The 57,671-nt window shown below is 45.8% G+C and carries 57 protein-coding genes and 1 riboswitch (2 of these 58 cut by a window edge); of the genes, 15 read left to right on the plus strand and 42 right to left on the minus strand.

Annotated features, from left to right (window positions below; genetic code table 11):
• From KAI36_RS21585 to KAI36_RS21595, 3 genes are all read right to left on the minus strand, one after another.
• Positions 1 to 233 carry the 5' end (the start) of a sigma-70 family RNA polymerase sigma factor gene (locus KAI36_RS21585; RefSeq protein ID WP_220025982.1) on the minus strand. It extends 1,342 nt beyond the left edge of the window, so 233 of the gene's 1,575 nt are visible here — the first part of the coding sequence; the start codon lies at positions 231 to 233; the stop codon falls past the left edge of the window.
• Between the two features lie 193 nt (positions 234 to 426).
• Entirely contained in the window at positions 427 to 792 is a 366-nt protein-coding gene (locus KAI36_RS21590; RefSeq protein WP_220025983.1) for a hypothetical protein, read from the minus strand.
• Between the two features lie 640 nt (positions 793 to 1,432).
• On the minus strand, positions 1,433 to 1,792 hold the full coding sequence (locus KAI36_RS21595; protein WP_013311832.1) for a HesB/IscA family protein: 360 nt from the start codon (positions 1,790 to 1,792) through the stop codon (positions 1,433 to 1,435).
• Between the two features lie 372 nt (positions 1,793 to 2,164).
• Here KAI36_RS21595 and mqnE point away from each other — a divergent pair, with 372 nt between their 5' ends.
• Both mqnE and KAI36_RS21605 read left to right on the plus strand, forming a co-directional pair.
• Complete coding sequence (gene mqnE / locus KAI36_RS21600) at positions 2,165 to 3,271, plus strand: aminofutalosine synthase MqnE (RefSeq protein ID WP_023990177.1); 1,107 nt, start codon at positions 2,165 to 2,167, stop codon at positions 3,269 to 3,271.
• A 204-nt stretch (positions 3,272 to 3,475) separates the two neighbouring features.
• A complete protein-coding gene (locus KAI36_RS21605; protein WP_220025984.1) occupies positions 3,476 to 4,543 on the plus strand; it encodes an NAD(P)/FAD-dependent oxidoreductase in 1,068 nt (355 codons plus the stop codon).
• Between the two features lie 118 nt (positions 4,544 to 4,661).
• Here KAI36_RS21605 and KAI36_RS21610 read toward each other — a convergent pair whose 3' ends face one another.
• Positions 4,662 to 4,919 (minus strand): YuzB family protein, encoded by a 258-nt coding sequence (locus KAI36_RS21610; protein ID WP_023990179.1) that lies wholly within the window; start codon positions 4,917 to 4,919, stop codon positions 4,662 to 4,664.
• Between the two features lie 87 nt (positions 4,920 to 5,006).
• Here KAI36_RS21610 and KAI36_RS21615 point away from each other — a divergent pair, with 87 nt between their 5' ends.
• On the plus strand, positions 5,007 to 5,252 hold the full coding sequence (locus KAI36_RS21615) for a NifU family protein (protein ID WP_013311836.1): 246 nt from the start codon (positions 5,007 to 5,009) through the stop codon (positions 5,250 to 5,252).
• A gap of 92 nt (positions 5,253 to 5,344) precedes the next feature.
• Here KAI36_RS21615 and KAI36_RS21620 read toward each other — a convergent pair whose 3' ends face one another.
• From KAI36_RS21620 to KAI36_RS21655, 8 genes are all read right to left on the minus strand, one after another.
• Positions 5,345 to 6,109: an SDR family oxidoreductase gene (locus KAI36_RS21620; RefSeq protein WP_220025985.1), complete on the minus strand. Its 765-nt coding sequence runs from the start codon at positions 6,107 to 6,109 to the stop codon at positions 5,345 to 5,347.
• A gap of 265 nt (positions 6,110 to 6,374) precedes the next feature.
• On the minus strand, positions 6,375 to 7,217 hold the full coding sequence (locus KAI36_RS21625) for a MetQ/NlpA family ABC transporter substrate-binding protein (RefSeq protein ID WP_220025986.1): 843 nt from the start codon (positions 7,215 to 7,217) through the stop codon (positions 6,375 to 6,377).
• Between the two features lie 74 nt (positions 7,218 to 7,291).
• The gene (locus KAI36_RS21630; RefSeq protein ID WP_023990182.1) at positions 7,292 to 7,960 is read right to left on the minus strand and encodes a methionine ABC transporter permease; all 669 of its coding nucleotides are present in this window, start codon (positions 7,958 to 7,960) and stop codon (positions 7,292 to 7,294) included.
• Positions 7,957 to 8,979, minus strand: a complete 1,023-nt coding sequence (locus KAI36_RS21635; protein ID WP_053326058.1) for a methionine ABC transporter ATP-binding protein — start codon at positions 8,977 to 8,979, stop codon at positions 7,957 to 7,959. The genes KAI36_RS21630 and KAI36_RS21635 overlap by 4 nt, the downstream gene beginning before the upstream one ends.
• A gap of 136 nt (positions 8,980 to 9,115) precedes the next feature.
• A riboswitch (SAM riboswitch) is annotated at positions 9,116 to 9,255 on the minus strand.
• A 125-nt stretch (positions 9,256 to 9,380) separates the two neighbouring features.
• On the minus strand, positions 9,381 to 10,106 hold the full coding sequence (locus KAI36_RS21640; RefSeq protein WP_076159662.1) for a Cthe_2314 family HEPN domain-containing protein: 726 nt from the start codon (positions 10,104 to 10,106) through the stop codon (positions 9,381 to 9,383).
• A 51-nt stretch (positions 10,107 to 10,157) separates the two neighbouring features.
• The gene (locus tag KAI36_RS21645; protein WP_025723591.1) at positions 10,158 to 11,924 is read right to left on the minus strand and encodes a UbiD family decarboxylase; all 1,767 of its coding nucleotides are present in this window, start codon (positions 11,922 to 11,924) and stop codon (positions 10,158 to 10,160) included.
• Between the two features lie 129 nt (positions 11,925 to 12,053).
• Positions 12,054 to 12,983 carry a COX15/CtaA family protein gene (locus tag KAI36_RS21650; protein WP_209940380.1) on the minus strand — a complete coding sequence of 310 codons (930 nt, stop codon included), beginning with the start codon at positions 12,981 to 12,983 and terminating at the stop codon, positions 12,054 to 12,056.
• A 173-nt stretch (positions 12,984 to 13,156) separates the two neighbouring features.
• Positions 13,157 to 13,501, minus strand: coding sequence for a thioredoxin family protein (locus KAI36_RS21655; protein ID WP_023990187.1), 345 nt, complete (start codon positions 13,499 to 13,501; stop codon positions 13,157 to 13,159).
• Positions 13,502 to 13,737: 236 nt separating this feature from the next.
• Between KAI36_RS21655 and KAI36_RS21660 the strand changes: the two genes are divergently transcribed.
• On the plus strand, positions 13,738 to 15,027 hold the full coding sequence (locus KAI36_RS21660) for a DUF2515 family protein (protein ID WP_220025987.1): 1,290 nt from the start codon (positions 13,738 to 13,740) through the stop codon (positions 15,025 to 15,027).
• 17 nt (positions 15,028 to 15,044) lie between these two features.
• Here the strand turns inward: KAI36_RS21660 and KAI36_RS21665 are convergent, their stop codons facing one another.
• The 7 genes from KAI36_RS21665 to KAI36_RS21695 form a co-directional block, all read right to left on the minus strand.
• A complete protein-coding gene (locus KAI36_RS21665; protein ID WP_220025988.1) occupies positions 15,045 to 16,679 on the minus strand; it encodes a putative polysaccharide biosynthesis protein in 1,635 nt (544 codons plus the stop codon).
• Between the two features lie 138 nt (positions 16,680 to 16,817).
• On the minus strand, positions 16,818 to 17,297 hold the full coding sequence (locus KAI36_RS21670) for a DUF456 domain-containing protein (RefSeq protein WP_025723595.1): 480 nt from the start codon (positions 17,295 to 17,297) through the stop codon (positions 16,818 to 16,820).
• Positions 17,298 to 17,348: 51 nt separating this feature from the next.
• Positions 17,349 to 18,098 (minus strand): Cof-type HAD-IIB family hydrolase, encoded by a 750-nt coding sequence (locus KAI36_RS21675; protein WP_076294241.1) that lies wholly within the window; start codon positions 18,096 to 18,098, stop codon positions 17,349 to 17,351.
• Positions 18,099 to 18,180: 82 nt separating this feature from the next.
• The gene (locus tag KAI36_RS21680; protein WP_220025989.1) at positions 18,181 to 20,259 is read right to left on the minus strand and encodes a peptidoglycan D,D-transpeptidase FtsI family protein; all 2,079 of its coding nucleotides are present in this window, start codon (positions 20,257 to 20,259) and stop codon (positions 18,181 to 18,183) included.
• A gap of 180 nt (positions 20,260 to 20,439) precedes the next feature.
• Positions 20,440 to 22,524, minus strand: a complete 2,085-nt coding sequence (locus tag KAI36_RS21685; protein WP_220025990.1) for a peptidoglycan D,D-transpeptidase FtsI family protein — start codon at positions 22,522 to 22,524, stop codon at positions 20,440 to 20,442.
• Positions 22,525 to 22,544: 20 nt separating this feature from the next.
• Positions 22,545 to 23,696 carry a transglutaminase domain-containing protein gene (locus KAI36_RS21690; RefSeq protein ID WP_025723599.1) on the minus strand — a complete coding sequence of 384 codons (1,152 nt, stop codon included), beginning with the start codon at positions 23,694 to 23,696 and terminating at the stop codon, positions 22,545 to 22,547.
• Between the two features lie 16 nt (positions 23,697 to 23,712).
• A complete protein-coding gene (locus KAI36_RS21695; protein WP_025723600.1) occupies positions 23,713 to 24,195 on the minus strand; it encodes a hypothetical protein in 483 nt (160 codons plus the stop codon).
• A gap of 223 nt (positions 24,196 to 24,418) precedes the next feature.
• Here KAI36_RS21695 and KAI36_RS21700 point away from each other — a divergent pair, with 223 nt between their 5' ends.
• Together KAI36_RS21700 and KAI36_RS21705 are read left to right on the plus strand one after the other, a co-directional pair.
• On the plus strand, positions 24,419 to 25,591 hold the full coding sequence (locus KAI36_RS21700; RefSeq protein WP_220025991.1) for an MFS transporter: 1,173 nt from the start codon (positions 24,419 to 24,421) through the stop codon (positions 25,589 to 25,591).
• A gap of 406 nt (positions 25,592 to 25,997) precedes the next feature.
• Positions 25,998 to 26,342 (plus strand): toprim domain-containing protein, encoded by a 345-nt coding sequence (locus KAI36_RS21705; protein ID WP_220025992.1) that lies wholly within the window; start codon positions 25,998 to 26,000, stop codon positions 26,340 to 26,342.
• Positions 26,343 to 26,431: 89 nt separating this feature from the next.
• Here the strand turns inward: KAI36_RS21705 and cyoE are convergent, their stop codons facing one another.
• Positions 26,432 to 27,376 (minus strand): heme o synthase, encoded by a 945-nt coding sequence (cyoE, locus tag KAI36_RS21710; protein WP_013311855.1) that lies wholly within the window; start codon positions 27,374 to 27,376, stop codon positions 26,432 to 26,434.
• A 203-nt stretch (positions 27,377 to 27,579) separates the two neighbouring features.
• Between cyoE and KAI36_RS21715 the strand changes: the two genes are divergently transcribed.
• Positions 27,580 to 28,563: a metal-dependent hydrolase gene (locus KAI36_RS21715; RefSeq protein WP_220025993.1), complete on the plus strand. Its 984-nt coding sequence runs from the start codon at positions 27,580 to 27,582 to the stop codon at positions 28,561 to 28,563.
• A gap of 253 nt (positions 28,564 to 28,816) precedes the next feature.
• On the opposite strand, the gene KAI36_RS21720 is transcribed toward KAI36_RS21715, so the two are convergent.
• Complete coding sequence (locus KAI36_RS21720; protein WP_013311857.1) at positions 28,817 to 29,038, minus strand: alpha/beta-type small acid-soluble spore protein; 222 nt, start codon at positions 29,036 to 29,038, stop codon at positions 28,817 to 28,819.
• A gap of 121 nt (positions 29,039 to 29,159) precedes the next feature.
• Here KAI36_RS21720 and KAI36_RS21725 point away from each other — a divergent pair, with 121 nt between their 5' ends.
• Positions 29,160 to 29,327, plus strand: a complete 168-nt coding sequence (locus tag KAI36_RS21725) for a hypothetical protein (RefSeq protein WP_007431986.1) — start codon at positions 29,160 to 29,162, stop codon at positions 29,325 to 29,327.
• A 43-nt stretch (positions 29,328 to 29,370) separates the two neighbouring features.
• Here the strand turns inward: KAI36_RS21725 and trpS are convergent, their stop codons facing one another.
• Positions 29,371 to 30,360 carry a tryptophan--tRNA ligase gene (trpS, locus tag KAI36_RS21730; RefSeq protein WP_023990202.1) on the minus strand — a complete coding sequence of 330 codons (990 nt, stop codon included), beginning with the start codon at positions 30,358 to 30,360 and terminating at the stop codon, positions 29,371 to 29,373.
• Positions 30,361 to 30,813: 453 nt separating this feature from the next.
• Between trpS and KAI36_RS21735 the strand changes: the two genes are divergently transcribed.
• Both KAI36_RS21735 and KAI36_RS21740 read left to right on the plus strand, forming a co-directional pair.
• Positions 30,814 to 31,779, plus strand: a complete 966-nt coding sequence (locus tag KAI36_RS21735; protein ID WP_220025994.1) for an aldose 1-epimerase — start codon at positions 30,814 to 30,816, stop codon at positions 31,777 to 31,779.
• Positions 31,780 to 31,869: 90 nt separating this feature from the next.
• Positions 31,870 to 32,106 (plus strand): alpha/beta-type small acid-soluble spore protein, encoded by a 237-nt coding sequence (locus tag KAI36_RS21740; RefSeq protein ID WP_013311861.1) that lies wholly within the window; start codon positions 31,870 to 31,872, stop codon positions 32,104 to 32,106.
• Positions 32,107 to 32,229: 123 nt separating this feature from the next.
• On the opposite strand, the gene KAI36_RS21745 is transcribed toward KAI36_RS21740, so the two are convergent.
• Together KAI36_RS21745 and KAI36_RS21750 are read right to left on the minus strand one after the other, a co-directional pair.
• Positions 32,230 to 32,631: an O-methyltransferase gene (locus tag KAI36_RS21745; RefSeq protein WP_220025995.1), complete on the minus strand. Its 402-nt coding sequence runs from the start codon at positions 32,629 to 32,631 to the stop codon at positions 32,230 to 32,232.
• Between the two features lie 262 nt (positions 32,632 to 32,893).
• Positions 32,894 to 34,681, minus strand: coding sequence for a M3 family oligoendopeptidase (locus KAI36_RS21750; protein WP_220025996.1), 1,788 nt, complete (start codon positions 34,679 to 34,681; stop codon positions 32,894 to 32,896).
• A gap of 97 nt (positions 34,682 to 34,778) precedes the next feature.
• Here KAI36_RS21750 and KAI36_RS21755 point away from each other — a divergent pair, with 97 nt between their 5' ends.
• Positions 34,779 to 34,949, plus strand: a complete 171-nt coding sequence (locus tag KAI36_RS21755; protein WP_014277894.1) for a YycC family protein — start codon at positions 34,779 to 34,781, stop codon at positions 34,947 to 34,949.
• Positions 34,946 to 35,182, plus strand: coding sequence for a hypothetical protein (locus tag KAI36_RS21760; protein WP_023990206.1), 237 nt, complete (start codon positions 34,946 to 34,948; stop codon positions 35,180 to 35,182). The genes KAI36_RS21755 and KAI36_RS21760 overlap by 4 nt, the downstream gene beginning before the upstream one ends.
• 92 nt (positions 35,183 to 35,274) lie before the next feature.
• Here the strand turns inward: KAI36_RS21760 and KAI36_RS21765 are convergent, their stop codons facing one another.
• Together KAI36_RS21765 and KAI36_RS21770 are read right to left on the minus strand one after the other, a co-directional pair.
• Positions 35,275 to 35,985 (minus strand): DUF2225 domain-containing protein, encoded by a 711-nt coding sequence (locus tag KAI36_RS21765; protein ID WP_023990207.1) that lies wholly within the window; start codon positions 35,983 to 35,985, stop codon positions 35,275 to 35,277.
• A 42-nt stretch (positions 35,986 to 36,027) separates the two neighbouring features.
• Positions 36,028 to 36,405, minus strand: a complete 378-nt coding sequence (locus tag KAI36_RS21770; protein WP_023990208.1) for a globin domain-containing protein — start codon at positions 36,403 to 36,405, stop codon at positions 36,028 to 36,030.
• A gap of 412 nt (positions 36,406 to 36,817) precedes the next feature.
• On the opposite strand from KAI36_RS21770, the gene ylbJ reads away from it, so the two are divergent.
• Both ylbJ and KAI36_RS21780 read left to right on the plus strand, forming a co-directional pair.
• On the plus strand, positions 36,818 to 38,116 hold the full coding sequence (gene ylbJ, locus KAI36_RS21775; RefSeq protein ID WP_220025997.1) for a sporulation integral membrane protein YlbJ: 1,299 nt from the start codon (positions 36,818 to 36,820) through the stop codon (positions 38,114 to 38,116).
• Between the two features lie 66 nt (positions 38,117 to 38,182).
• Entirely contained in the window at positions 38,183 to 38,986 is an 804-nt protein-coding gene (locus KAI36_RS21780; RefSeq protein ID WP_013372943.1) for an NAD kinase, read from the plus strand.
• A gap of 58 nt (positions 38,987 to 39,044) precedes the next feature.
• On the opposite strand, the gene KAI36_RS21785 is transcribed toward KAI36_RS21780, so the two are convergent.
• Both KAI36_RS21785 and lipA read right to left on the minus strand, forming a co-directional pair.
• Positions 39,045 to 39,923, minus strand: coding sequence for a YutD family protein (locus tag KAI36_RS21785; protein ID WP_220025998.1), 879 nt, complete (start codon positions 39,921 to 39,923; stop codon positions 39,045 to 39,047).
• Between the two features lie 24 nt (positions 39,924 to 39,947).
• Positions 39,948 to 40,850, minus strand: a complete 903-nt coding sequence (gene lipA / locus KAI36_RS21790; RefSeq protein WP_023990211.1) for a lipoyl synthase — start codon at positions 40,848 to 40,850, stop codon at positions 39,948 to 39,950.
• Between the two features lie 248 nt (positions 40,851 to 41,098).
• Between lipA and KAI36_RS21795 the strand changes: the two genes are divergently transcribed.
• Positions 41,099 to 42,205 carry a M23 family metallopeptidase gene (locus KAI36_RS21795; protein WP_220025999.1) on the plus strand — a complete coding sequence of 369 codons (1,107 nt, stop codon included), beginning with the start codon at positions 41,099 to 41,101 and terminating at the stop codon, positions 42,203 to 42,205.
• Positions 42,206 to 42,252: 47 nt separating this feature from the next.
• On the opposite strand, the gene yunB is transcribed toward KAI36_RS21795, so the two are convergent.
• From yunB to KAI36_RS21865, 14 genes are all read right to left on the minus strand, one after another.
• Positions 42,253 to 43,062, minus strand: a complete 810-nt coding sequence (yunB, locus tag KAI36_RS21800; RefSeq protein ID WP_220026000.1) for a sporulation protein YunB — start codon at positions 43,060 to 43,062, stop codon at positions 42,253 to 42,255.
• A gap of 126 nt (positions 43,063 to 43,188) precedes the next feature.
• Positions 43,189 to 44,121: an aldo/keto reductase gene (locus KAI36_RS21805; protein ID WP_220026001.1), complete on the minus strand. Its 933-nt coding sequence runs from the start codon at positions 44,119 to 44,121 to the stop codon at positions 43,189 to 43,191.
• 83 nt (positions 44,122 to 44,204) lie between these two features.
• Complete coding sequence (locus KAI36_RS21810; RefSeq protein ID WP_025723614.1) at positions 44,205 to 45,041, minus strand: carbohydrate ABC transporter permease; 837 nt, start codon at positions 45,039 to 45,041, stop codon at positions 44,205 to 44,207.
• A gap of 2 nt (positions 45,042 to 45,043) precedes the next feature.
• Entirely contained in the window at positions 45,044 to 45,946 is a 903-nt protein-coding gene (locus KAI36_RS21815) for a carbohydrate ABC transporter permease (RefSeq protein WP_023990216.1), read from the minus strand.
• A 32-nt stretch (positions 45,947 to 45,978) separates the two neighbouring features.
• On the minus strand, positions 45,979 to 47,343 hold the full coding sequence (locus tag KAI36_RS21820) for an ABC transporter substrate-binding protein (RefSeq protein WP_220026002.1): 1,365 nt from the start codon (positions 47,341 to 47,343) through the stop codon (positions 45,979 to 45,981).
• A gap of 99 nt (positions 47,344 to 47,442) precedes the next feature.
• Positions 47,443 to 49,299, minus strand: coding sequence for a histidine kinase (locus tag KAI36_RS21825; protein ID WP_220026003.1), 1,857 nt, complete (start codon positions 49,297 to 49,299; stop codon positions 47,443 to 47,445).
• A 23-nt stretch (positions 49,300 to 49,322) separates the two neighbouring features.
• Complete coding sequence (locus tag KAI36_RS21830; RefSeq protein ID WP_220026004.1) at positions 49,323 to 50,918, minus strand: response regulator transcription factor; 1,596 nt, start codon at positions 50,916 to 50,918, stop codon at positions 49,323 to 49,325.
• Between the two features lie 69 nt (positions 50,919 to 50,987).
• On the minus strand, positions 50,988 to 51,677 hold the full coding sequence (locus KAI36_RS21835; RefSeq protein ID WP_071642874.1) for a DNA alkylation repair protein: 690 nt from the start codon (positions 51,675 to 51,677) through the stop codon (positions 50,988 to 50,990).
• A 19-nt stretch (positions 51,678 to 51,696) separates the two neighbouring features.
• A complete protein-coding gene (locus KAI36_RS21840) occupies positions 51,697 to 52,314 on the minus strand; it encodes a DNA-3-methyladenine glycosylase family protein (RefSeq protein WP_220026005.1) in 618 nt (205 codons plus the stop codon).
• 57 nt (positions 52,315 to 52,371) lie between these two features.
• Positions 52,372 to 53,187, minus strand: a complete 816-nt coding sequence (locus KAI36_RS21845) for an SPL family radical SAM protein (RefSeq protein WP_220026006.1) — start codon at positions 53,185 to 53,187, stop codon at positions 52,372 to 52,374.
• Positions 53,177 to 53,719 (minus strand): methylated-DNA--[protein]-cysteine S-methyltransferase, encoded by a 543-nt coding sequence (locus tag KAI36_RS21850; RefSeq protein ID WP_220026007.1) that lies wholly within the window; start codon positions 53,717 to 53,719, stop codon positions 53,177 to 53,179. The genes KAI36_RS21845 and KAI36_RS21850 overlap by 11 nt, the downstream gene beginning before the upstream one ends.
• On the minus strand, positions 53,700 to 54,305 hold the full coding sequence (locus KAI36_RS21855) for a bifunctional transcriptional activator/DNA repair enzyme AdaA (protein ID WP_220026008.1): 606 nt from the start codon (positions 54,303 to 54,305) through the stop codon (positions 53,700 to 53,702). The genes KAI36_RS21850 and KAI36_RS21855 overlap by 20 nt, the downstream gene beginning before the upstream one ends.
• Positions 54,306 to 54,491: 186 nt before the next feature.
• Positions 54,492 to 55,982 carry an alanine/glycine:cation symporter family protein gene (locus KAI36_RS21860; RefSeq protein ID WP_220026009.1) on the minus strand — a complete coding sequence of 497 codons (1,491 nt, stop codon included), beginning with the start codon at positions 55,980 to 55,982 and terminating at the stop codon, positions 54,492 to 54,494.
• Between the two features lie 219 nt (positions 55,983 to 56,201).
• On the minus strand, positions 56,202 to 57,671 hold the 3' portion of the coding sequence (locus KAI36_RS21865; protein WP_220026010.1) for a beta-glucoside-specific PTS transporter subunit IIABC. It continues 420 nt past the right edge of the window; only the last 1,470 of its 1,890 coding nucleotides appear in the window; its start codon lies beyond the right edge, outside the window; the stop codon is at positions 56,202 to 56,204.

Raw genomic sequence — 57,671 nt, forward strand, 5'->3', positions numbered from 1 at the left:
TGGCACTGTCTTACGACAATGGTCTTGAACCAGCCTGGAAAAGCGGACGGGTTCTGTAGCTTCTCCAGATTCTGATAAGCCTCTATGAACGCATCCTGCACGGCATCTTCCGCGAGATGAACATCCTTTAGCATGTCATAGGACACCGCATAGGCCATCCCGCGAAAATGCAGCATCAGCTGCCCGAACGCTTCCGCGTTCCCTTGCCGCGCCTTTTCAACCCACTCCCTCATACGTTCCTAGCCTCTTTTCTTTCGTGTTCTTAATCTTAAGTGCCGGCTCAGTGGGGAAAGGTTACAAATCATGTTGATGGAAAAATGAAATGATTGATAAAGAGCTTCACTGAACACAGCAACCATATTAACAGATTCCTTCTCAATAGAAGCATAATGTAGTTACAGGCTGTTGGTTTTCAACAGAAATATATCATCCTTTATTTTTCACGAGGTTAAGTTCAATATGACTTCGACCATGTAGCCATAGCAGTTCATCCAGTAAAAACGCCAATCCATCCTTACTACGCAAACGCTCGATCAGTTCTGTAACGACCTCCATAATCTCACGCTGTACATTCTTCGCTAGTTGGAGACCCCCACTTTCCCCGTCTACATAAAGATGTGGATGGTCCGGTTGTTCTACCTTTCGTACATGCCGCAGACACAATACCCCATTTTCAAGATAAAAGAAATAGCTACGATCATACAGAACTCCCTCAAATAATTCATGCATATGAGGATCATCATCAGGTCCGTATGTCAGGGTAACTCTTTTTAAATTAACTGGATTGCTCATATAATCTTTCACTCCCTCAGAATTCAAATTGTAAGTTCCTATACTGAAATTTTAGTGAAGTAAAACTCTGATTAAAATAATGTGAACTTTTTATTTGATAAGTCCTGGAGGTTTGTATGCAATACTGTAATTTATGTATAAGAAGTCGTTCATTAAATACATTCGCATATATTCTCTCTCAAAAATCAATCGCAATATGGTATATATACCAAGTTAACTTCTATTTTGTTATTGAGGTACTTATACTATATGTTTGAATTCTTATAATCAAAATGGAGAGTGATACAATGGATTTTATAAAATCTATTTACACAAAACAAAACGTAAATAGCTCAGTACTCTTTTTTGCATTTTTAGTTCTATATAGTGTTTTTTCTGAGATTGAAATTAAACCCGTAGCTCTCTTGCTTTTTACAGTTGTATTTGCCTTTTTTAATGCCCTGAGTAAATTTGTCCAATCCACACATAGTGATAATGATCTTAAGTAAAGTTATCCTTAAACACATTAAAAAGACCTCCAGGGCGAATATAGTACGTGACTATACCGTTCTGGAGGTCTTGATTTACATTTTCGAATTGTCAACGCCCCATCGTGTAGGTTTGCAGACAACCCATTTTCATTGTATCCCCGTTATCTATCTTAACAAGGCTCTTCGTTCGGTTTCCCGGCATCTGTAGCCGTACGGAAGCTTGAACCACAGCCGCATGTAGCTACAGCATTCGGGTTATGAATCGTGAAGCCGCCTGACATTCCAGACTCTTCAAAGTCGATTTCCAGACCGTCCAGGTAGCGGATGCTTTCCTTTTCCACTACAATTTTCATATCCTGTACGTTCATATATATATCCTGATCCGTCTCGTTGTCGTCAAAGCCCATTGCATACGAAAATCCGGTGCAACCGCCCGGCGTAACACCTAGACGCAAAAACATATTCGGCGTTTCCTGCTGCTCCAGCATATCTTTCAAACGCTCAGCAGCGGAATCGGTGATGTTAATCATAGCTCCATCCTCCTCTTTTACTTCATGTTCTCCTTCAGTATACTCCACTATTAGCAGGTGCTCAAGTCATGGAATGTCCTTCCCTTACAGGCTTAAAGACCTGTTTTTCTATTCGTTTGTATTGAACACCGGTGGTGTGAGGTTTATAATAGGTGAAGAGTGTGTAAAAGAAACTGTCGGAAATTTGTCATTTCAAAGGCGATATTTTGAGACATTCATCATTGTAGCCTGGCATTGTAACATTTTTCACATATCGTATATCCGCGCTGCCGGATTCTTACCGACGGAACGGGACATCCTGTGCGCACCTATCGCTTGTGCCGCTGATTTAGCGGACAGCCTCGCACAGAGCAACTTGAAGGAGGAATAGGCATGTCCACATTAGTTACACCTTTTACAGACCGCAGAATGGCGGAAATTGTAGAAAAGGTACAGAACGGTATTCGTTTGAACCTTGAAGACGGTATATATTTGTATGAAACTGACGATATCCTCACACTGGGTCAGTTGGCTAACGAAGCTAATTTACGCAAGAACGGAAAAAAGGTTTATTTTATCGAAAACATGAGCCTGTACTTCACCAATGTATGCGAAGCGCGCTGCGCGTTCTGCAATTTCCGCAAGGATCAGGGGGAGGACGGCTCTTATACGTTGTCCGGGCAGGAAATGATTGATTATGTAGAGCAACACATCCATCCGGGGGTAAGAGAATTTCATATCGTCGGTGGTCATAATAATCATGTGCCTTTCCAATACTATGTAGACTCATTGAAGGCGCTGAATGAAAAGTATCCCCACGTTACACTGAAAGCTTACACTGCAGCGGAAATTGACTTTTTCACACGCATAAGCGGCTTGAGTATTAAAGAAGTGCTTCAGGAGCTGCAAAAGGCTGGACTTCAATCCCTGACTGGTGGTGGCGCAGAAATCTTGTCCGACGAATATCGGAAGAAGATGCGTGTTACGAAAGCCAACGTGGACCGCTATCTCGAAGTACATCGCACGGCCCACAATCTCGGCATGAAAACTCATACGACTATGCTGTACGGTTCGGTCGAATCGTATCAGGATCGTATTGAACATATGCTGCAAATTCGTGAATTGCAGGACGAAACGAACGGATTTATGGTATTTATTCCATTGTCCATGCAGCCGAAAAGCAAAAACGCCAACATCATGCGCCGTAACTCCGCTTACGAGGATCTCAAAACCATTGCGATCAGCCGCCTGATGCTGGACAATATCGACCATGTCAAAGCTTACTTCATTAATATTGGCCCGCAATTGACACAGGTCGCTCTCACCTTTGGCGCATCAGACGTCCATGGCACGATTGTGCGTGAGCAGATCAGCCATGCCGCAGGTGCGTTAACCCCTGCCGGATTGACCCGTAAAGAGCTAATCTGGCTGGTCAAAGGTGCAGGACGCATACCTGTAGAACGGGACACCTTCTATAACGAAATCGAAGTTTTCGAATAAATGTAATATCGGATTCAAATTTCCCGCGAGCATTTCATCCCCATTACTCACACCATGCAGCATCTGCTGCCTCGGAATACGCTGGTCTGCCTGCCAAAGGCAGGCCCGATTCTCGGGTTTTATATCAACAAAAAAACTAGTGTTAGATCGACAGACACCAGATCATTTGCCGGGGACACGGTAGCGAAAGGAAGGCGGATTTTGATGAAAAATTTCGTTATTCTGGGGGGCGGCTATGGCGGTCTTACCATTGCCAAAGAATTGCTGGATAAACACATTCCCGACGATGTTCAAGTTATTTTAGTGGATCGAATGCCCTTTCAGGGGTTGAAAACAGAGTACTATGCCCTCGCGGCAGGTACGGTATCTGATTTTGATTTGCGGGTGCATTTTCCAGATGAACAACGTCTTATTCGCAAATACGGAGAAGTCACCTCGATGGATCTAGAGAATAAGATTGTCCATTTTCAAGACGGTGAACCCTTGCCCTATGACCAGCTTGTCATTGCGTTGGGTTGTACCGACCGCTTTCACAATACACCAGGGGCTGAGGAACACAGCTGTACGATCCAGTCGTTTAACCATACCCGCCAAACCTATCTGCGCTTGAACGAAATCAAGCCATATGGACATGTCCATATTGTAGGCGGCGGTCTTAGCGGTGTTGAGATTGCTGCGGAGTTACGTGAAAGCCGCACGGATTTGAATATTACCATTATGGATCGGGGCGAGCGGGTGCTGTCGGCATTCCCGCAACGTTTGTCTGCCTATGTACATGCTTGGTTCAAGGAGCATCAGGTAAATGCGCTGAATCATGTTGCGGTTTCCCGTATTGAGCCGGGGGCTATTTATAACCGTGACGAGCAAATTGTAACGGATGCAGTGGTATGGACGGCTGGGATTCAGCCGGTGAAAATCGTGCAGGATTTAGCCGTTCCTAAAGACCCTCAGGGTCGCATCGTGCTCAACGAGTACTACCAAATACCGGATCATCCTGAGGTGTATGTGGTCGGAGACTGTGCGAGCCTTCCCTACTCTCCAAGCGCTCAGGCGGCAGAAGTGCAAGGGGAGCAAATCGCACACATTGTACGCGACCTGTGGAAAGGCCAATCGCCTCACCCGCATCCTTTAAAGCTGCGCGGTACATTAGGCGCACTTGGCAAGAAGGCCGGGTTCGGCTATGGCTTTATGGGCAGTACCTCATTGCGCGGACGAGTACCACGCCTGCTTAAAAGCGGTGTGCTCTGGAAGTCCAAACGCCATTTTGGCTGATTACATGCTAAACAAACAAAGAAGGCCCGCTCCCAGAGCAGGTCTTCTTTGTTTCTTGCATGAATGGATTATAATATTCCCTATACAAAAGGAAGCTGGCTAAACGGATCATTCTATTTCAATCCAAATCTAGGTTATCCCATGCTTCAGCTTCCTTAATTTTGTTCATAATCACTTCGTACAGAAGCTCTGCTGAATCTGCGGATACAATCTCACCGTTGACCATCGCATAGGGTTCGGCGTTGCACTGACCACAATTGCTTAGGCATCCGTATTCAATCACATCATAATCTGGATTCTGCTCCAGTTTGGACATGATTTCATCGGTACCCCAATGCATATTACTTGTGCAAAACTCAATAATAGGTCTTAACATTTTTTCACCTGCTTTGGATGACGGGCATTTTAATTTGGCCCGCTTTGTAATATAATAATAAAGGTATAGGAAAGGAGTTGAATTCTAATGAGCGAAACACAAAGCGTTCAAATGTATGATGAAGTAGCAGATGTACTGGATAAGCTCCGTCCGTTCCTGCAACGCGATGGTGGCGACGTTGAGCTGGTTGACGTTGAAGACGGCATCGTTAAGCTGAAGCTGGTAGGCGCTTGCGGCAGTTGCCCAAGTTCCACAATCACGCTGAAAGCAGGGATTGAACGCGCTCTTCTCGAAGAAGTCGACGGCGTCCAAGAAGTGGTACAAGTATTCTAATGCTTGATGCATAATGATCATGAGAGTCTTGACTTCGGTAACGAAGCTCAAGACTCTTTTTTGTGTTACAGCGTCTGAGGGATCACTCAAGCTTATATGGTTGGCCGAATGGGGTCCAATCCTCCCGATACATCCATAATATTACCTGTTATAAAATCCGAATGCTCCTCACACAAATAGGCGATCACTCGCGCAATGTCCTCTCCGCTCCCCGGACGTCCACGCGGTGTCTCTTTATCCTGCATGCCGATGACATCGGCGATTGACATTTCCTTATTTGCTCCTCGGATATCCCCTGGACAGATCATATTGACCGTAATGCCATAAGGAGCTTCCTCCACAGCCAGTGACTTCGTAAAAGACACCAGCCCCACCTTGGCGGCTGCGTAGACGGCGCGATGCGGCCAAGCCCTTGCTTCTCCAGCATGACCAAAGCCAAAATGAATAATACGTCCCCATTGCTGGCTACGCATGTGGGGCAATACCAAATGATCCAGCAACATGGTACCGACCAGATTCCCTTGTATCATGGTATGAATCTCAGCTACACTGTAATCCGCAAACAGACGGCGTTCCCGGATGAACGGTCCGGCATTGTTTACCATAATATCGACTCCGCCCAGCCGATCCTGTACTTCACCAATCAGCCTCGTGATATCTTCCTGAACAGAGATATCCCCTTGTAAAGACAGGCAGCGTACTCCCTTAGACTCAATTACCCGCTTAAGCGCTTCGGCTTCTGCTTGGCTATGCACATAATTTAGCGCAATATTACAGCCTTCATCCGCCAGACGCAAAGCGGTCGTTTTACCTAAACCTTTGGCACTGCCCGTTATGAATGCGACTTTATCTCTCAACAATTTTCCTCCTGTTCACAGAGAACGGTCACCCCCAAGTATAAAATATTTAAGCTTCCCCTACAACTCCATCCAAAAGAGCATTTTGCATAAATCCCAAGAGCGTTTTCCAATCAGCAATATATAGATCGAAACGCTTTAGTTCGTCTATATATTGTACTTATGAGCGTTGGGAATCGAATTATGCAAAATGCTGAAAAAGAAACCCCAGTCCTCTTGTTTAAGAGAATCTGGGGTTTGCGTGCAATACGTTCTCGTCCCCTACTTAAAATGCCGGGATAATCGCGCCTTGGTATTTATCTTCGATGAATTTTTTAGTTTCTGGAGATTGCAAAGCTTTGATCAGCTTCTGAATCGCTTCGGAATCTTTATTATCAGGACGTGCTACCAGAACGTTAGCATAAGGAGAATCTTTATCTTCCAGTGCCAGTGCATCCTTCGTTGGATTCAGCTTCGCTTCCAGAGCGTAGTTCGTGTTGATCAACGCAATATCCACTTCAGGCAACTGACGTGGCAGCATAGCCGCCTCAAGCTCCTTGAATTTCAGGTTTTTCTTATTTTCAGTAATATCTTTTACCGTAGCTTCAATGTTGCTTGCGTCTTTCAGCTTGATCAGACCTTGTTTCTCCAACAAGAGCAATGCGCGGCCTCCGTTTGTCGCATCGTTCGGAATGGCTACAGTTGCGCCATCAGGGATTTCATCAAGCTTTTTATATTTTTGGGAGTAGATACCGAATGGCTCCAAATGAACTGCGCCCACAGAAACCAGATCCATTTTGCGCTCTTTGTTCATCACATCCAAGTAAGGTACATGTTGAAAGAAGTTAGCATCCAGTTGCTTGTCAAACAATTGTACGTTCGGCTGTACATAGTCGTTAAACTGAACGACTTGGAGGCGAATTCCTTCTTTTTCCAATTGAGGTTTGATCGCTTCCAAAATTTCCGCATGCGGCACAGGAGAAGCTCCAACTTTCAGCTCCACTTCACGTGGTGATCCGCCTGTATTTTGGTTCGCATTGTTTGTATCCGATGTTGTGCTCTTTGTACCGCAAGCCGCCAGCACCGCAATTAATGTCAAGCTTAATACAGCCAATACCCATTTCTTCATGTTATTACCCCTCCAATAATTTGTAATATTCAGGAGCAGATGTCCTGATCAATAAGGATATCTATATGTTTTCCCTATTTTCGAGTATAATGCCGCACGAGACGATCTCCCGCCATTTGCAGCAATTGTACCAATACGACCATCAGCACGACCGCAACGATCATGACAGCCGTTTCATAACGATAATAGCCGTAGTTGATAGCCAGTGTACCCAGTCCACCGCCCCCGATCATCCCGGACATTGCCGTGTAGGATACGAGTGTAACGACGGTAATGGTTAATGCAGCGAGCAGACCCGGAAGTGCCTCACGTAACAGCACACGCCGGATAATTTGTCCTGTCGAGGCACCCATCGCTTGTGCGGCTTCAATGACGCCCTTGTCCACTTCACGCAGAGACGTTTCGACAAGACGTGCGAAGAATGGGGCAGCCCCAATAACCAATGGTGGAATGGTTCCCAACACCCCGGTCGAGGTACCTACCAGCGATCGTGTAAAAGGAATAAGTGCAACGATCAAAATGATAAATGGTACGGAACGTAAAATGTTAACGATGAATGATAATACAATGTATATCACCTTCATCAGAGTTAACGAGGAGCGACTCGCCAGAAACAATAATATGCCAAGCGGCAAACCAATAATGAGGGTGAACAATGCGGATGCTCCGAGCATCTGAAGGGTTTCCAGAGTAGAATTCCCTAGCTCATCCCAACTCACTTGTGAAAAATCAAGTTCGCTCATTGTCCGATCACCTCCACATCAAGTCCTTGCCCAGACACTTCGCGCAGCGTATGCTCTATATCTTCATGGTTTCCTTCAAAACGAACGATCAGCTGTCCATAGGGTACATTTTTAATCGTAGATATGGTTCCCTGCAAGATCGCAAAATCAACACCAGTGCTTCGAGCCGTACGCGACAGAATCGCATCATATGTTTTACTGCCCAAGAAGGAGATACGTACCACCTGCGCCGACTCACCGCCACCTGCTGCCGCAATCGCTGCTTGCAACTCCTCGGGATGTTCTGACTCCCGTTGGATAAAGTCCTTGGTTACCTGGTGCTGTGGCTTCAAAAATACTTCCGCCACTGGGCCTTGCTCCACGATGTCGCCCTGATGAATGACGCCAACTCGATCACAAATGCTTTGAATGACATGCATTTCATGTGTAATCAGCACGATGGTTAAATTAAAGCGCTGATTAATATCCAACAGCAATTTCAGGATAGACCCCGTCGTTTGCGGATCAAGCGCAGAAGTCGCTTCGTCACACAGCAATACATGAGGATCACTAGCCAGCGCCCGTGCAATTCCTACCCGCTGTTTCTGTCCACCTGAGAGCTGTGACGGATACTTTCCACTGTGTTCTTCCAGACCCACCAGTTCCAGCAGCTCACGAACTTTCATGTCCAGCTTTTCCCTGGGAGTGTTTACCAACCGCAAAGGAAATGCAATATTGTCATACACCGTTGCCGAAGATAACAAATTAAAATGCTGAAAAATCATTCCGATTTTTCGACGTTGCTTCTGTAACTGGGATTGACTCACAGTAGCGAGGTTTACCCCGTCTACCCATACTTCACCTGAAGTAGGGCGTTCCAATAAATTAATACAGCGGATCAATGTACTTTTCCCCGCCCCGGAGTGACCAATCACTCCGAATATTTCTCCACGCTTTATAGAAAGATTCAACCCAGATAGCGCATTAACGCGTCGGTTGCCTTTGCCATAATGCTTGGTTAACTGCTTAAGCTCTATCAACGTGCTGCGACCCCCTTCACTTCTTCCTTACCCTTTTAACCAGTTGTCATCTCTCAGAATTGTATAAAATCGCTATTTATTTATACAAAAAAGAGCCCCTTTCACAGAATGAAAAGGGCCCCACCTTGCGAACCTTTTCTCATCTGCCAAAATCGCTATAACTCTAGCGGTTTTGTAGGAATTAGCACCATCATGTTCCCTCCCAGTGTATTACACCGGGAAAGAACGGGTTGCCGGGCTTCATCGGGCCAGTCCCTCCACCTCTCTGGATAAGAAAAATATGTTAAACTCCAGCTTTAGCTGTCCGTTAAGTTTATATAAAAAAACATAATTCAAGCATTTTTCTGAAACTAGGTTTCAGTATAGATAGTTTACATTGCTTTGTCAAAGGATATTTTCTATCATATTTTTGGGCGTACTGCCCGATTCTCCCATTGTTTCGCAGTATAAGTAAAGGCGTTTGACAGCGACCGACATACCATTTCCAAGCCCTGCTGCAAATCTTCCAAATGGTGATCGAGGTCCTCCAGTTGGATTTTTCCATACAAAGCTCGGTGTCGTTGCCAGAGATCATCCTGCATTTCCGTATTCATATAGTGTATCTCCGTATTCCGACGCTTACGCAGCCGATTGATGGCATCGTTGTAAGTATCCTTGATATCAATTAAATTATCGGTCAATACAGGATGCATTTTGAGATACTTGAGCTGCCGCAACACGGTAAAATACGAATAGTGCGCCTTATACTGCCCTGTTTTTAAATCATACAGATCATTTAGCCAGTTACCCAGCTTATCCAAAATAGAGAAAACCCGAACAAACCCATCTTTATAAAAGAAAACATATAACGCATAATCGGATTTTTCATCCTCACTCATATCTTCAGCATATCCGGCTTTCACTTTCATACGGAAAAAGGCGGAAGCATGATGGCTCTGCTCCAGTTCATCCAGAGATGACATTAGACCGCGTGTTAAAATATCCGCCTTCCGAAAATCGTGGGTCGGATCTCCACCAGCCTGAATTTGCCGCTCCAGCAGGTTCAACATAGCTGACATGCTATTCATGGCATCTAGCAGGATGCCTTTGTTCACACGTGGTGGCTCACCCAGTAGCTTGCGTATCATGCTTACGCCTCCTTATAAATGTAAAATCCGGCTGTAGGTTTAATTAGGGCGTCAAGCGAAATAACTTGTCCATCGTTGATCTACAAGCTTAACAATATCCTCACGCGGTAACACCTCATCTGGATACCCCGGCTTCATACGCGCATCCACTACAATCGGCAGCTTATAGTTCAGATGATGCAAACGCACTTCGCTGTCTGCGTACATATCTGTAGCCGGGTTAAAGCGTGTGAATACCGTCCACAGGAACGAGGCTTGAGAGCGAACGACTTCTTTGGCATCGTCTACAATGAAGACGAGCGGCCACTCTTGCTCACCCGCTGCTAATCGCTCCAAAACACGTGCCGCCAGCTCAGGCTCCTGCTCAAAGGACGCACCCGATACGACAAGGCAACCTCCGCAATAGGGCTCAATTTCACGAATTCCCGGCAGATCGCCTCCCTCATAAGCACGAGGCAATTCACGTACAGGCTCACCTATCCCCATCAGGATGGCCTTACTGCCATGATTCAGCTTGCGGCCTGTGTAATCGAGTGTATCGTGTGACGTGTGATTGAATATAAATAAATCCCTTGCTGGATTAAATCGCTCCAGAATGGTTTCCAGCAGCAGGTTAAAGTCCGATAAATCAATTACTCGATCCGTCAGCATCAGGAATTTAGTCAACGACAATTGACCTTGACCCAAAATAGTAAAACCGGATACAAGCGCTTCACGGGAGTAGCTTTCACGTACCACTGCCGCTGCTAGCGCATGTACACCCGTTTCCGCATACGCCCACAGGGACTTGACGGAAGGCATCACAAGCGGATAGGCAGGCGACAGCAAACGTTGCAAAAACTCACCGAGATAGTAGTCTTCTTGCCGAGGCTTACCTACAATGGTTGCCGGATAAATGGCATCCTTGCGGTGATGCATATGTTTGACATGAAATACAGGGAAATCATGCTGTAATGAATAATAGCCAAAATGATCACCAAACGGGCCTTCCGGACGGCGTTCATGAGGCGGTACATAACCGCTGATTGCAAATTCTGCTTCTGCTGGAATCCGGTGACCCCCAAGCGGGTCTTCTGTCATGGGCAGCTTGCCTCCCATAATAAGCGAAGCCAGCAACAGCTCAGGCAAGTTTTCCGGTGCTGGCGCAATGGCAGACGCAATCAGGGCAGGCGGGCCACCGATAATAATCGTCGTAGGCAATGGCTCATTACGCAGCTCCGCTTCATGATAATGGAAACCGCCGCCTTTATGAATTTGCCAGTGAATGCCCGTCGTCTGATCATCATAAATCTGAATGCGGTACATCCCCAAATTATGATCCTTGGGCTGACCTGGCTTCTCAGTATACACGAGTGGAAGCGTAATAAACGGCCCTCCATCCTCATGCCAACTGGTCACTTTAGGCAGTGGTGCCAGCGGAGCCTCTGTACGGCGAACTCCCAATACAGGGGCCTCGCTATGAGATACTGTTTTTAGCCCTACTTTTAGCATGTCCTTAATCAGGCCACGTTCATTCCACAATGCTTTAGGTGTAGGTGGAAACAATGTTTTGGTCGCTCCTACAATCGCATCCATCAGTTGCTCTGGGCGCGGACCAAAAGCCATGTCCACACGGCGATTTGTGCCAAACAGATTACTGGCTACAGGAAACGGGGTTCCTTTTACATTCGTGAACAGAAGTGCCGGCCCTTCTTCCTCAATGACTCTTCGATGAATCTCAGCCAGCTCCAGGTAAGGATCGACAGGTGCCTCTATAATTTTAAGATGATTTTCTTTACGCAGCGCTTCAATAAATTGGCGCAAATTCTGGTAGATCAACTGGACGACTCCTCCTAAGCAAATCAAGCCCTCGAGAAACTCGCGGGCCTGGTTTGTTTCTTATATGCTATTATACGTGTTTAAACGCCTCTTGGGCAAAAATCCGCTTGACTATGATCTATGGAACGCTTAGGTACGTTGTGCTTGGGTCGGAACAAGCTTGCGGTCCGGTGACAATTGCCATACACGATAGCTCAGATAAGCCAAGATGGAGAACAACGATGCAATCACCAGCATATGTCCCAGCACGATAAACATGTAGATTTCAGGTTTGTTGACGTACAACAAGATAATTCCAATCACCACTTGAAGCAAGATTAACAAGACCGATACGACACCCAATATACGGATGTCCCGGTGATTCGGGTGATAACGGTATGAGTAGTGACCCACAGCCAAGATAATGACGAACAGCAGACCAGCTGAAATCTGATGAAGCAGCAGTGGAGATATGAAGCCCCCAATATTTACAACCTTTTGGATGACCGAGTGACTAAGCAACGCCCCTGAATAGACAGCAATATAGGTATAGATCGTCGATAACCATATAAAGTTACGAAAGCCCCGACTGACAGGCCCAGGAATCAGACGCGGGGTGTGGCGTGAATCTGCATGCTCCTGCCAGGCCCCCAGCGTCATCATAGTCGCACTGGCAAAGGCGATAAGCGCAAAGCCAAAATGCAGTCCCATGACTGCAGCCGATTGGGAGAAGACGACAGCCAACGCCCCCATTGCACCTTGTATGATGACAAACATGAGCGTGAGCAGCGAGAATAGCTGCAAATCCTTCCGATGCTTCATAAACAGCAAAAAGCCAACAAATGAGGCGATAGAAAGAATCCCGGCCATGGCACTGACCGAGCGATGAGAGAACTCAATAAGGGATGCAATCGTATGTGCCGGAACCAGCTTACCATTGCACAGCGGGAATTCCCGGCCACAGCCGAGACCCGAATCCGTCCGCGTCACGACACCTCCACCGAAGGTAGCCAAAAACATGACAATACATGTTACGAGTGCCAGCCATTTTAATATTCTAATTTTGTTATTCAAATTCACCCGTATCCTTCCAAATATAATATTTATTCACTTTATATGTTGTGAAATGATCACTTAAAGTAATTATAACTGATATATCGTTCCTTGACATACGAGCTTTGTTGACAAAATGTGAACGTGTCCGTGAGAAAGCCGCCCCCTTAGAAGGAAGCGGCTTTCTGAATGTCTTGATGTTATTTTGCCAAGCTCGCGTGGACTTCAACAGCCCGATCCAAAAATTGCTCAATCTCCTCGCGGGATTTGCGCAGTCTGTTCACCAGCCGTACCAGTTCTCGCCCTTCACTGTAAGCGATAAAGCTAGGAATCCCCAATACATTTTGCTCTTGACTGACGCTTTCGGCCTGTTCTACATCAATCTCAATTAATGTAAGCTTATCTGCATATTGATGTTCCACATCAGGCATGAACGGATCGATGAAATGACAATCCTTACACCAGTCCGCCTTAAATACAGCCACCGTAACGCCCGGAGTGGATATTGCCTTATTAAAGTCTTCATGAGAGACGATTTTTTGCATGGATGATTCCTCCTTAAATTCTTTTTGTGCTGAAAAGATTGCACTTTCTATTGTAACGCCAAGTTAAGCTTTTGCACACTCCCCCATTCTGCTCACATGCCGATTGGAAGCCCTCTCATTGAGGCATACTAAAGATATACTTAAGAATCCACATAAGCGACGACATCCTAACAGCATACCCAACATACTTGGCAGGATACGGGGATGCTTGCAGTTGGAAAGGAGGTTATTTAGTCATGTCTCTTACCGAATGGCTCCATACAGCATCTCGCCAGCTTCAAGGAGGACTAAAGTTACTGGGTTCCGTTCCCCGTGTTGCTGAGGAAGCTTGGGAGGGCAAACGGGCGGCTTGGACCGAATCCCGAAAATTACGCTCCCCCTTGCGTGAACTAGCGTGGGATTATCATACGGCACAGGCCGCTATGAATGAAGCTGAAGCGATAATGCTGGTGAACGGACCCGCTACGCGTCCCTCTTCTCTGAATATGCCCTTATGCGAAACAGACTGTGAGCTACTGGAGCGGATCAAGAACGATACAGCACAGGAGAATCGCAGCAACGTCACCCGCACTGCCGCTTACCTTGAATGCTATCGTGGCTACCCGGAGTTACACTGGGCATTACTGGCCCACCTGGTTTCTCGTAATGGCGGCTATAATATGACCGATCTGAAAGGGGGACTGATTGGCAACCTGTTCGGCGAACAGGAAAAGGAATGGCTGTATCGGCTACTGGAGCGCTGTAACGCCCTTATTTTTCAAGACGCTTATCCGCAGTTGCAACTTTACATGCACAGCCGTCATTTGGGTCGGAGTTGCTTTCATTTGTTGCCTTATTTTCACGTTTCGCCATTCATGAAGCCCTTTTGGGAACGTTTCTGGGCTTGGCGGGATAGCTCTCTGTTGACTGTGGCGCTCATCATTAATGAACAAAACTATATTGAAGGACGTGTGGTAAAAGATCCGTATTTTCAAAAATTTGTGACACACAAGCCGGGCTTTTATTTGCATGACTGGCTCCAGCTTAATCAGGTTATATTTCCACTTGGGCTGAACGGTGGACTTGCTGGACTAGTGATGGAGCGTTTCGGCCATTTGGACGAGCGGATCGGCTTTGGCAAAAGTCTCTATGCTATGCTCTTCGGCCATCAGCAGGTGCTGGACCAGGTATCAGCATTCGCTAACAGTGTGCCGCATACAGGTTCACGCAGCGACTATTGGCCCGGATTGTTCACCCAGAATGAACAAAAAGCGCTGCACTCTCCAGATGAAAGTGCAACGCTTTTAGCACATGAATGGCTGCCGCCAGGACAACGTCTGTACAGTCCGGAGCTGAACGCCGTCTGGTCCGATACAGCTTATGATCCAATCCCCCGGTATGACTGGTTTCAGGACGGCTCCACACTTGGACATCTCAGCGAACCAAGGCGACCGCTGTTATTTGCCATGCGCCATGAGCATCGTCATGGCATTCAAAAAACAGCAATGGCCCACGTTGCCCATAACAGCTTGCAATCTTTCCACTGAAAGACTGGGGGACTCTTTTAGCCTCGTTGTCCTGTGGACTCACGCTGTAGACGCATTAACGGACGCAGTACCTTTTGCAACATACGCGGATAGTTGCCCAGCTCGTCTCTGCGCAATACGCGCAGTACAACCAGCAACAACAAGTAGCATACCAGTACAGTTGCCCCGGCAATGCAGCACGCGATCAAGAAGGCCACACGCGCAGGCATCAGATGCACCAGCAGAATACAGGCTTCATTTACACCGTATCCGATAGCTCCCGAGACGACGACTGCGGTTAAGAACCCTGCCCAGCGACGGCCCATGATGGAAAAGGAGACAATCCCTTTAAGCACACGCAAATTCAGCAACGTGATCACGAGGAAACATAATCCGGTTGCGGCAATGATCCCATAAATCCCAAGCCAACCAGCCAGCAACCAGCTCGCTGCAAACTTGACGACGATACCGACCATGACATTAACCATTGAAATACGCGGCTTGCCCATACCGATCAGTATCGAATTAGAAGTCATCATCGTAATCTGGAATATCGTTCCGAGTGTCAGAACAGCGATGATACCACTGCCTCCAAGCGAGCTAAAAAGTAAACCATTAATAGAATAGGCGGTTACACATAAAGCCAGCACAATCGGCATCCCAGTCAAAATAGAGATACGCAAGGCCAGCGTCATCTGATTTTGTAAATGCTGCTCATCCTTACGGGCAAATGCCGCTGAAATGATCGGAATAAGCGATTGGCTGAGCGCAATGGCCAAAATCGGCGGAATTCCCGCCACACTTTGTGCCCGAGAGCCTAGATAACCCAACTGAGTAGTCGCCTGATCCAATCCCACTTGACCAGACAATAGTCTCACCACAATCGATGTATCAATAAAGTTGACCGCCGGAACCGTCAGAGACGACAATACAATGGGAATGGAAAGCTTGAAAATATCTTTGTAAATGCGCATCATCGGTAGCGCGGAGCTTTCCTCTTGGAATTGATCTTGACGATCCTGTCGATCCTGCCGACGCAATTTCACCGTGTAGTACAACATGACCGCTAGAGCGCCAAGACTTCCCATGACACCTCCAAAGGAGGCCCCAGCCGCAACCTCGCGATCTCCATAACCTAGCTTCAAAATAATAAAAGCGAGTACAATAGCGGTCGCTACCCGTGCAACCTGCTCCACAATTTGTGAAATACCGCCTGCGGTCATATTACCGCGCCCTTGGAAGTATCCACGCATCATGGCAATGGCAGGGAATAGCAGTAATGCTGGTGCCAAAGCCTGAATGGCCAAAGCGGATTGCGGAACCCCTGCTACATGCTCGGCAAAGTAAGGCGCTCCAAAATACAGCAGCGCTGTAATGATAATGCCTGCCGCGGCCGCGAATATCAAAGCCGCACGATACACACGTCGCGCTTCCGAAGGCCGATCCAGTGCATAACGTTCTGAAACCATTTTGCTCAACGTGCTTGGAATGCCGGCCGTAGCGACCGTGAGCAGCATCAAATAAGCGTTGTTCGCAATGGTAAACGAGGCGTTCCCGACGGAACCGAGCAGATGCTCCAATGGAACACGCTGTACCAGACCAAGTACTCTGGCCACTAAGGCGGCAGCGGCTAAAATAAGCGTACCTTTAAGGAATGTTTCTTTATTGGACAAAATGCGTTCCCTTCTTTCTTGCTGTTCACACGCATGCAAAAGCCCCGCACAAACTGTCATGGCCTGAGCCATCACCGGTGCGGAGCCGCATGTCGATTCTGTCTCTGCAAATCATAATAAACCAAAACGAATCTCGGGTCATAACACCCAAATTAAGAATACAATAATCATGGCAAGCTGCAAAATCACTTTCATCACGGTGCTGGTAAAAAGGCCTAATACAGAGCCAAAGCCCACTTTAATAGCTCGATCCAGCGGAGCTTTGCTTATCAGCTCGCCTAGCACAGCGCCAATAAATGGTCCCAAAATCAGGCCAAATGCCGGAATAACGAAGGGACCGATAATAATCCCGATGGTACTCAGTATCGCCGACAGACGCGAGCCGCCAAACCGCTTGACTCCCCACGCATTCACAGCATAATCCGCAACAAAAAGGGCAACGACGATTAGTGTTTGTATAATCCAAAACAATGCATTGTATGGAGCAAACGAGAAAAACCAGCCGTATACAAAAAATGCAAAATAGATGGCGAGCGCCCCCGGCAATACGGGATATACCGCCCCGGCCATGCCCACAATGAACAGCACAATAATAACAATCCAGCCTACAACGTCCATGGGCCTCCTCCTTCTCGTCCATTCATCCTGCCTGCTGCATTATTCATTTTATTACACAAGCACATAATCACGGATCACTTCTACAATGCCGTCGTCATTATTCGAAGCCACGACCAAATCAGCGGCTTCTTTAACCGTATCCTGAGCATTCCCCATTGCCACGCCCAGTCCAACCGCTTGAATCACAGCTAGGTCATTCAGACTGTCGCCAACGGCAACCACCTGCTCCAGAGTAATGCCAAGCAGATCGCACACTTCAGCGATTCCACTGGCTTTGGATATACCAGCTGGGTTGATTTCCAGATTTGTCATCGAAGAATTGGAAATTTCAAGTCCACCCATGTCCTGAAGCTTAAGCAAAATTTGGTGGCGAATTTCGTCATTTTCCGTATTATAACCGAATTTAAGCCATTCCTGTGTGTCCAATGTATCCGGCCAACGATCCCTATTATATAATTCCTCCGTTGAGTAAGCCCAGAACCAGGAGCCTGTGTCTACAGCAATCTGGTGCATCTTACGAACGAGCTCCTTATCAAGTAAATAACGGCGCCACAACTCGTGGGGTGATTTCCACACCTCACTGCCGTTTACGGTTACCATTGGCGTCTCCAGGCCGAGTTGCTGACCGTAAGGCAGAGCATGCATCGCTGCACGTCCGGTGGATAAGCATACATGAATCCCTTCCTGAATCGCCTTGTTAATCCAGTTAATCGTTTCCAGGGAAATTTCATGATTATCATTCAGTAAAGTTCCATCCATGTCGAGCGCAAGCAGTTTGTATTTATATTGGTTTTCTCCCATAGTCTCTCTTCCTCCTGTATGTCCCTTATGTCCAACGACATTTTACCATGAAAAAGAGAAGCCCACAAAAGTATTCAAGTCCTCACTTTGCTGCCAGAGGCTTTTTAGGAGTACCATCTAGCCCATATACTTCATCATACGCATCAAATATTTTACGCGCAACCGGTCCTGCGCTCGTCGCACCAAAGCCCCCTTCAGGGATGATGACCGCTACTGCCAGCTTCGGATTTTGACGCGGAGCAAAAGCGATGAACACCCCGTTATCTTTAACCGTATGTCCCACCACCTGCTGGGAAGTCCCCGTTTTGCGGGCATAATCATAAGGAAATCCATTAAAGGCATTAACATCCGTAGCCATACCTCGAATCACTGTATTCCAGTACGTATCTGAAAAAGCGACCTCATTCAGCACCTTCGGCTTAAATTCACGTACAAGATTCCCCTGATCATCTACAATTTTGCTGACCAAATGAGGCTGCATACGCTTGCCCTTTGTTGCCAGCACAGTCGTATATTGAGCCAGCTGCATGGCCGTATACTTTCCCTGCTGACCAAAAGATGCCTGTACCAAACGTGTCAGTGCACTTTCATGCTTGCTCGCATACTCAAGTCTGCCCGCCCACTCGCCAGGCAGATCTACTTCAGTCGGAACGCCTAATCCAAATTCCTTCATATACTTGTCCCATACATCAATTCCCTGATGCATCCCTGCATTACTTCCGTATTTGGCATACAGCGGCTTACCGATCATATCCACCATAAACGTATTCGACGAGACCTCAATTGCCCTGCTAGGTGTCAAAGAATTATACACATGTCCGCTAGAATTCCCAACCCGGCTGGAGCGATTTTTGCCGTAGTACGCACTTCCCGTATCCAGATAAGTTTGTCCGGGAGAAAACAGGTTTTCCTTCAGCCCGATCAGCACGGTTAGCGGTTTAATGGTTGAACCCAGAAGCACCGAGGATTCTGGATGTGGACCCACTTTTCCGCTAGGCACGGATTTAATGGTTCCATTTCCCATTTTGTGCTGAATTTCGTCATATACCGAAGGTGAGGTACTTCCACTTTTCCATACATTAGAGTCATAATCCGGCATACTGGCCATTGCCACGATATTTCCGGTCTCTACCTCCATCGCTACAGCGAAGCCAGTGGTCGCGTCTTGATGAAGCTTCCCCGATACGGCATTAGTATGAAGCCAGCGAAGCTGATCCATAATGGCCTGTTCGGTTTTCTGCTGAATTTCCTTGTTGATGGTGGAGTATAGATGATGTCCTTTTTCCGGAGGAGTAATGGATTCAATACCCTCCGGCATGCTGCGCGGATTGACTTCTACCGTTTTATACCCGTTTTTTCCTCTCAGCTCGTCCTGGTACTGAAGCTCCAAGCCATCATATCCGACCGTTTCACTTTCCGAATACACCTGTGCCGGTTTTAAAACCTCTGAATTAGCTTCATAGAGCTCTTTATATTTGGGCCGGTTCGTTCGAGCTCCTTTGAACTTGTACATATATCCAATCGTTTGTACCGCCACCCGATCCGGGTCATAATGGCGTACACTTTCTTCTACAACCTCTACACCAGGGAACTCTGTCCGATGCTCCAGAAAATAAGCGATTTCCTCCCGACTCAGATCAGATTTGACCAAACGTGGGGTAAATCCCCTATATTGATTATAGTCCGGGTCCAGTCGCTTTTTTATTTCCTCTGCATTAAGCTGCTCTCCTTCGGTACGACCCAGTTCGTTTAATTTGGCAGCAAGCTTGGCAGCAAAAGCATTGAGCTCAGGGAGCAGCTTTTCCCCCGGCTTGCGATCTTTCTCCGTACGTTTGCTATAATCCTTAGATAAAGTTACATACAAGGACTGTACTGAAGTCGAATACGCCAGCTTAACCATACCTGTGGAGTCATAAATCGTGCCGCGACTCGGGGCTAACGGGACATTTTTCGTATTTACGGATTGCTGCTGGCCCTTCAGCTCCTCCGATTGTACAAACTGCAATACAGCTAGTCTGGTAATGATCAGGGCAAACAGTACAAAAGCACTAAAAAACAGTAGGTTGGTTCGTAAAACCGTCCGTTTTTTTCGTAACTCTTCATTCTCTTCATCATTTTTCTTTTTAAATGAAAACTTTTTATCCAAACTTCCTCTGTCCATATTAGCTGGTCATTACTCCTTCCAAGTTAGGGTTTCACATTCCTGATCCTACCATATCCAAAGCAATAAACGATGAATTCCAAGATGACAATTTTGTAAGAACGTAGAAAAGCATAAAAAAAGCTTCGCTCAGCTCTAAGGCTAAGGGAAGCTTTCATGAAATGATATCGTATAAAATGATTATGGCTGTTTGATTGTGTTAGGATCGGTTGCTGTGGCATCCTTTTTCTTAGGTACCCCGTCCAATCCATAAACTTCGTCGTAGGCATCAAAGATTTTACGCGCAACCGGTCCTGCGCTCGTCGCACCAAAGCCCCCTTCAGGAATAACAACCGCTACTGCAAGTTTGGGGTTCTGACGTGGAGCAAAGGCAATAAATACCCCGTTATCCTTCAGTTTACCGCCTACGCTTTGCTGCGATGTCCCCGTTTTACGAGCATAGTCGTAAGGGAAACCATTAAATGCACTGACATCTGTTGCCATCCCGCGTATGACCTCATTCCAGTATGCATCCGGGAATTTCACTTCATTCAGCACCTTCGGCTTAATCGTTTGAACTACATTGCCGTTGGTATCTTTAATCTGACTGACCAAATGCGGCTCCATCCGTTTGCCCTTGGTAGCCAGCACAGTGGTATATTGTGCAAGCTGGAGCGTTGTATACTTACCCTGCTGCCCAAAAGAAGCATACGCTAATTTGGACAAGGCCGATTCCTTGCTTTTAGGTCCATACTCTCTCAAACCAGGATATTCCGTAGGTAAATCTACACCCGTAGACACACCTAATCCAAATTCCTTCATGTAGCGGTCCCATACATTCACACCTTGATCTTCCTTGGCATTATTAATGTATTTGTTGTACAATCTTTTGCCCACCATATCGACCATGAACGCATTGGAGGAATGTCGAATGGCAGAAGCCGGGTCCAACCCGCCGTACACATGACCCGAAGAGTTTCGAACTCGTGACGAATTGTTACGCCCAAAATAAGCCGCTCCTGTATCCTGGTAGTAGGATGAGGTACTGAATAGATTTTCCTCCAGACCTATCAACACAGAAAGAGGTTTAATGGTGGAGCCAAGTAGGACAACCGACTCTGGATGTTGACCTGATTGGCCCGATCCGAAGGAGCGAATAGTACCATTCAAGTATACATTTTGTATTTTCTTGTAATTATCACTGGATATATTTCCGGTCTGCCAGTAATTCGCATCATAATCCGGCATACTAGCCATCGCTACCACATTTCCTGTGTCCACTTCCATAGCCACAGCAAAGCCTGTTTTGGCATAAGGATGAGTCTTGCCAGATACAGCGTGTGTATGGAGCCATCTCAATTGATCCATAATGGCATCTTCAGTCTTAACCTGAATTTCTTTGTTAATCGTGGAATATACATTATTCCCTTTTTGCGGAGGAGTAACGGAATCTACACCTTCCGGCATATTACGCGGATCAATCGGTACCGTTTTATAACCATTTTTCCCTCGCAACTGTTCCTGATATTGAAATTCCAATCCATCAAAGCCTACAGATTCGTTATCCATATAGATGAGACCCGGATCATTTTCAGCTGACATGGATTTTTGAATATTCTTATATTTAGGCAACGTTTCACGCGCACTTTTATAGCTTTTAATGTAGCCAACCGTTTGGACAGCTACCGTATCGGGATCATAATGACGTACCGTTTCCTCTACGACATCTAACCCGGGGAACTCACTCTTATGCTGCATAAAATAGGCGACTTCATCTTTATTAAGATTTGTTTTAATCAGACGCGGCGTAAAACCGCTAAATCGCTGATAGTTCCGGTCCATAGCGTCCATTATTTGTTCTGCCGTCATTTTCGGCTCATCTTTACTACCATATTGAGCAAACCGATTTGCCAGCTTCTGTGTCATATCCTCCAGCTCAGGCAACAATTTTTTATCAGGATTACGCAAATTTTCCACGTTGTCACTATAGTTCTTGGAGAGCGTGATATACAGCGATTGTACAGGTGTAGAATACGCCAGTCTGTTCTGCCCGGTGGAATCGTAAATCGTTCCGCGAATCGGCGTAAGCGGTACATTTTTAGTAACATTACTGGCCTCCTGCTGCTTAAGCTGAGGTCCATCTACAAATTGAAGTATCGCCAGTTTTACAATAATGACCGTAAATATAATGAACGAGCTGAAAAAGAACAGATTGATCCGAAAGCTGAATCTTTTTCGATCAGACATCTCATTGTCTTTTCCCTGCTCGTTGTCTATCTTTCTCATGTGCCCTTTTCCACTCCTTATTAAATCACTTTATCCTTGATATGTGTTTGGGCAAAACCAGGCGGATTAAACCAGTCCCCACTTTGCGCCCAGGTCGGGTCTAACGGTACCCACTGATCCTGCGCGCTCAAATACACTTCATTCCATGCATGGGACCCGTAGCCTCCCTGTCCGTTATAACCAAGTCCTGTCACCACCTTGACCTGTAGTCCCTGCGACCGAGCCATCATCGCATACAGGCGGGCATAATCAATGCAGACTCCTTTACGTGTATCAAACGTATCTCTAGGGGTCTGTTCATGCCAGTCACCACGCTGCTCATAGGCTTCTACCTTACTGAAATCATAGCTAATGCGGGTACCTACCCATTCATACAACGCTCTGGCTTTTTGCTCATCACCGTTCATCCCCTGTGTAATCTTGGCCGCAGCCTGACCGATATCGTTCGGAATTTCCCGGTCAATCATTTCGTATTTTCGCTGCAGGATACCATTTAATTCCTTGGTAACGGCCTGCGTAAATACGGGCAATTTATCCTTAATCAGTGTACCGGATAACGGCTCAATGACCGATTGCGCTCCTTGCTTATAAATCGGTGAAGCTTGGACGTAGCTGCTAAACCCGCTGTCTGGATACAGACTTACGCCTATGAATAGCAGGGCTATAACCATGATAGCGCGTGCTCCACCGATAAGAGTACCTATTCCAGCCCCTGCCACCCTACTGAGAAAGCCTGATTTTTTTTCATGCTCACGGAGATGAGAATCTGACTTGCCACCTACCATCAACACATAAATTGCACGTAGTACAAATTGTGCGATAGCATAACTGAGCATGAACAATACGGCGAACCGCAACAACGGAAAACCTTCTAACCCTGCCACCAACGTATAATAAAATTGCTCAATCCCGCTTAGTTCTCGCTGAGGCAAATGTTCCATGTAAGCCGCCAGCCATTGTTGTACTTTCGGTGAAAGCCACATGGCTAACCCGAGCGAGCACAAAATACCCGCCACAGTCAGTATGCCATCCACAATGAGACTGAACAGCGCCCCTACAGATCTGGAAGCTCCTCGTCTCCAGCCCTGAATCAACGACAGCAGTACAATGACAATCAAAAACACCGTCACGCCATTCCAATGAAGAATAGGCTCCAGCCAGGATGGTTTCATTGTGTTCCTCCTGTCTCTACGGCGACTGTGGCGACTGTGTTACAGCCGAGCCTTTCGCACTTTCGATATATTTCTTGACGGTATCGCCCATACTCCACTCGCCCAGCGACATCCCCTGAAACCATACCTTGACCTTGTCACCATCAAATGGACCTTTCACTTCCAGGTTGGAGCTGGTTACCGAAAACGTACCATCCGCGTTGGATGTGTATTTGGCATCCCGTCCCTCCTTGATCATCATGCTCAAAGCCTCGCTCTGAACCTTGTTAATCGCATCATCCTTTGCCTGAGTAACGACCTTGCCGACCTGTTCAAAGGAAATGCCACTGTAGATAAGCAAGCCTGCAATGACGACAATGACAATCAGCCATTTTATGAGAGTTCTTACAACCTTCAATATGACTAACAATAGGACAAGCCCAATTAATATATACAGCCAGTTATCCTGAACAATCTGCCAATTATGTTCCAAAAACTCTGTCCAGACGCCCTTATCCATTTCGCTACACTCCCGTTTTCAACTACATCATTCAAATCACAAAATTGTCTCTGTAATTATACATGATTACGTGATGCCCTGTCAGCTTAGCTCTTTTACACACCTTGTTATTCAATTCTTGTCCATAAAAAGTGGTCTATGTTCGTCCACTCCAGCGTACAACTTAGGAAGGGCCGATACGTAGTGCAACATGAAAGTTTACATTAGGGAAGGGGGTCATCCCATGAAAACAGCCCTCTGGCTGTATCTTTTTTTATTCATTGCCTTTTTCGATCTGCATGCACAATATCCTATTTTGACACCATTCGCTATCTCCCTGGGTGCAGCACCTACTTTTATTGGCTGGATGATGGGGATTTACTCTCTAACTCACCTGCCTGGTAATTTGATGGCCGGCCCCAAGGTCGACAAACACGGCAGCCGCCGATATATTATGTTCAGCCTAACAGCCGCAGGCATCATTCTTATCATTCAATCGTACATCCACACACCGTGGGAATTACTTTTTCTTCGGGCGATTAGCGGTTTTGTGTTGGCCTTTTTATCTCCAGCCTGTCTGGCCATGTTGGCACAGCTATCCGATCATCCAGTTACGCAGGGCAAATATATGTCGGGACATGGTGTCGTTCACACATTGGCCTCTGTCCTGTCTCCAGCTGCCGGCGCATTTATCGTAGCCAGTTTCGGCTTTAGTGAGACGTTTAATTCCCTTGGCATCATTCTCGTAGTCACGGGACTCATGGCTTATTTCACCTTGCCCAAAACAGCACCCGCTCCACAGGCCCAATTATCAGATGGTCATGCGACACCTGCTCCACTATCCGGAGTACAGAAGACGCGTTTACCATTCAATTGGCGCTACCTGCTCCTTCCTTTTGTTTTGGCGTGTGCACAAGGCATTTTATTTTACGAAATTCCATTACGGAATAACGGGTCTGCGTCCATGATGTCCACCGGATTGCTCTTTTCCATCATCAGTTTGGGAGCACTTTGCACGCTCAGCCTGCTGTTTCTGAACAAATATTCACCCATGGCGCGACTACTTTGTGGCATTATTTTGATGTCTCTAAGTTTTTACGCACTCGCCACCACGCCCGAAGCGGCGATTGGCATCATACTTTTTATTTTGGGAACAGCCAAAGGCATCATTTTTCCAGCGCTGGCCTCTCTTTTCATACGAATTGGAGGTGCGCGACTGGGCAAAACCTTTGCACTACAGTCTATTGCAACATCTATCGGCTCCTTTGCCGGACCTGTACTGGCAGGTCAGTTACCCGATCACATTTCTCCTTTTTTTATCGCATTTCTGATTCTGATGGCTGGCCTGCTATTCGTTCCCGTTAAACGCTTATCTCCGACGCCGCCACTGTCTGCCTCAGGACCTTATCATTCCTAGCTAGTCTGAGGCAGTGGTATGCTAATATGCTACCTTTAAAGCCCAAAATGCCATTCCAGAGGGCAAATGCACAGTACACTATACCCCTATCCACATAGACTATTTTGACTGAACATTCACTAACAAAGGGAGGTGCAGCCTGTGAGCCACTGTCATCCTTGCCCTATTGGAACTTCAACTGGCACCATTCTTGTTCTTTATATTCTGCTCGTCATCATTCTCCGTACTTGCTGGATTTAATGTCTGAATCGCCCTAACATGTTGCCCCTTGTGCCCATGCCTGCCACTTCTGGCAGGCTGTTTTGTTATTTTTTGCATGAGAACCCTATTTGGAGCTACACTATACACATATTCTTCATTTCCCGGGGAATTTCGAGCATATGTATCAAACAAGGGGTGAGCTTACATGGCGATAACCGTGATCGTCGAAGGGAAAAATGACCGCATCAAACTTCGCCGATTACTTGACCCGGAGGTCCACATTTTATGCACCTTCGGCACACTAAACTCTTTAAAACTGGAATCCCTCCACAAGCGGGCCAAGCACGACGAAATATATTTATTTATGGACAATGACAGCTCAGGGAAAAAAATAAGGGGTGTGCTTGCAGACTCTTTTCCGGATGCCTACCATATGTATACCCGCAAAGGATACGCTGGCGTAGAAGGCACTCCAGACGAATATGTGATCGCTCAATTGGAAAAAGCAGGATTGGAAGAATACATTATATACCCTCCACCTGTTCTTTAGTCTTTAAAATAACAAAAAGCTGTCCTCAGGCCGCTTTCATGCCTGTTGGACAGCTATATGGTGCACTATAAAAAGCCTCTAAAATGACATTAGAACTTATGAACCGTATCGACGATCATCAGCAAGAAGCTGAGTGTCAGATGATTAATGGAAAAGAAAAATACTTTTTTTGCCCAGGAATCCGTTTCTTCTTCCTTAATCGTAAAACCTTTAAAGGCATAGAATGCCCACAGCACGGACAGTAACACGGACACGATCATAAAAATCATACCGGCATATCCATAAGCATACATAAGGATGGGTACCGGAATCAGCAATACAATATAAGGAATCATCTGAATTTTGGTCCGATGGATACCTTTTACGACTGGCAACAACGGAAATCCTGCTGCGCGATATTCCTCGACTCTGCGAATAGCAAGTGCCCAAAAGTGAGGAGGCTGCCATAAGAATAGGAGAGCAAATAAGAGCCAAGCGCCCATATCAATACGCCCCGAAGCGGCCACATAACCAATCACAGGAGGCATTGCACCAGAAATACCGCCGATGGATGTGCTCCATGTAGACGAACGTTTTAACCAAAGTGTATAAATACCGACGTAGACGAACATACCAAGTAATCCCAGTAATCCTGCCTTTACACCAGAGAAGAAGAATAGAACAGCTAACCCGACAACACCCAAAATAATAGCGTATGACAACACCGTTGTAGGGGTCAGACGCCCTGTTGGCAGTGAGCGATTACGTGTACGTTCCATTTTCAAATCCAGCTCACGGTCAAAATAGTTGTTAAAAACACAAGAAGACGCCATAACCAGCATTGTACCTAAAAGTGTAAGAATTAGCTTTATATAGTCAACGTCCCATTGCGATGCTAACCAAAAACCACCAAAGGCTGCAACCAGATTGGTACGAAGGATGCCTGGCTTGGTAACTGTAATAAAATCTTTCCAAGTGCCCGCCTTACCGGGTGGTTTAGATTTTACAGAATAAGTAGCCGCATCCGAAGAAGTCTTATAACTAATATTATCCATTGTGAGTAACTCCCCCTTAGAGATGTATGAATTCGGGAGTAAGTTGAACTCCGATATAAATTTTATCATATACCTACCCCGAAAAGTTTGACAGAAAACGCACAAAACGTTCACAATTCCGATGGCAAATCGCCCCTGCTGATCGTTTACAGTAAATTTGGGTAGTAATAAGTACAGGAAACAATACAAAAGGAGCGACAGATATGGATACAGCCACACACTTTGTCATGGGAATCGGATTGGCCGGGCTGGCCTACACTGATCCTGTCGTCGCCGGAGATCCAAAGTTGGCCGCAGTCGTACTGCTCGCTACAGTCGTAGCGTCACAAGCTCCGGATTTTGACACTTTGCTTCGGTTGAAAAATAATGCAGCCTATATTCGCAATCACCGTGGACTGTCGCATTCAATTCCCTTCTGGTTGATATGGATCTTGTCCATAACAGGACTGATTTGCCTGATCTTCAGAGATGTGCCCCCAGGTCATGTAGCATTATGGGTAACGATTGCCGTCTGCCTGCATGTATTCACAGATTTATTTAATACGTACGGAACACAGGCATTCCGGCCGTTTACAAACAAGTGGATATCTTGGAATATCATCCATATTTTCGATCCCTTTATTTTTGGCACCCATGTTGCTGCGATTATGCTGTGGGTCACCGGATTGATTCCACCCGCTCCCTTATTTATTACGCTGTACATTATTATTGGCCTATATTACATTTGGCGAACCTGGAGTCATTTTATAACCAGAAAAGCGGTACGTGATATGGACAACGAGCGTCAGGAAGGCGACATCTATTATATCATTCCCACCGTATCATGGAACCGGTGGCATGTGGTAAAAGCTCATCAGAATGGAAGTTATGACATTGGCGGATTAAATGGCAAACACTTATTTTGGACCAAACATGCGATTCCATCCACACATCCTGCCGTAGAAGCATCCAAATCCTATCGCGATGTGCAGGCATTTCGCTATTTTTCCTCCTTTGCCGTTGCCGAGGTGGAGGAACTGGAATGGGGCTACATTGTGCGATGGGGAGACGTAAGGTATCGACACCGGAGACAATATCCATTCGTGGCTGTGGTCGCGATGGATAAGCAGTTCGGACTGATTAACAGCTATATTGGATGGCTCAGTGACGAAAAGATGCAAAAACGCCTTTCCCTGCATACGAATTAAAATCTGCTTACAAGCTAACAACAAGCCGTATGAACAACAGACAGCAAGTTCCCCTTAATCTGGGAGCTTGCTTTTTTTTTGGTCACTCCCGCAGAAAATCAGATCTCATGAAAGCGCCCTCTTGACGAAGCGGACTTGCGTGATTCACAATGGTCATAAGCCATGCGTAAAAAAATCCGGAGCATGATCGCTCCGGATTTTCTTCATCACAGTTGCTCATAATACAGCTTCCAAGATGGAGTGTTTATGTGTATTACTGCAAACGGCTGCTGCCCGACAAGGATTGTTCTGCTTGTTGGACCAGCTTTTTCGTGATATATCCCCCAAGCGAACCTGTTTCGCGGGAAACAACATTACCGAAGTAACCGTCCTGAGGGATAGTGATGCCAAGTTCTTGAGCTGCCTCATATTTTAATTGTTGTAAAGCGGCGTTGGCCTGCGGTACTTGCAGGTTGTTTGAACGACGTCTGCTCATATTTGAATCTCCTTTCAGTTCTTTGTGAGTGAGGTTCATTGCAAGCTTGCAAGATTATTATGGCTCGCTTACAACTACTTATTCCTGAAATTCAACATTCGAACGCTGGAGGTTTTTACCAATGAGCAAAGGTTTGTCCCTATGGTTCGCCGTTTCATCCATTGTCCTGCTGACCGCAGCCGCTATATCCATCAGTTATTCCGCATGGCTTGCCATTCTATTGGGGCTATTATCTGTCGGCAATATCGGCTGGGGTTTCGTGGTCAAAGCCCGACAACGCCGCTCCTAAGCCAATCCTATAAAAGGCCTAATCCGTTTCGGCTCAATATGCTTTAGCGTAGACGTGGCAGAAAGCCCATGCGCTCTTTGACCGCAGACAACGTGACTTCAGCCGCTTCTTGTGCGCGCTCTGCGGATTGGGCCAAAATACGTCCAATCTCACCAGATTCCCGGATATCGCGATAGCGCTGCTGAATCGGTTCAAGCATAGCTACAACGGTCTCTGCCAGTTCTTTTTTAAATGTTCCGTACATTTGACCTTCATAGCGATCCTGTACTTCTTGGAGCGACAAACCGGAACACTGGCTGTAGATGCCCATCAGATTACTAATTTCCGGTTTATTGGCTGGATCATATCTAACCTCACTGCCAGAATCGGTCGTAGCGCGGCTAATTTTCTTGCGTATGACTTTCGGTTCGTCCAGCAGGGCAATAAAGCTGCCTGCATTCGGATTGCTCTTACTCATTTTTTTAGATACATCATCCAGGGACATAATTCTCGCCCCTACTTCAGGGATATACGGTTCGGGAACAGTAAAATAATCTCCATAACGGTGATTAAAGCGACCCGCCAAATCGCGTGTCAGCTCCAAATGCTGTTTCTGATCGTCGCCTACCGGGACGAGATCCGCGTTGTAGAGCAAAATGTCAGCTGCCATCAACGATGGATATACGAACAGCCCTGCTCCTACGGAGTCCTTGCCTGCCGCTTTGTCCTTAAACTGAGTCATACGTTCCAATTCGCCCATATTCGTCAGTGTTGTCATCAACCATCCCAGCTCAGCGTGCTGAGGAACATGGGATTGTAAAAAGACATTGGATTTCTCCGGGTTAATACCTGCTGCGATAAATAATGCCGCTACCGCCTCCGACTGCTCACGTAATTGGGCCGGTTCCTGCGGTACGGTAATTGCATGAAGGTCTACGACCATAAAGTAACATTGATGATCCTCTTGCAATTTGACAAAGTTTTTCATTGCACCAATGTAATTGCCCAAAGTAAGTTGTCCGCTAGGCTGAATACCTGAAAGTACAGTTTTCATATTCTTCCTCCTCCGTTTATTTCAAAATTAGAACGCAAAAAGGCCCCGCATCCTCAAGGGACGCGAGACCGTGGTACCACCCTTATTCATTGCCGTCAGCCTATTACTTGTCGGAGCTATGCTCCGTGGCTGCCTGCAATCTTAAAGCTCCGTTAACGGGGAGCAATCGGCCGTCATACTGAGGACAGTAAAATCCTGTTCTGTGCGGCACTCCAAGGTCCATTCAGCAGTGCAGGCTCACCGGTTCCCATCCACCACCGGCTTTCTGAAGAGCTTATGCGAGAGCTTACTTGTCCTCATCATCGTGTTATCCATGTCATTACTTTCTAAACTACATTAATGATAATTCCGCATAATGTTATTGTCAAATGACGATTGTGCCCTACGATCAAAAATCTGTTATCATAATGACACGAAGCTTCAACCGATTATAGTGGACAAAGGAGCATGGATATGAAACAAGTGACCAAAGAACACTGGAACGGTTACGACACGTATGTTTTACATAGTGGTGAACTGGAAGTTACGATGATCCCTCGCCTCGGGAATAATATTATCTCAGTGCATGATCTGAAGCTCGACCGGGATATCGTACGTCGGCCTGGTGAGGAAGAATTGGCTTTCTATTTACAAAAGCCTTATCATTTTGGCTTGCCCATTTTGATTCCTCCAGGCCGAATTCGCAAAGGACAATTTGAGTTTGACGGTGTTCCTTATCAGTTCGACCGAAATACTGCCAATGACAATCATATACACGGTCTGCATCGTAATCAGTCCTGGCGCTGCAGTGATATTGAAGAGGATGAAGAAGGTTGCAGTGTTACTACTGAGCTTTTGACAGAAAGTGATCCGCACTGGATGGAACAGTTCCCCATTCCCTTGCGTCTGGAGATGACGTATCGCTTGCAGGGTGCTGTATTAAGTCAAACGCTGCGCGTAACCAATTTAGGTGAAAAAGCAGCCCCATTTGGCTTGGGATATCACACTTGGTTTATGGTGGACGGAGAACCTGAGCGCTGGCGCCTAAAGCTGCCTGTGAACGGCGTATATGAGCAGGATACTGAACAGCTACCTACAGGTATCATTACTTCGTTGAATGACTTGGAACAGCTCTCTTCGGGTCTTTCTCTGAAAGGAACAAATCTAGATACGCTGCTGCGGGCAACGGAAGGCCCTGCTGAAGCTCTTTTGACTCGTGACGACGGTTATCAAATCCGCTACACAGCAGATGAGCAATACTTTAAGTATTGGGTGTTATATACCAAAGGTGAATGCGATCAGTATCTTTGCATTGAGCCATATACATGGCTGTCGGATGCTCCCAATTTGCCTGATCCTGTTGAGGGAGGCGGACTGATCCGTCTGGAGCCTCAGCAATCCATCGACCTCAAAACTCAGATTCATATCATATATCCGTAATTTTCCTCTAGTCACTTTTCTTCCTTCGGCGCATATTTTCATAACTCTGTCGCATACTAACCTCATCACAGCCGAAGGAGGTGACTACACATGAATGAAGCTAATCAAGGCAGAAGCCGTCGCAGTAACAACCTAGTTGTTCCTCAAGCCAACAACGCGTTGCAACAATTGAAATATGAAGCTGCACAAGAGCTGGGCATCACCATTCCGGCAGATGGTTACTACGGTGACATGCCATCCCGTGAAGCTGGTTCTCTGGGAGGCTATATCACTAAACGCTTGGTACAGCTGGCCGAACAGCAATTATCAGGTCGTTCAGGTCAATAAGCGTCATTATTCCACATGAGCATTCCGTTCATCGTAATTTACCAAAATGCGTTATAACGGGCATATAACAAAGGCGGTCTTCCCTAGGAAGCCCGCCTTTTCTTTACTCTTTTTTATAAATGATTATTCCGAATTAGCCGCTCGATATGTAGGCTTGTTATAGCGGATCATGAGATTCGCCATGTTGTAGTTGGACTCCAGTGTTGCATCTACCAAAATCGTTCCTTGTCTGATGGCAAAATCAAAAGCAATCTCACCATGAGTCCAGCTACGCTTGTGATTTAGCGTTTCCAGGGCCATACGTCGAAAATCCTCCCTATGCTTTGCTGATAACCCCGGTTCTACTGCTGCAAATGTACCACCTTTGCCTGCAAGCGGATTATGCCGAATCCCAAATTTCCCAACTACGTTGTTACGTATTTGTACAAATACGATGCCTGACGACAAACCCGCCAGTTCATTATCCAGTTCTTTTAAAACGATATCCATCTGCCTCACTAAAGACAATTGACCTACTTCATCCATTACAAAAAACCCTCCTATATACCTTATATAAAAATATTTAATAGGTCTTATGGCTCAATTATATGCGAAGATTTTTAACCTTACAATCAAAACCAACATAATTGGGTATTTATAACTATTTTCTAAGTATATCCATCATTTTAAATTTCGCCAACAGGTAATGTTAATTACACTTCGACATTTTGCGACTTTGTTCATCATCTTCTGCAAAAATCACAAAAAAGGCCTCCCTTATGGGAGACCTTTCAAAAGTGTAAAACTGTTATTTTGTCATTTGTAAAAATTGCTCAATATCCTGAACAGTAACTTGCGCAGCATTACGCCAGAAGTCAGCCTGTGTTAAATCGGTACCTAAGTGCTTGGAAGCCAATTCTTCGACTGTCATGCGACCTGTATCACGCAGCAAAGCATCATATTGGTCGGCGAAGCCGTCAGGATTTTCCTTCGCAAAAGCGTAAATTCCTGCACTGAACATATACCCGAATGTGTACGGGAAGTTGTAGAAAGGAGTGTTCGTAATATAGAAATGCAGCTTGGATGCCCAAAAATGAGGATGAGCCTCATCCAGAATACCGCTAAACGCTTCACGCTGCGCTTGTTCCATCAACTCGCTTAATTGTTGTGCTCCTACGACTCCTTTTTTCCGCAGCTCGTAAAAACGGGTTTCAAACAGGAAACGGGCATGAATGTTCATAAAGAAGGCTACACCACGCTGAATTTTATCTTCCAGTAAAGCTACCTTGTCCTGACCCTCGGCAGCTTCCAGCAAAGCATCTGATACAATAAGTTCTGCCAGCGTCGATGCCGTCTCAGCCACGTTCATGGCATAATTCTGATTCAATGGATGCAATTCATTCATCACATGCTGATGATAACCGTGTCCGAGCTCATGGGCCAGTGTCGAAACATTGGATGGTGATCCGGCATAGGTCATAAAAATACGGGTCTCTTTGCTCAGACGCAGAGATGTACAGAAACCACCCGGACGTTTGCCTGGACGATCTTCTGCTTCAATCCAGCTTTTCTCAAAAGCCATTTGGGCAAAGTCAGCCATTCTCGAGCTAAATTTACCAAATTGCTCAACAATCGTTACAGCAGCATCGTCGTAAGGGATTTTAGTGGTTGACGTCCCCAGCGGAGCTTCAACGTCATGCCAGGACAGCTTCTCTAAGCCCAGCAGCTTTGCTTTCCGCTCCAAGTATTTGACTACAATAGGCTTTGTTTCATTAATAACCTGCCACATCGTATCCAGCGTTTGTGCAGACATACGGCTGATTTCCAGCGGTTCCTTAAGCACATCTGTCCAGCCTCGTTTTTCATATAGCTTCAGACGGAAGCCTGCCAAATGATTCAATGTATCCGCGCAATAGTCCTCTACCTGAGTCCATGCCTCTTCCCAACGTGCAAACACGTCTTTACGTACGCTGCGATCTGCTTCATCCAGTTTATTAGCTGCCTGACCTACAGACAGGTTTACGATCTTGCCATTTTCTGGCACAGGGATCGTCATATTTTTGACAATGGTATCATAAAAGTCGCCCCAGCCATGGTAGCCATCCACTGCCAGATCCAATGCAAGGCTTTCCATCTCAGGAGCCATTTTTTCACGTGCTTCGTTCCGATATTCGGTCAAGACAAAAGAAATCGGCTGGATAGCTTCGCGCTCCATCCATTTCTGCCAAATGTCTTCACTGGTTTGTGCCAGCAAGTTCTGGAAAGATACTAAAGCACTTTTCCCTTGGGCATACAGTGTATTGACACGCGCCCCCAGTTGAACAGCCAGCTTGTCGTGCTGGTTTTGAGCAGTTAGACAAGAGACAAAGGAACCCGCCTGCGACGCGCCATTAAACAGCTCCTGTATGCTATTCAGTACACTATCCAGACGCTCGGTATCCAATACCGTTTGTGGTACTTTGGCTGCTTTAAGCTGAGCTTGCAGTTGTTGGACCTTGCTTTCCATTTCTTCCAAAAATGCAAGAAATGAGGCAGAGGAAGATCCTCCGCTAAAAATAGATTCCAGATCCCATGTTTGCTTTAACGGTGTTTTCATAATAGTTCCACCTTTCTTTTTTGGCGAATTCATGTGGTTTCATATACAATAAAGCTACATCGTGATAGTAAATCACTACAATTGGGAGGAAAACAGGATGAGACCCTTACAAATTTCGCCGGAAACGGCTGTGAAATTATCCGAAAAGCTCGGCATTCCGCTGGAACACCTTATGCATACACCCCAGCACATTTTGATGCAAAAGCTGGCCGAACTGGCTAAAGAAGAAACCGCTGACCCGAACGGCGGAGAATCGGACAAATCATGATCCCTTTTCATAAAACCTGGCCTTATGACATCGTCATGGGAGACGTTTATGTACAGTCTTGTCCGTTTTGCGACCATGATAATGTTTTGCTGCCCCTGAAGCCAAAAGAACTTAAGCTCATACACGAAGGTATGAAAAAGCTGCTTGTGTTTCCATGCTGCCATAACAAGGTTACTTTAGTGGATTGTGATGACGATTATTTGCTGTCAGATACCACATTGCGTCATCATTAATTCATGAAGCAGTTGTAAGATAAGATAACCCGTTTTACAAACAAGGTGTGAACCATGAGCCTAAATCGGCCATAGTGCACACCTTTATTTCTTCAGGAGGAGCTTGCGTCTTGCATTTCCTCCGGCAGTTGGTAATTTTTAGCCAGCATTTGTTCTCGCAGTACAGACCACTGCTCACGGGAAGCCCGGATCATGGCTGCATCCATAATCTTTTTGTCATTAATGACACGCGAAAACCAGCGTACCGCTTCGTTAAAGTTGCCTGTACGTCGATGCAATTCACCAATCAGATAAAGCAGTTTGGCATTATTCGCCCCGACACCCTCCAGCTCGTAGACCCGCACATAAGAATCCAGACTAAATTTGAGAAATCGAAGCTCCTGCTCCTCATTTCCCTGGTATCTGTACATCCAAGCGATATGCTGTAATAGACTAGCTACTACGCGTTCCTTTTCTCCGATGACCTGGGCACAGAGTAAACCCAGTTTATACGTTTCTAATGCCTCTTCCCAGCTACGATGCCCGCCATATTCGCGAGACTGCCAGCGATTACCGATTTTATCCTTAAATATCTTGGTTTGCTGTTCGCTTAACTGAACGGTAGAGTGCTCTGTCGAGGTAAATCCACAATGAGGACAGACCCTTACGACATAAAAATCCGGATTTTCATTCTTATAATAAGCACAAAAATCTGAATCCGTACGAATGGCCTTCTTTAGGCTTGGTCTGACACGGGATGTCTGAAATTCTTCTTCGCAATGTGGGCAAATGATTTTGATCTGATATAACGGTTCAAGTTCCAATGTTTTTACAACCCTCTCCAAAATTCGGCAATCCCCGAAAGCTTACGGGGTATTTACAAAATGATGCGCAGGACCAGACAAACGGTTAAGTATGATTGAACGAAGCGGCTCCTCAATGCCCGTATCCGTTAACGCACCTGCCATACAAGACAACCATGCCTCTGCTCGCTCCTCCGTTACGGGAAACTTCATATGTCTGGCACGTAACATCGGATGACCATATGCATCAGAAAAAAGGGACGGTCCTCCAAAAAACTGACTCAGGAACATATACTGCTTTTCCTTAACCGGTTCCATGTCTTTAGGAAACAGGGGACTTAACAACGGATCTTTATAAACTCTCGGGTAGAAGGCCTCAATAATAGCACGAACACCTTCCGCACCCCCAAGGTTGTCATAAATGCTCAGGCTAGGATTCACTTTTCCTCCAACTTTCTGTGCTATGGTAATAAATATACACCCGTATTATAACAAAAAACAAAAAATGACGCTAAAAATAAGCGTCATTTTATCAATTTAACATATGAAGAGGGTGTGCTTCATTGCACACAGCTTCGTCATTCTATAAATACAACTAATAACTCCGCCAATCCTCTTCACCGGGATGGACGAGAGAGGCACGAATAACATACACAAAAGCACATACGAACAGACCGGCAACGATACTCATCCTGATCACTCCATCCTTAAGGTTATGGATCGTTGTTTTCCTATTTTAACATACTATTTACAAAAATACAGCATTAGGTGTAACCGTTTTCTTTGATTTTTTTGTACTCTTTGTCCATCCCCGACATAGGTATATTAGTACAACTCCAAAGGAGGGGCCTCTATGTCGCTATACCGTCGTTACTCGCTTCCTCTGCTCATCCTTACACTGCTATTCCTATTTATACTTATGGCTGTATACCCGCAATCTTCTCTGAATGCCGGGCTTCGGGGGCTTGCCATCTGGTGGGACGTGCTGTTTCCGTCTTTATTCCCGTTTTTCGTTATTTCCGAGCTTCTCCTCGGTTTCGGAATTGTTCATTTCATAGGTGCGCTGTTGGATCCGCTGATGCAGCCTCTATTCCGTGTACCTGGCTGTGGGGGTTTTGTAGCTGCGGTCAGCTGTGCATCCGGTTACCCGATTGGAGCTAAACTAACAGCCAAGCTGTGGGAGCAAAAATGGATCACACGCATTGAAGGAGAGCGTTTGGTCGCGTTTACCACTTCCTCTGATCCGATATTTTTGATCGGTGCGGTTTCCGTTGGCTTCTTCCATCAACCAGAAATTGCACTCGTACTGGGCGCGGCCCATTATGGTGGCGTGCTCATCATCGGGCTGCTTATGCGCTTCCACGGTTCCCGTTCAGGAGAAACAGATACTCGCAACGACCGCCCTCAACCTACTCAAAAAGCCTGGTCGAAGTCCAAGAATACAAAAGTAGCAGGCCGCAATAGGCAGCCTGGACCCCTACGCCAAGCATTATATGCCATGCATACAGCTCGTTTGGAAGATGGTCGCCCATTGGGTGAGTTACTTCGTCAGGCGATTACTTCCTCCCTACGCCTTATTATTGTCGTAGGAGGGCTAGTTGTATTCTTCTGCGTCATTTTAGAAGCTTTGACGAACTCTGGTTTAATGAGCGGGCTTCATCTGCTTACGGCAAGCCTATTGACTGCATGTGGTCTTCCTCCTACGTTAACGGAGTCCATTGTGGGTGGTATTTTCGAAGTCACTTTAGGAGCGCAAGCCGCAGGTAAAGCCACGGCAGCGGCGTTACCATTCAAGGTAGCCGCAGCCGCTTTTGTTCTCTCCTGGGGCGGGCTGTCGGTTCATGCGCAGGTTGCAAGTATTTTAAATATGACGGATCTTCGTTATTTGCCATTTTTGTTGGCCCGGGCTGCGCATGGCATTATCTCAGCACTACTAGCTCTCGTGTTATGGCGACCTCTTATGGGACAGGGAAGCTCTCCAGTCTTTTCTCCGATATACGACATCGCGTGGTCTCCTGGCTTCTCGTCCGTCATGTTGTTGCAAAGTCTGCTGTTTCTTGCCTTTATACTGGCTGGAATGCTTAGTCTCTCATGGTTGAGTGTGGGTACAAGTCGCTTATATGTACGTTTGAGAAGAACACACAGGCAATGAACGATTGTGTTCTTGCTCATAATTGATTATGATCGATATATACCCATGACAAAGGAGCTTTTCATCTTGAGATATTATGTTCTGGATCGCGGGGATCAGCACTCCATGGACTTGAGTCAGCAATTTCACCGTCTTGCCCAAGAAAAGAATTTCAAGCTGGATGCCGAATCGCCGGAAATCGTCGTGTCTATTGGAGGCGATGGTACGATGCTTCATGCGTTTCATACCTTCATCGACCGCATTCCGGATATTGCCTTTGTTGGTGTACATACCGGTCATCTAGGCTTTTACGCTGATTGGCGTGCGGACGAGCTGGAGGAGCTAATCCACCTGATGAGCCAAAGCGGATCTGAAGGACCGCTTAACCCGAGAATCGTTAAGTATCCACTGATTGAGTTGGAAATTCACAAGAAGTCAGGCAATGCTTCTTTTATTGCCTTGAATGAGTTTACGTTAAAAGGGGTGGATGGCACTGTCGTTGCCCAAGTAGATATTAATGATATCACCTTTGAAATGTTTCGCGGTGACGGTATATGTGTTTCTACCCCCTCAGGAACGACCGCATATAATAAAGCACTTGGCGGAGCTATGGTTCACCCCACCATTGAAGCATTGCAATTGACTGAGATCGCTTCCATTAATAACCGCGTGTATCGGACACTGGGATCGCCATTGCTACTGCCAAAACATCATCATTGTGATATTTTTTCACGGAAAGATCAGCGTCTCTTATTGACAGTAGATCATCTCAACTTTCCTGTAGATGACTTAATCTCTGTTCGATGTCAGGTCGCAAGTCAGAAGATCAGCTTCGCTCGTTACCGTCCTTTCCCATTTTGGGATCGAGTACGCAACGCTTTTCTTAATTAGCATCTGCAAAAGAGCCGACTATGGCTCTTTTTTTATAAACAAAACGGCCCCTGAAAATTCAGGAACCGTTTTGTTGTGGAGCTGTAAATGATTTATTCTTTTTACTACCCTCAGCTCTTTCGGCTTTAGCAGCTGGCTGGGTCTGACGCTGGCTCTCAGGTTCACGAGAGACACGAACTTGCCGTCCCTCCCGATTTTCCTTTGGTTGACGCTCATAGCGTGGGCCACGCGATTCCTTTTTATCGAAACTCCCTTGCTGATTGCGCTGTCTACGTGGTTCCCGGGCTTGCTGCCCTTCACCCAGATTGCGTCCATCCTTTGCTTCACGTGGCTCACGCTGCCGATTTCCTTCACGTCCTTCTCTGGATGGACGACTTTCGCGAGCTTCACGCGGCTGTCGCTCACGTACTTCCTGGGCATCCTTCGGTTCCCGACGTTGCAACTCGCGTGTTTCCCGGGATTCTCGAGGCTGCTCCACTCGCGATTCCTCCGTAGCTGTGGAATCCTGCTCTGGTTGCGGCCACTCCTGTTCTCCAGCTGTATGTTGCAATACTTCTTGCTGCTCTTCGGGTTCTAGCGTTCCCGCTTGTTCCCTTTGAGCATCTACCAACTGCTGAATATCTGGAGCAATGATTTCATCATTAACGCCGTTTTTATTAACCACTTCACGGCTTTTTTGCAACACAAAATAGGCACAGCCAAAATTGCAGTATTCATTAATGTAATCGTCTAGTACCACTATAGATGTATCCTTATTTGCTTTGGGATGACCGTCTCGATAAAAGCCCTTCAGACGGAGCTGATTGTAACCCCAATCACCAATAATGTAATCATAGCGATCCAGCACTTCACTATACCGATCACGAAACGCTTCGGGATTCCACCCGTTCTTGTGATCCTGCAACAATTCATAGTTTTTACCACCGATTTGAAACAAGCTATTCTGACCGCCTTTCCCGGATCAAGCCTGCGAAAGGGCGCCTTCTTCCTTATGCTGAGCAGCTGACTTCACCTGCTCATGCGCTTGGTAGGAGCTGCGGACCAACGGTCCAGATTCAACGTGGCTGAATCCCCGCTGTAATCCCTCTTCCTTTAACTTCGCAAAATCTTCCGGTGGATAATATTTTTGCACATATAAATGTTTCTCGGACGGCTGCAAATATTGACCAATTGTCATAATGTCACAATCGACTTTACGCAGATCATCCATGGTTTGTAAGATCTCGTCCCACTCTTCCCCGACACCTAGCATGATGCTTGATTTCGTTGGAATAGCCGGATTTAATTGCTTCGCACGTTGAAGCAGCTCCAGAGAGCGACGGTATTTCGCTTTAGCCCGAACCTTGTCGGACATGCGCTCCACCGTTTCAATATTATGATTCAGAATATCTGGTTTGGCATCCATGACGATTCGCAGCGATTCAATATCGCCCATAAAATCGGGAATCAATACTTCTACACTGCAAAAAGGTAACCGGCGGCGAATCGCACGAACCGTTTCTGCAAATATAGTAGCACCCCCATCTTTCAAATCGTCGCGAGCCACACTGGTTACGACACAGTGCTTCAAATTCATGTTTTCAGCCGCTTCAGCGACGCGTTCAGGCTCCTGCAAGTCCAGTTCCGTAGGCATTCCCGTATTTACTGCGCAAAAACGACACGCACGCGTACAAGTATCACCCAAAATCATAAATGTAGCTGTCCTATTGGCCCAGCATTCATATATATTAGGACATCGTGCCTCCTCACATACGGTATGTAATGTCTTGGAACGCATCATGCTCTTGATTTCCTGATAGTTATCGCCTGTCGTAAGTTTAATACGAATCCAGTCGGGCTTAGCTTCCTTCACTTTTCTAGACAATGGCATAGACCTTCTTTCTGATAAGCTTAAGCTGTCATTGCCATACATTATAACATGAAAGCCATGGAAAAACCTCCATTCATTGTTCCCTTTTTGATATGACATTGATGCCGGAAAAAGTAAACTCTTTACATGGATAAAAGCGGCGGATATGGCTCAATCTAAACAAAAGCGCCCTATTCACGCTATTGAATACGGGGCCTAGAATTTACCGGGCGATTAAGCCCTTCTATAGGAGGTCGGTTCACGTGCCATACCCTACGCGGACAGCCCGAGCTGTTCGTTTGTTATCGCTGCTGTTATGCGCTACTACACTGACAACGGCCTGTCCGCTTCCTGCCCATGCCTTTGCCAATCACTTACAGTCCTCGTCCGCCAGAAGCAGCCTGACCGCAAATGTAGATGCTTCACATGTTCAGTCTTCGTCGTATACGTCCAGGCTGGCTCTATATCATTCCATCGAAGCCTTGACTGGAGTTCCTTGGTACAGGCTGGCCGCCATCGACCAGTATGAACGCACACTTACAGTGGCCCATCCCAGGGATCGGAAGCATGCGGAACGAATCATAGGTATTTTCATCACGGGACCAGTCTGGTCCGGCCTGATGAACCCTGATTCGGAGGATCAAAATGCGCGTTCCATTGAACTATTTTCCGGGCTGGGACAAGACGGTTCGGGTGATGGAATCGCTGACCGTAATAATGACAAGGATCTGCTATTCAGCATCGCATCTTATCTCGGAAAGTATGGAAACAACGAGGATGAATTTGGTATTGCCGTTTGGGAATATTACCATAACAGCCGCGCAGTTCAAAGAGTTCAGCAGTTTGCCAAGCTGTATCGGACGTATGGCAAGCTGGATCTGGTCAATCAAGCCTTCCCTCTTCCTTTAGGCAGCATTTATAGCTACCGCAGCACATGGGGAAGCCGTCGCAGCTGGGGCGGTTACCGTATACATGAAGGAACTGATCTGTTTGCTGGCTATGGAGTTCCAGTTCGCAGTACCTGCTACGGTGTAGTTGAAATGAAGGGCTGGAATCCCTTCGGAGGATGGCGAATCGGAATCCGAGATCTCAACAACCGCTATCACTACTATGCGCATCTTTCCGGCTTTGACAAAACCGTCCACAACGGAGACATCGTTACACCCGGTCAGACGGTTGGCTGGGTCGGAAGCTCAGGCTATGGAAAACCCGGTACCCAAGGTAAGTTTCCACCGCATCTGCACTATGGTATATATCGGGACAATGGCTGGGCAGATTGGTCCTTTGACCCGTATCCGTTATTAAGACAGTGGGAGCAGTCCGAACGCAAAGCGCTCAAAACAGGAAAAACAAAAGGGACCTCCTCATAGGGCCCCTTTTGTTTTTCCTGAGCGTCTCACGTCAGTCCCCCTCTGCTCTATGGCGTTGGGGACTGACTGGAGGAGTTTGGATCTTCCTGTGCCTCTGGAACACTTTCTATGCTGGAATCTATAGCGCCGCTACTCTCTATGGAATGGGGAGGCAGCGCCAACTGCGGAGCAGCTGCACCATTTTTACCCACTGGTTTCCCCTGATTGTCATAGTAGTACATCGGAACGTTGCCCACCACCAGCAAATAAGAAACTGGGATTTCCGTCTCCACAATCTGAGGTTGCATCTCAAACGGTATAACCACAGACACTTCCGTCGTAATCCGAATATACACTTCAACCAAGATCATGTTTATGCCCGCATCCTGTTGACGCGTATTTAAATCCACCTTGATCGCTCCATGCGGCTCCACCTTTAGGGGGACCGTTGGTCCATAAGCTGCCAACAGCGGACTGCCCAATGCCTGACCAATCGGAACACTCTCATCAAAATGGCTCATGCTGTCCATCGTTGCCTTGACTGCTTTAAGCGTGTCTGACGTAATTCTCATATGCTCCGCATAATTCAGAACAAAGCCAGAGGTTCTTCCTTGTGCATCCGTTCTCCATTCGATCAAATTATCAGCCGTCTTCCCCTGTTCTACCTGTGCTGTAATTGCTGAATTAATAGCCTCCGTCGCCATTTGTTTCACCCGCACTTTTGCCAGGTGCATCATGGGCGGCTTCAAATGCTGCTCCACATAAGCAGCCATCTGTATGATCCCTACCAGCAGCGCCAGTGCCACAATCAAAAATACTCTACGTCTGCCGCGTCGCCTTCTGTTGGGCGCGCTGTGCCATTGCGGTCTTCTCATCATCCGATCCCCCCGCAGCGTTGGACTTACCCTACAAGGATATGCAAGGGAGGGACGAAAAAGAAGCCGCCCGTCCGGCAGCTTCTCTAGATGGAATACATATACAATTGCAAATTTCAGGTGCACTTATTATTTGAATATATGGTCAATCTTTTCGATATCAGCCTGACTCAATTGGACATTTAGCGTCTTCAGATTCGCCAGCACCTGCTCCGGCCCCTTCGCCCCTGGAATGAGGGCATCAATCGAATCGCGGGTCAAATACCATGCGAGTACAACATGAGCAACCTCTGCATTCAACGCATTGGCAATCTCCCGTACCTGCTCCACTTTGTCCAAATTACGAGCAAATGCATCTCCCTGAAACAATGGATTTTTTGCTCTGATGTCTGTGAAGGTCATGTCCTTCGTATACTTACCACCCAGCAATCCTGAAGCTAGCGGGAAATAAGGCACAAACGAAATGCCATTTTCATTGGTATAAGGCAGCAGATCCTTCTCAGCTTCCCGTTGAAACAAATTATATTGGGATTGGAGCACATCTACATAACCGTCGCTATTCGCATCCTTAAGTTGTTCAATGGAAAAGTTAGATACGCCAATAGCCTTGATTTTGCCTTCGTCCTTAAGCTTCTTCAATTCTCCGACTGCTTCTGCCTTCGGCGTAGCTTCGTCCGGGAAATGGATATAAAACAGATCGATATAATCGGTCTGTAATCTTTTCAGGCTGGATTCAACGGATTCACGTAAAAAAGCAGGCGAGTTGTCAAAAACGACCTCTCCGTTCACAAATTTGTGTGCACCCTTCGTGGCAATCACAGCTTTATCACGCTGACCACGCTCTTTCAATACCTCACCAATCAACCGTTCCGAGTGCTCAGGTCCATAAATAAAAGCCGTATCCAGAAAATTGATGCCGTTGTCCAAAGCCGTGCGAACAACTTCTTTACCCGTTTCATCATTCAAACCGGAAAAGAGATTATGTCCTCCCACCTTATTTGCACCCAAACCGATTGGTTTTACATATAGATCTGTTTTGCCAATACGCACTTGCTCTGCCAATTCACGTCATCTCCTTTTCGAAAGTTACTTCCATTTTAATATTAAATTCCAAAAAAAGCAAAGTGCGTACCTGGCAGTTGTCCTCATCCTTTAATCCCCGTCAAGGCAATCCCTTCCATAAAATACTTCTGTCCTATGGCAAACAGTATAATAGCAGGTAAGACAACAATTAAAGAAGCGGCCATCAAAACGCCCCATTGAGCCGAATATATTCCCTGAAATTGCTGCAGCCCAATCGCCAACGTAAATTTGCTCTCATCATTAAGGTAAACCAGCGGCCCCATAAAATCATTCCATGTATTCAAAAACGTAAACAATCCAATGACCAAAATCGCCGACCTCGACAAAGGCAAAATAATACGGGTGAAAATCGTAAAATGATTGCCTCCATCCACAAATACAGCTTCATCCAGTTCTCGCGGTAGAGTCATGTAGAATTGTCTTAGCAAAAAAATATTAAAAACGCCTCCACCAAAAAAAGAAGGTAATACCAATGGAACGTACGAATTAACCATGCCTAATGCCTGCCAACCAATAAATGACGGAATCAGCGTGACTGCAAACGGCAGCATCATGCTGCTTAATAACAAGGCAAATACCTTATCTCTTCCCTTCCATCTCATTCGCGCAAAGCTATAGGCAGAAATGGTACTCGACAGAAGTACACCCGCCAAAGTACCCGCTACGACGATAAATGTATTCACAAAATAGCGCCCAAAGGATAACTCTTCAAACGGCTGTAAAAAATTCTCGAATACAAAAGGCTCTGGAATCCATTTCGGCGGGATCAAAAAAATCTGACTTAAATCCATCATGGAGCTTCGCACCAGCCAGTAAAAAGGAAACATACAAAACAGTGAGCCTACTATGAGAATTGTGTAGAGCAAAACCCTGCTCCAACTCCAACCGCGTTTTTTCATGTTCATGCCCCCCCGCCTTCGTAATACACCCATTTTCGGGCCGTCTTGAACAGAAAGGCAGTGAATACCAAAACGACAATAAAGAGCACCCAAGCAATAGCACAGGCATAACCCATATTCGAAAAAGTAAATGCCTCGCGGAACAAATAAAAGGTATAAAACAAGCTGGAGTTATTGGGTCCACCCTGAGTCATGACGTAAGGTTGAACAAACACTTGAAACCCACCGATGAAGCCCATAATCGTATTAAAAAAAATAGTGGGAGATGTCAATGGAATTGTAATATACATAAGCTTATGAAGAGCGTTTCCACCGTCAATTTCAATGGCTTCATAATAATGTCTAGGTATATCTTGCAAGCCTGCCAGAAAAATAATCATGGTTCCTCCAACGGTCCACAAACTCATTAAAACCAGAGTAGGAACTACCGACCCTTCGCTATAGATCCACTGACTTTCAGGCAAATGCAGCGCACGCAGCACTACATTTAGCAAGCCAAGATCCGGATCAAACAGCCACATCCAGATCATAGACGATGCTATGAGTGGCACAATGGTAGGGAGATAGAAAACAGTCCTGAAAAAAGCCAGACCTTTTACCTTTTGATTAAGTAATATCGCCAAAAAGAAAGCTACAATAATTTGCAGGGGCACACTCAGGAACACATAATAAAACGTAACCCCGAGTGATTTATAAAAAAATTGATCCGTACCGTCAAATAAGTGGACGTAATTATCCAGACCGATAAAATGGGCCTGTGAAGCAACCTTGTAATCGGTAAGACTGAACCAGAGACTAGCGATCATCGGTCCCAGAACAAAAATGACAAAGCCGAGAATAGCAGGGGCGGCAAAAAGCCACCCCAACCAATTTTCCTTCTTACGAATAGAAGATAATGATTGCATTCTATCCCTCTCTTTCTGTCAAAACACTCACCCTATTCTTTTGGATACGTCCCTTTAAATTCCGCGTTGGCCTTTGTGGAGACCTCCTTAAATGCTTGCTCCACCGTTTTCTTGCCCAGCCATACCTGATCTAGCGCCGGGTTAATGATGGCATTGATTTTTTCCGAGTTTTTCAGATAATAGTCGTAAGAATTGACACCGTTATTCAGCGTTTGGTTCATGACAGCATCACGGTAACCATCGGCATGACCTGGTTTGACATCGGCCCATTTGCTAATCAAGTCTGGTTCGGTGTACCACTTTTTCATGACAGGCATCCACAATCCGCTGGAATGCATGTCAAGTCCGCTTTCAGCATCCAGCAAGAATTTATAAAACATCCATGCTTCTTTAGGATGTTTGGTTTTGGCAGAAATCACTTCCGGTTCGCCAAACAGGATCGTTTTGCTGCTCTTCAGCTTGGGTAATACGCCTACACCAAAATTCACCTTCGATTCTCCAAGATCCAATTGAACCCACTGTCCATCCAGATCCATCGCTACACGCTTACTTTGTAGTGCTACGGCCGGGGAAGGTATATTTTTGGACTGCGTTGGCGACGGTGCCACATGGTAAACGTTGATCAGATCAGCCATTTTCTGAACAGCTTCAATCACATCAGGGCTCTCAAGATTAAGCGAGTCCCCTTTGTCTGAAATGACACTTGCGTTATTGGAAGGCACAAGCAAATGCCACATCCATGTATCAAACCGAACTCCATACTGTTTAATGTTACTTGAATCGAAATTGGGACTGAGCGCATTATTTCCCGCTTTATCAATGGTGAGCTTTTGTGCTGTCTCTAAAAACTGCTCCCATGTCCAAGCCTCCTCAGCCTTTACTGGCGGCAAAGCAACACCAGCCTCATCAAACAAATCTTTATTGTAATAAAGCGCGAAAGCTTCCTCCGTTACCTTGACCCCAGCCACCTTGTCCTTATCCCAATAGATGACTGAATTAGGAATAAGACTTTCCTTCGTCAGCTCCTTATCCTCCTTCAAAAATTCATTTAAATTATATAGTTTGCCTTGTTCAGCCCATTGCAGAGCCTGTGCTTTATAAATGGGAAATACATCGGGTGCCTGATTGGCAGCAAACATCGTCGTTAATTTGGTTACGTAATCTCCGGGGATATGCATATAGTTGATTTTGATCCACGGATATTTCTCTGTAAATTTTTTAGCGATTTCCTGCTGAACCTTCTTTTCATTGGTGCTACCCCAACTGGCATAGGTCAGTGTCACTTGCTCGTGACCCTGCAAATCAACTGGTTTGCTGCTGCTCTCATTTGAACTACAGGCTGACATAAGCCCAACGATCAAGCACATGCAGACGATCCATAACTTTCGTTTTAACATGAGTAACGCCCCCAAACCGGTTATTTTTTTATCTTTTCGTTTGTTGCTTCGTCACTAAACTCATTTTAGCAAACGCTTACATTTTTAAAAGTCGTACTCTCATTGGATTGGTGTCATTTGATTAGATCTATGAATTTCTCCGATGCGAATCAGGACGAATGTCCCTTTACCTGCTGGCGAGTGGAGCGTAACGCCATAATCCATTCCATATAATAGCCGTACTCTTCTGTCTACATTTTTAATGCCCGTTGATCTGATTTCTCCAGCTTGAATTCGGCGTATATGTTCTTCTTGAATTCCTAATCCATTATCCTCCACTTTAAAACACACCAATTGCTTCTCGATCCAGGCTGTGATCCTAATCAGACCCCCTGATTCCATTTCGGCGAAGCCGTGAATAATTGAATTCTCTACAAAAGGCTGCAAGAAAAGTTTGGGAACCTCCATCTGAAGCAAAATGGGATCAATATCATATTCCACCGTGAACTTGTCCTCAAAGCGATTCTGCATAATATAAATGTATTTTTCCAGCCAATTCAGATCGGTTTCCAAACTCCATGTATCGTTTTTATTTCGAGTAGTAATTTGCAGCATTTCCGCCAGACTAATGATCAATTGGCCCAGCTCCTGCTGTTTATGTTCTAAGGCGATCCAATACATGGTCGTTAAAGTGTTATACAAAAAATGGGGATTCAGCTGTAAATTAAGTGCCATTAACTCCGACTCTTTGGCTCGCAGACGTGACTTGTAATTTTCCTCGATTAAATCTTTAATTTTTTCATTCATTTGATTAAATCGAATCACCAGGTCTCCCAATTCATCATAGCCACGCACAGGAATTCGAATATCAAAATGCCCTTTCTCCATTACTTTCATCGCCTGTTTCATATCTGTGATGGGCTTACTGATGTAAACAGACAGTAAATAAGCAAGAATAACAGCGACGAGCATCATAAAGCCTAAAAAAAACACCGTGTAGGTGCGAATCGTTGATAGATGTCCCAATACATCTTCCATGGGAATGGCTATATAAGATACCCAGCCCGTCGTCTTCATCGCTTCGTAAACCAGTAATATGCTTTGACCTTTAACATTTACCATTTTCATCCCTTGTTCCGAAGCAATGGCATCCTTAAGCCAATCCGCCACGGGCTCTCCCACTTGTTGCTGTCTATCCGAACTCATGACCATCCCATTTTTATCATGAATCATGCCATAGGATAGATGTGCAAATCCGCTGCGGGCTGCATAATCTTCAAAACCCCCTTTTAACAAGTCAGGACGAAAATTCAATATAAGTATAGGTTTTTCCTTTCCCTCCGGAAGCGTATGAAAGGTTCCTGCATCATCTAATGCAGTCAAATGAAGCTGCTTTACCACAGCAAATAAAGAACTAAACTCATAGGAGCCTCGTTTTAAATCCTGCTGATGGAATGTATCGGCATACGAATAAGCCGGAATCCACTTGGTAGCCCCTTCTGCTTCCACCGCCATTGTTGCCAACGGAGAAGAATAGAACGGCTGAACGGGAATATACATCCGATCAGTGCTTCCATATGCATAATTTTGCGTCATAATTTGGGAAGCGTACACTTCCTCCATATTGCCAAAGTATCTGTACAAAATTTTTGTAATGCTGCGATCTGCTCGTAACAGCGATGAAGAATCCGTAGTATCCACGTTCGTAATGTTCTGAAGAAGATCATGGTCGATCGGAATCATATCTACGGTTTTTTGAATAGCTGTCAGCTTGTTATCCAGCAGCTGGTTATTACTACGCAGAACGCTTGTAACGCTATCTGTTACATTTGTAGTAATATTCCGTGCGCTCGTTTCAAAGTAAACGAAACCTAGGATCAAAACGATAAAACCAGACAACAAAAAATAGGACAGCATCAATTTCGTACGAAAGCTACTGTCCAAAAATTTTTGATACATATATTTAACTTGGCGCATCGTATCTTCCTTTCACCTAACAATCAGTTGAATTTCCTACGAAATTCTTCCGGCGTGTGCATTACATTTTTTTTGAACACTTTAAAAAAGTATTTGATATCTTTATAACCAACCTGTCTACTAATTTCTGCGACCTTGGCGTCTGTATGCAGCAGTAAGTGCTGAGCCTTTTGCATTCTGAGCTTCACCATATATTCCGTGAACGAGAGCCCGAAATAATTTTTGAACAGAATGCTAAAATAGGACGCATTATAGTGGAAGCGCCGGGCCACGATCTCCAGACTTAGGTCTTCATGTAGATGTGCATCTAGAAATTCCTTGCACTTGTTCATAATGGGTTCGCCTTTGGAGCCGCTATGAAGCTCAAGAATCAGCTCTTTTAACCATGTTGCAACACGATCCTCAAGATTCCGAAGACAGGTGGCCTCTTCGACAGCTTTGTTCAAACGTTCCGAGAAACGTGAGTAGACTTCCTCACTCCACCCTATATTTAACCGTTGTAAACTAACCAACAGAAGGTGTACCAATTTTGATTTAAGCGCTTCAGGTGCAGGATACCCTTGTGTCATTTGTCCAATGAAATTCTGCACCCGACCCAATAGCTGATCGGGCTTTCCATTAGAGATAGCGCTTTCAATAAATTTAAAAAAGGCCATTTGTTCGTGTGCGCTCATTTCCTGCACTGGCTGCTCATCATCTGAAACGACAAGGTTCAAATATCTGATGTGAGGTGTATAAAAACGCATGGAGATCAGGCCAACGGCCTTTTCGTGAGATTGGTTTATTTGCATTTCATCAAAATTAAAAGGCTGACCCCAAGCAAACCAGATTGAAATAGCTTGCTGTTGCTCCAACTTTTTCAGCCCAGCTTGCAGGGCACTTTTGGCCTCTTTGCTTTCAGCCCTATCCTTCCAATTCACTACTGCAACCACATGGTCTTTACGGGATTCGAGTGGAAACACGACAGAAGACGCCCAAGGTCGCAATATTTCAACAACCGTATTATGGAGCTGAGAATCCCACATATGTATATCCTCCGGGTGGGCTGCCGATGCTCCCAACGCGAGAACTTCTCCTACCCCATGCCATCCAAAGTGACTCTTTAATAGGATTTTCTCATTAGGCTGTAATTTGTCTGTCACGCATCTGCTAAACAAATGCTCCACAAATGCAGGCATACTCTGCTCGATCTGATTCAACGCTGTTTGATTCCCAATCAGTGCTTCCTGTTCCTCTACAATGATCTTCTCCATGTGTTGAATCACTTCAATGAGCTGCTGCGATTGCACCGGTTTCACCAAATAATCATTCGCCCCGTACCTCACCGCCTGCTGTGCATAGCTAAATTCCTGGTAGACTGTCACTAAAATAACTTTGGTCTCATGCTGACCGGATGTTCTCAATTGTTGAAGATATTCAAGTCCATTCATGATCGGCATTTGAATATCTGTAAAAACGATTTGAATTGGTTTGGATAGCGAAATGGTCAGAGCATCTTTCCCGTTCTTGGCTTCCCATACCTCGTATTCGGGACGTAGATCCCTGACCATGGCAGCTAAACCTCGACGCTGTCTAGTTTCATCATCCACAACAAGTACTCCCAGCGGGATCGAATTCACTGACTCCCCTCCTGTCGTTTTCATACACGCATTTTTTTTCAGTATAACACTTACAGGTGGGGGTCGATCCTATTTTCTTTTTCGCTTCATACCGCGAATGGTCGTTTTCGTTGCCTGATCCACCCGATATGATTCCGTGATTTTTTGCAGTGCTTTGTTGAAAGTAAAATCATCCAATGTATTATGACTTAAATACGCCATTGTTACCTCGGGCAGCTTGATATAACAGATCGATATCGCCCATGCTACTGCCATTTGTACATAATAATCCTCACGATGGGTCTGATCCAGTAAAGTAAACACCCGGTTCATATACTGTTCCTCAATATAAAAATTTAGAAGCATAACCACACCAAACCGAATTTCATATTCTTTCTTGGAGAATAGATAGGGCTGAATAAACTCCCATACCCGTTCTTTATGATGTTTCGTGATTTTCAATCCGGCACAGAAACTGTCACATACGGACCAATTATCAATTTTAGGAACAAACTTGGCGGTATAGCTCAAAACTTCCTCTATATCTGTTTTTACAGAACCAATCACCATACCTTGCAGCATTACTTCTTCGAAGTGTTCACTTTCAGCGGTCTCCAGGTAGAGGCGCCAATCCCCTTTGGCAATATCTTGAGCTAGCTTACGCAGCACTGGTAGACGTACACCCAGCACATTATTAATCGTCGGAAGCAATGCAGCCGTGAATTTCTGAAAATCCGCATCCACGTATGACAGTATCTGTTCTCTAATTGTTTTCTCCATCGTTTCCACTCCCTGATTCTTAACGAAATGAAATACTCCACAAATAAATGGAGGCCACCGAACCATAAGGCGAATAGACTCGGCGGTACTCCTCAAATTGCTGCTTGGTCAATGTATCTAGATGGTACAGCTTCATCATTCCCCGTCGAATAGCCATATCGCCCCAACTGACGACATCTGGACGCTCCATACAATTAATCAGCATCATTTCAGCCGTCCAAGGTCCTATCCCTTGCAGCGAGGACAATTTCTGGATCACCTGTGCATCGGAAAGCTCATATAATTCCTGTAAATCCAACAAGCCCTGCTCGATCGTTTGGGCTATATTAAGGATACATGTGGCCTTTTTCATGGTGATGCCACAGCTTTGAATTTCTAAAGCCGCCTGAACGGCTATATTTTGTGGAGTAATCGCCCCTAACTTCTCCTGCATCCTTGCCCATATGGTTTGAACCGCCTTGGCCGATATAAGCTGCCCCACAATCGCATGAACGAGCGCCGCGAACAGGTCGGGAATGATTCCCCGTTCTACCTTGCCCATTTGCGTCATCGCTGCACCAAGTACGGTGTCTACGTTTTTTAGATAATTGATTTCCTTTTCCCCATAATCAAAGTTTTTGGTCATTACGGTTTGCATTCGTTCTCCCGCTGCCCCCTTATATGGTCACTCTTGATTCAATGGCATGGACTTACATCAGGGTTCGAATCCTTCTTTGCTCACATAGAGCTGCTCTTTCGGGAAAACATGGGAAAAACGTTCATAAACCGCCTTATAGGCAGCAGGATGATACCATTCTTCCAGCCCCAATGACTCGTACAACGCACCAATTTTTAAGCTACGCGTTCGTCTCCCCCCACTGCCATCTCCCATAAAATAATCATCAATACAGACACGATTGACCAGAGGCAAAAGCTTGTCTGCAAAATGCTCACTGCTTGGAAGCATCGGAGCAATGGTAGCTTGCGTCGGTACACCTGCCTCCCTTAAAAGATGCAGCGTTTGGAGACGAGCCTGGATGGGAGGAGCCTCCGGGGTAAAATGTTTGCGTATATCTTCTCGATCTGTTTCTATAGTCATACTCACACGAACACGATCCCCCAATCGGAGCAGTAAATCGGTATCCCGCCGTACCAGTGGACTGCGCGTCTGTAAAAAGAGAAAATCGGGTGGATTCTCCACCATCACCTCCAGCAGAGACCGGGTCACCTCTTCCTTGTACTCAGCAGGCTGATAAGGATCTGTGCTTGATGACATAAAAATCGTGACTTTACCTTTGGATTTGGCTCTACGAAGCTCCTTGCGAAGAATATCTGCCGCCTGATTTTTTATATCAACCCATGTTCCCCACGCTTCCTTCCGAAATGTAGAGACTGGCAATTGACGTACATAGCAATACGAGCAGCCGAAGGTACAGCCAGTATACGGGTTCAACGAATGTGTATACCCTGACAAGAAGCCGGTCCCTTTATTCAAAAGAGTCTTGGGGGATTTGTAATACTCATTTTTCATACTGAACCGATGCCACACTTTCCTGTTCGAGCTGTAAAAGTTTCACCTTCATGTCCAAACCACCACGATATCCGGTCATAGCTCCATTTTTACCAATGACCCGATGACAAGGGACGGTGACCAAAATCGGATTAGCACCGATGGCAGCCCCCACCGCACGAACAGAGGCTGGCTTTTGAATAGCGTTGGCAATATCTGAATAGGATAGTGTTTCCCCATACGGAATATCACACAACGCATTCCAAACCGCCATCTGGAACGCAGTCCCACGAAAATCAAAGGGCAATGTAAATTGGGTGCGCTCCCCTTGGAGATATTCAATCATCTCCTTGGCATAGGGCTGTAAAGCAGCATCCTCTTCAACTAAAGGACTGCCGGGAAATCGCCTTCCCGCCCATGAAAACAATTCCTCTACAGGTTGATTGGGCGAACCTACATAACATAGTCCTTCCGATGTAGCTGCAATATATAAATTCCAATCCTCATGTGTCAACAATGACCAATAGATCGTTTTATTTATTTGCTGTGCCATGCTGTGTACCTCCATTTTGTGTTGCTTTCGATTTGAGTTGGCGATATTGCAATGGGGTGTAGCCTGTATTCTTTTTAAATAACGTAATAAAGTACGGTGCATTGGACAGACCTACGTTCTCCCCCACTTCCGCAACAGATATATCTGAGCAAATGAGTAGCTTCTTCGCTTGTTCCAACCTGGTCTGCTGTATATATTCCATTGGAGTTAGATGCATGATCCGCTTGAAGGTACGATGTAAATGATACGGACTTCCATGACTTATCTCAGCCAAGATGTGCAATGTTAAGTCCTTCATATAGTTAGAATTCACGTATTCAGTAACCAATGCGATCCATTCATGATCAGGCAATCGGTGTCCTGTCGGTTTACATCTTTTGCATGGACGAAAATGCTGGGCCAATGCCTGCTCTGCTGTTTTAAATATACGGATGTTCTCTCTTTTGGGAGGTCTGGATTTGCAGGAGGGGCGACAAAATATTCCCGTTGTCTTCACAGCGTACAAAAATACCCCGTCATATGACTTGTCATTTTCTACAATAGCTCTCCACTTGTCGTCAGTTATGGATAAATCGGTTGTTATCATTCAAATCACCTCTCTTGTGCAATGTGGCCTCCCCACATATCTATGGCAGAATTTTTCTAAATCCGTCTGTCTAAATTATAGACTAAATAGTGAACATATGTACCCCTCTTGGAATGTAAAGGCAAGATAACGAAAAAAAAGATGACTCCCCGCGGAGCCACCTTTGATCTTACTTATCTATCTTATTTAGGCTTGCAGCTTGCTCGGTTTGGCGGTAATCGTCAACTCATCTGAAGGAGGCTGATATTCCTTTGACCAATACTCGGCATTTGAAATACCTGCCTTCTCCGGGTCAAACACCGGGTCCAGCCCTTGCCTCTGCTGCTGTTCGTAATCCTTAAGCACAAGAAGAGCAGGCTTGGCTAACAGAATCATAGCAATCAGATTCACCCAGAGCATAATACCGACCCCCATATCCCCCAGTGTCCACGCCAACGCCGATTCCTTGACGACCGTTCCATAGAACGTCGAACCCAGGATAACCAGCTTTAGAACGAACATGGGCCATTTGGCTTTACGGTCGGCAACCAGGTAGGCCATATTCGTTTCTGCGATGTAATAATAGGCGATAATGGTCGTAAAAGCGAAAAAGAACAAGGTAATTGACAGCAGACTCGATCCAAAACCCGGAAATACTGATTCAATAGCAGCCTGTGTATATTGAGTTCCCTCTTCAACACCCGGGAGATGCTGTACAATAAAATTGCCACCAGGTCCCTTCACGTTGTACATACCTGTAAATAAGACCATAAAAGCCGTAGACGTACAGACTAAAAAGGTATCCACATACACGGAAAATGCCTGGACTAGCCCCTGTTTTGCGGGATGAGACACTTCCGCGGCTGCAGCCGGATGCGCACCTGAGCCTTGTCCGGCTTCGTTGGAGTAAATGCCCCGTTTTACGCCCCAGGCAATCGCCGTCCCTGCCATACCGCCGAACACAGAATCCACGCCAAAGGCACTGCGAAAAATCAGCGAAAATACATCGGGAAGCGCAGTAATATTCGTCATCATAATATAAAAAGAGACGAGGATGTAGCCAAGTGCCATAAATGGTATGACAATTTGGGCTACATTGGCAATCCTTTTTACACCTCCAAAAATGATAAGCGCCAGCAACACGACTACTACTATCCCGGAAACCTTCATATCCATGCCAAACGAGCTATGAAAAGCTACGGCAATAGAGTTCGATTGAGTTCCCGGCATCAGTAAACACATCGCTACCAACGCAGCAACCGCAAAAATGACGGCAAACCATTTAAAGCCTGTCCCTTTTTCAATATAAAAGGCCGGACCGCCTCGGTACTGACCATCGCGCTTTACCTTATATACCTGAGCCAGTGTGGATTCAACAAATGCAGTAGCCGATCCGATAAAAGCCATGACCCACATCCAAAATATCGCCCCGGGTCCACCCATACCGACTGCCAATGCAATCCCAGCAATATTTCCCGTCCCTACACGCCCCGATAGCGCCATCGTAAAGGCCTGAAAAGAGGATACACCTGCTTCTGAACTTTTCCCTTTAAATACTAGACGGATCATCTCTTTGAAATGCCTGATTTGTAGGAATCGAGTCATGATCGAAAATAATAGTCCCACACCCAAACAGACATATACCACAGGATTGCTCCAAATGACGCCGTTTACTGCCTCTGCCCACTGCTCTAACATTCCTTGTATTTCCCCCTGATCAATCAATTGATTTTCTAGTCTATGTTTTCAGAAAATTTGCATAATTACAAAAAATTATAGATTAGTTTTCACCCCCATACAAGTTAATTTAATTGACATATTGTCAATTACAAGTGAGCTTATCGGCTACATAAAATGACGACAAAAAAGCTCTGATGATCCGGGAATGTGGACCATCAGAGCTTTATTCTTAAGACATCAGGCGATGCCCTCTTTCTCATTTAAAGCACTAGACAATTTCAACAGTGGGGACTGCTCCGTTACCTCTCCTTGAGCGATTGGAAGGATCTCGACATATTGAGAAGAGTTTGTAATGATAACTGGCGTAATTGTAGGATAACCCTCTGCTCTGATTTGCTCAACATCAAACTCAAGCAGGAGATCTCCAGCTTTTACCTCGTCGCCTTCTTTGATATGGGAAGTAAAATATTTACCGTCAAGCTTGACTGTATCTACTCCAACATGAATCAAAACTTCTGCGCCATGGGGTGAAACAATCGCAAGCGCATGTTTTTTCTTGAACGCCACAGTGATGGTTCCATCGAAAGGGGCCACGACTCTGCCCGTTGTCGGTTGGATGGCGATACCTTTGCCCATAGCCTCTGAAGCAAATGCAGGATCTGGAACTTCTGTTAGAGCTACCACAGTTCCTTCAATCGGGCTAAGTACCTCTTCATTAGAAACATCGGTTGGTGAGGTTGATTCATTAGCCGAATTGTCGGTGGTTTCTTCCGCTTCGACAGGGTCCTCAAATCCTAAAATATAGGTCAAAATTGCCGACACCAGGAATGAAACCGTAATCCCTAAAATCAATCCCGGGAATCCTTGTCCACCGGGGCCGTAAAAGATCGGCAAGGTCAGCAATCCAGGTGCGCCGGAGGCAAATGCTTGCGTTCCTGCTTGACCGATAATGGCACCACCGATGGCACCGCCGATAATACCTGCAATAAACGGACGTTTCAGTGGCAGCGTAACCCCATAAACTGCTGGCTCCGTGATGCCGAATAAAGCGGTCAGTGTGGCGGAACCCGCCAAAGTTTTCAGCTTCTTATTTTTGGTTTTCAGCATAACACCAAACGCAGCGCCGGTTTGAGCAAAGATGGAAGCCGCAGCGGAAGGCTTGATTCCGTCTCTGCCATTAACAGCAATATTATTAATGAATACAGGTACAAGACCCCAGTGAACACCGAAAATAACGAGCAACTGCCAGCAAGCACCAAGGATTGCTCCAGCCAGCAACGGACTAAAGCTAAATGCAGCAACGAGTGCAGTGGCGATCGTGTTGCCCACATACACCCCGACTGGACCAAACACGATCAGGGTTAGAGGAAGCATAATTACGAGTAGAATCAAAGGTGTAATAAAGTTTTTGACGCTCTCATGGATCACTCGATTGCACCATTTTTCCAGCTTACTCATAACGATGACGGCTAAAATGATCGGAATAACGGTAGATGAATAACTCATCATAACAATAGGAATACCGAAAAAGTCCGTAGGTGTACCTTCCGTTTTTAGCGTGACAATGGTCGGATAAAGCAACCCTCCGGCAATGGTCAGGGCAACGAAGATATTACCTCCGAATTTCCGTGCCGTTGTAACCGCTAACAAGAGAGGAAGGAAATAAAATAAACTGTCAGCTGCAGCATACAAAATCATATAGGTAGT

This window comes from Paenibacillus sp. S02, assembly GCF_019454065.1.
GTDB lineage: Bacteria > Bacillota > Bacilli > Paenibacillales > Paenibacillaceae > Paenibacillus > Paenibacillus polymyxa_B.

Bases quoted from the DNA above. Each gene is read 5' to 3' on its own strand.
- KAI36_RS21700 (WP_220025991.1), top strand. From the start codon at position 24,419: ATGAAAACAGCCCTCTGGCTGTATCTTTTTTTATTCATTGCCTTTTTC.
- trpS (WP_023990202.1), bottom strand. From the start codon at position 30,360: ATGAAAACTGTACTTTCAGGTATTCAGCCTAGCGGACAACTTACTTTG.
- KAI36_RS21725 (WP_007431986.1), top strand. From the start codon at position 29,160: ATGAGCAAAGGTTTGTCCCTATGGTTCGCCGTTTCATCCATTGTCCTG.
- KAI36_RS21655 (WP_023990187.1), bottom strand. From the start codon at position 13,501: ATGCAAAAAATCGTCTCTCATGAAGACTTTAATAAGGCAATATCCACT.
- KAI36_RS21825 (WP_220026003.1), bottom strand. From the start codon at position 49,299: ATGCGCCAAGTTAAATATATGTATCAAAAATTTTTGGACAGTAGCTTT.
- KAI36_RS21595 (WP_013311832.1), bottom strand. From the start codon at position 1,792: ATGATTAACATCACCGATTCCGCTGCTGAGCGTTTGAAAGATATGCTG.
- KAI36_RS21840 (WP_220026005.1), bottom strand. From the start codon at position 52,314: ATGCAAACCGTAATGACCAAAAACTTTGATTATGGGGAAAAGGAAATC.
- KAI36_RS21675 (WP_076294241.1), bottom strand. From the start codon at position 18,098: ATGGGAGAAAACCAATATAAATACAAACTGCTTGCGCTCGACATGGAT.
- KAI36_RS21590 (WP_220025983.1), bottom strand. From the start codon at position 792: ATGAGCAATCCAGTTAATTTAAAAAGAGTTACCCTGACATACGGACCT.
- KAI36_RS21715 (WP_220025993.1), top strand. From the start codon at position 27,580: ATGGATACAGCCACACACTTTGTCATGGGAATCGGATTGGCCGGGCTG.
- KAI36_RS21860 (WP_220026009.1), bottom strand. From the start codon at position 55,982: ATGTTAGAGCAGTGGGCAGAGGCAGTAAACGGCGTCATTTGGAGCAAT.
- KAI36_RS21760 (WP_023990206.1), top strand. From the start codon at position 34,946: ATGATCCCTTTTCATAAAACCTGGCCTTATGACATCGTCATGGGAGAC.
- KAI36_RS21615 (WP_013311836.1), top strand. From the start codon at position 5,007: ATGAGCGAAACACAAAGCGTTCAAATGTATGATGAAGTAGCAGATGTA.
- KAI36_RS21670 (WP_025723595.1), bottom strand. From the start codon at position 17,297: ATGGACGTTGTAGGCTGGATTGTTATTATTGTGCTGTTCATTGTGGGC.
- KAI36_RS21835 (WP_071642874.1), bottom strand. From the start codon at position 51,677: ATGGAGAAAACAATTAGAGAACAGATACTGTCATACGTGGATGCGGAT.
- KAI36_RS21625 (WP_220025986.1), bottom strand. From the start codon at position 7,217: ATGAAGAAATGGGTATTGGCTGTATTAAGCTTGACATTAATTGCGGTG.
- KAI36_RS21850 (WP_220026007.1), bottom strand. From the start codon at position 53,719: ATGGCACAGCAAATAAATAAAACGATCTATTGGTCATTGTTGACACAT.
- KAI36_RS21855 (WP_220026008.1), bottom strand. From the start codon at position 54,305: ATGATAACAACCGATTTATCCATAACTGACGACAAGTGGAGAGCTATT.
- KAI36_RS21720 (WP_013311857.1), bottom strand. From the start codon at position 29,038: ATGAGCAGACGTCGTTCAAACAACCTGCAAGTACCGCAGGCCAACGCC.
- KAI36_RS21605 (WP_220025984.1), top strand. From the start codon at position 3,476: ATGAAAAATTTCGTTATTCTGGGGGGCGGCTATGGCGGTCTTACCATT.
- KAI36_RS21845 (WP_220026006.1), bottom strand. From the start codon at position 53,187: ATGAAAAATGAGTATTACAAATCCCCCAAGACTCTTTTGAATAAAGGG.
- KAI36_RS21815 (WP_023990216.1), bottom strand. From the start codon at position 45,946: ATGCAATCATTATCTTCTATTCGTAAGAAGGAAAATTGGTTGGGGTGG.
- KAI36_RS21735 (WP_220025994.1), top strand. From the start codon at position 30,814: ATGAAACAAGTGACCAAAGAACACTGGAACGGTTACGACACGTATGTT.
- KAI36_RS21740 (WP_013311861.1), top strand. From the start codon at position 31,870: ATGAATGAAGCTAATCAAGGCAGAAGCCGTCGCAGTAACAACCTAGTT.
- ylbJ (WP_220025997.1), top strand. From the start codon at position 36,818: ATGTCGCTATACCGTCGTTACTCGCTTCCTCTGCTCATCCTTACACTG.
- yunB (WP_220026000.1), bottom strand. From the start codon at position 43,062: ATGATGAGAAGACCGCAATGGCACAGCGCGCCCAACAGAAGGCGACGC.
- KAI36_RS21745 (WP_220025995.1), bottom strand. From the start codon at position 32,631: ATGGATGAAGTAGGTCAATTGTCTTTAGTGAGGCAGATGGATATCGTT.
- KAI36_RS21685 (WP_220025990.1), bottom strand. From the start codon at position 22,524: ATGAGAAAGATAGACAACGAGCAGGGAAAAGACAATGAGATGTCTGAT.
- KAI36_RS21755 (WP_014277894.1), top strand. From the start codon at position 34,779: ATGAGACCCTTACAAATTTCGCCGGAAACGGCTGTGAAATTATCCGAA.
- KAI36_RS21820 (WP_220026002.1), bottom strand. From the start codon at position 47,343: ATGTTAAAACGAAAGTTATGGATCGTCTGCATGTGCTTGATCGTTGGG.
- KAI36_RS21695 (WP_025723600.1), bottom strand. From the start codon at position 24,195: ATGGATAAGGGCGTCTGGACAGAGTTTTTGGAACATAATTGGCAGATT.
- KAI36_RS21680 (WP_220025989.1), bottom strand. From the start codon at position 20,259: ATGGACAGAGGAAGTTTGGATAAAAAGTTTTCATTTAAAAAGAAAAAT.
- KAI36_RS21690 (WP_025723599.1), bottom strand. From the start codon at position 23,696: ATGAAACCATCCTGGCTGGAGCCTATTCTTCATTGGAATGGCGTGACG.
- KAI36_RS21640 (WP_076159662.1), bottom strand. From the start codon at position 10,106: ATGATACGCAAGCTACTGGGTGAGCCACCACGTGTGAACAAAGGCATC.
- KAI36_RS21705 (WP_220025992.1), top strand. From the start codon at position 25,998: ATGGCGATAACCGTGATCGTCGAAGGGAAAAATGACCGCATCAAACTT.
- KAI36_RS21660 (WP_220025987.1), top strand. From the start codon at position 13,738: ATGTCTCTTACCGAATGGCTCCATACAGCATCTCGCCAGCTTCAAGGA.
- mqnE (WP_023990177.1), top strand. From the start codon at position 2,165: ATGTCCACATTAGTTACACCTTTTACAGACCGCAGAATGGCGGAAATT.
- KAI36_RS21810 (WP_025723614.1), bottom strand. From the start codon at position 45,041: ATGAAAAAACGCGGTTGGAGTTGGAGCAGGGTTTTGCTCTACACAATT.
- KAI36_RS21630 (WP_023990182.1), bottom strand. From the start codon at position 7,960: ATGAGCGAACTTGATTTTTCACAAGTGAGTTGGGATGAGCTAGGGAAT.
- KAI36_RS21750 (WP_220025996.1), bottom strand. From the start codon at position 34,681: ATGAAAACACCGTTAAAGCAAACATGGGATCTGGAATCTATTTTTAGC.
- cyoE (WP_013311855.1), bottom strand. From the start codon at position 27,376: ATGGATAATATTAGTTATAAGACTTCTTCGGATGCGGCTACTTATTCT.
- KAI36_RS21610 (WP_023990179.1), bottom strand. From the start codon at position 4,919: ATGTTAAGACCTATTATTGAGTTTTGCACAAGTAATATGCATTGGGGT.